The sequence below is a fragment of the Dolichospermum sp. LEGE 00240 genome, assembly GCF_015207875.1.
In the GTDB taxonomy this organism is placed as follows: Bacteria; Cyanobacteriota; Cyanobacteriia; order Cyanobacteriales; family Nostocaceae; genus Dolichospermum; species Dolichospermum gracile.
The window spans coordinates 57,672-115,342 of record NZ_JADEVZ010000002.1 but is presented as its reverse complement, the minus strand read 5'-3'; the positions used below and the strand labels follow the sequence as shown (position 1 = coordinate 115,342).

General features: G+C 38.1%; 48 protein-coding genes, 1 pseudogene and 1 CRISPR repeat array (1 of these 50 only partly in view). Of the genes and pseudogenes, 25 read left to right on the top strand and 24 right to left on the bottom strand.

Translation table 11 applies throughout. From position 1 onward, the window contains the following. Positions 1-19, top strand: partial view of a hypothetical protein gene (locus IQ226_RS00520; protein ID WP_193890756.1) — the final stretch only. The gene continues 839 nt to the left of window position 1, outside the view; the window shows 19 of its 858 coding nt (coding positions 840-858); the start codon falls outside the window, past its left edge; its stop codon occupies positions 17-19. 18 nt (positions 20-37) lie between these two features. Then, positions 38-1,057 (top strand): transposase, encoded by a 1,020-nt coding sequence (locus IQ226_RS00515; RefSeq protein ID WP_193890754.1) that lies wholly within the window; start codon positions 38-40, stop codon positions 1,055-1,057. A 135-nt stretch (positions 1,058-1,192) separates the two neighbouring features. On the opposite strand, the gene IQ226_RS00510 is transcribed toward IQ226_RS00515, so the two are convergent. From IQ226_RS00510 to IQ226_RS00500, 3 genes and pseudogenes are all read right to left on the bottom strand, one after another. After that, positions 1,193-1,999, bottom strand: coding sequence for a glycosyltransferase (locus IQ226_RS00510; RefSeq protein ID WP_193890751.1), 807 nt, complete (start codon positions 1,997-1,999; stop codon positions 1,193-1,195). Positions 2,000-2,258: 259 nt separating this feature from the next. Then, positions 2,259-2,615 (bottom strand): annotated as a pseudogene (locus tag IQ226_RS00505) (HlyD family efflux transporter periplasmic adaptor subunit); the annotation flags it as partial. 181 nt (positions 2,616-2,796) lie between these two features. Then, a complete protein-coding gene (locus tag IQ226_RS00500) occupies positions 2,797-3,021 on the bottom strand; it encodes a hypothetical protein (RefSeq protein ID WP_193890745.1) in 225 nt (74 codons plus the stop codon). 854 nt (positions 3,022-3,875) lie between these two features. Here IQ226_RS00500 and sir point away from each other — a divergent pair. Then, positions 3,876-5,789 (top strand): sulfite reductase, ferredoxin dependent, encoded by a 1,914-nt coding sequence (gene sir, locus IQ226_RS00495; protein WP_193890742.1) that lies wholly within the window; start codon positions 3,876-3,878, stop codon positions 5,787-5,789. 232 nt (positions 5,790-6,021) lie between these two features. Here the strand turns inward: sir and IQ226_RS00490 are convergent, their stop codons facing one another. From IQ226_RS00490 to IQ226_RS00480, 3 genes are all read right to left on the bottom strand, one after another. Then, complete coding sequence (locus IQ226_RS00490) at positions 6,022-6,672, bottom strand: hypothetical protein (RefSeq protein WP_228039167.1); 651 nt, start codon at positions 6,670-6,672, stop codon at positions 6,022-6,024. Further along, a complete protein-coding gene (pyrF, locus tag IQ226_RS00485; RefSeq protein ID WP_193890739.1) occupies positions 6,672-7,385 on the bottom strand; it encodes an orotidine-5'-phosphate decarboxylase in 714 nt (237 codons plus the stop codon). The genes IQ226_RS00490 and pyrF overlap by 1 nt, the downstream gene beginning before the upstream one ends. A 154-nt stretch (positions 7,386-7,539) precedes the next feature. Beyond that, positions 7,540-7,734, bottom strand: a complete 195-nt coding sequence (locus IQ226_RS00480; RefSeq protein ID WP_193890736.1) for a type II toxin-antitoxin system HicA family toxin — start codon at positions 7,732-7,734, stop codon at positions 7,540-7,542. Positions 7,735-7,920: 186 nt separating this feature from the next. Between IQ226_RS00480 and alaS the strand changes: the two genes are divergently transcribed. Next, complete coding sequence (gene alaS, locus IQ226_RS00475) at positions 7,921-10,563, top strand: alanine--tRNA ligase (protein ID WP_193890734.1); 2,643 nt, start codon at positions 7,921-7,923, stop codon at positions 10,561-10,563. A 75-nt stretch (positions 10,564-10,638) separates the two neighbouring features. Here alaS and IQ226_RS00470 read toward each other — a convergent pair whose 3' ends face one another. From IQ226_RS00470 to IQ226_RS00460, 3 genes are all read right to left on the bottom strand, one after another. Beyond that, complete coding sequence (locus IQ226_RS00470) at positions 10,639-10,971, bottom strand: type II toxin-antitoxin system PemK/MazF family toxin (protein WP_193890731.1); 333 nt, start codon at positions 10,969-10,971, stop codon at positions 10,639-10,641. Then, positions 10,956-11,153, bottom strand: a complete 198-nt coding sequence (locus IQ226_RS00465; protein WP_193890729.1) for a DUF2281 domain-containing protein — start codon at positions 11,151-11,153, stop codon at positions 10,956-10,958. The genes IQ226_RS00470 and IQ226_RS00465 overlap by 16 nt, the downstream gene beginning before the upstream one ends. Before the next feature lie 72 nt (positions 11,154-11,225). Then, positions 11,226-11,390, bottom strand: coding sequence for a type II toxin-antitoxin system HicB family antitoxin (locus IQ226_RS00460; protein WP_370567057.1), 165 nt, complete (start codon positions 11,388-11,390; stop codon positions 11,226-11,228). Positions 11,391-11,682: 292 nt separating this feature from the next. Here IQ226_RS00460 and IQ226_RS00455 point away from each other — a divergent pair, with 292 nt between their 5' ends. The 4 genes from IQ226_RS00455 (at position 11,683) to IQ226_RS00440 (ending at position 14,544) form a co-directional block, all read left to right on the top strand. Then, entirely contained in the window at positions 11,683-12,813 is a 1,131-nt protein-coding gene (locus IQ226_RS00455; RefSeq protein ID WP_193890726.1) for an ATP/GTP-binding protein, read from the top strand. Positions 12,814-12,815: 2 nt separating this feature from the next. After that, complete coding sequence (locus IQ226_RS00450; protein WP_193890723.1) at positions 12,816-13,472, top strand: DUF3226 domain-containing protein; 657 nt, start codon at positions 12,816-12,818, stop codon at positions 13,470-13,472. Between the two features lie 152 nt (positions 13,473-13,624). Next, a complete protein-coding gene (locus IQ226_RS00445; RefSeq protein ID WP_193890720.1) occupies positions 13,625-14,209 on the top strand; it encodes a Uma2 family endonuclease in 585 nt (194 codons plus the stop codon). Between the two features lie 74 nt (positions 14,210-14,283). After that, positions 14,284-14,544 (top strand): hypothetical protein, encoded by a 261-nt coding sequence (locus IQ226_RS00440; RefSeq protein WP_015080621.1) that lies wholly within the window; start codon positions 14,284-14,286, stop codon positions 14,542-14,544. Here IQ226_RS00440 and IQ226_RS00435 read toward each other — a convergent pair. From IQ226_RS00435 to csx18, 11 genes are all read right to left on the bottom strand, one after another. Beyond that, positions 14,533-15,456, bottom strand: a complete 924-nt coding sequence (locus IQ226_RS00435; protein ID WP_193890717.1) for a 1-aminocyclopropane-1-carboxylate deaminase/D-cysteine desulfhydrase — start codon at positions 15,454-15,456, stop codon at positions 14,533-14,535. The genes IQ226_RS00440 and IQ226_RS00435 overlap by 12 nt on opposite strands. Positions 15,457-15,899: 443 nt before the next feature. Continuing rightward, positions 15,900-17,291, bottom strand: a complete 1,392-nt coding sequence (locus IQ226_RS00430) for an amidase (RefSeq protein WP_193890714.1) — start codon at positions 17,289-17,291, stop codon at positions 15,900-15,902. A 286-nt stretch (positions 17,292-17,577) separates the two neighbouring features. Continuing rightward, positions 17,578-19,104, bottom strand: coding sequence for a hypothetical protein (locus IQ226_RS00425; protein ID WP_193890711.1), 1,527 nt, complete (start codon positions 19,102-19,104; stop codon positions 17,578-17,580). After that, a complete protein-coding gene (gene cmr6, locus IQ226_RS00420; protein ID WP_096669044.1) occupies positions 19,101-21,083 on the bottom strand; it encodes a type III-B CRISPR module RAMP protein Cmr6 in 1,983 nt (660 codons plus the stop codon). The genes IQ226_RS00425 and cmr6 overlap by 4 nt, the downstream gene beginning before the upstream one ends. A gap of 4 nt (positions 21,084-21,087) precedes the next feature. Then, positions 21,088-21,483, bottom strand: a complete 396-nt coding sequence (locus IQ226_RS00415) for a hypothetical protein (RefSeq protein ID WP_096669046.1) — start codon at positions 21,481-21,483, stop codon at positions 21,088-21,090. Positions 21,484-21,606: 123 nt separating this feature from the next. Next, entirely contained in the window at positions 21,607-22,398 is a 792-nt protein-coding gene (gene cmr4, locus IQ226_RS00410; RefSeq protein WP_096669047.1) for a type III-B CRISPR module RAMP protein Cmr4, read from the bottom strand. Next, complete coding sequence (locus IQ226_RS00405) at positions 22,398-23,552, bottom strand: type III-B CRISPR module-associated Cmr3 family protein (RefSeq protein ID WP_193890709.1); 1,155 nt, start codon at positions 23,550-23,552, stop codon at positions 22,398-22,400. The genes cmr4 and IQ226_RS00405 overlap by 1 nt, the downstream gene beginning before the upstream one ends. Further along, positions 23,552-26,659 (bottom strand): type III-B CRISPR-associated protein Cas10/Cmr2, encoded by a 3,108-nt coding sequence (gene cas10, locus IQ226_RS00400; protein ID WP_193890707.1) that lies wholly within the window; start codon positions 26,657-26,659, stop codon positions 23,552-23,554. Before cas10 ends, IQ226_RS00405 begins: the two co-directional genes overlap by 1 nt. A gap of 307 nt (positions 26,660-26,966) precedes the next feature. Continuing rightward, positions 26,967-29,265: direct repeats of the CRISPR family, unit length 36 nt; unit sequence GTTTCCATTCAATTAATATCCCCAGCGAGTGGGAAT. A 208-nt stretch (positions 29,266-29,473) separates the two neighbouring features. Beyond that, positions 29,474-29,755, bottom strand: coding sequence for a CRISPR-associated endonuclease Cas2 (cas2, locus tag IQ226_RS00395; protein WP_193890705.1), 282 nt, complete (start codon positions 29,753-29,755; stop codon positions 29,474-29,476). A gap of 9 nt (positions 29,756-29,764) precedes the next feature. Next, the gene (gene cas1, locus IQ226_RS00390; RefSeq protein ID WP_193890703.1) at positions 29,765-30,757 is read right to left on the bottom strand and encodes a CRISPR-associated endonuclease Cas1; all 993 of its coding nucleotides are present in this window, start codon (positions 30,755-30,757) and stop codon (positions 29,765-29,767) included. Positions 30,758-30,771: 14 nt separating this feature from the next. Further along, entirely contained in the window at positions 30,772-31,047 is a 276-nt protein-coding gene (gene csx18, locus IQ226_RS00385) for a CRISPR-associated protein Csx18 (protein ID WP_193890701.1), read from the bottom strand. A gap of 215 nt (positions 31,048-31,262) precedes the next feature. On the opposite strand from csx18, the gene IQ226_RS00380 reads away from it, so the two are divergent. The 8 genes from IQ226_RS00380 to IQ226_RS00345 all read left to right on the top strand — a co-directional run bounded on the left by IQ226_RS00380 (position 31,263) and on the right by IQ226_RS00345 (position 39,196). Beyond that, positions 31,263-32,450, top strand: a complete 1,188-nt coding sequence (locus IQ226_RS00380) for a YafY family protein (protein WP_193890699.1) — start codon at positions 31,263-31,265, stop codon at positions 32,448-32,450. 168 nt (positions 32,451-32,618) lie between these two features. After that, the gene (locus tag IQ226_RS00375; RefSeq protein WP_193890696.1) at positions 32,619-34,706 is read left to right on the top strand and encodes an S-layer homology domain-containing protein; all 2,088 of its coding nucleotides are present in this window, start codon (positions 32,619-32,621) and stop codon (positions 34,704-34,706) included. 94 nt (positions 34,707-34,800) lie between these two features. Then, the gene (locus IQ226_RS00370; RefSeq protein ID WP_228039166.1) at positions 34,801-35,514 is read left to right on the top strand and encodes a hypothetical protein; all 714 of its coding nucleotides are present in this window, start codon (positions 34,801-34,803) and stop codon (positions 35,512-35,514) included. Between the two features lie 328 nt (positions 35,515-35,842). After that, positions 35,843-36,880, top strand: coding sequence for a thiamine phosphate synthase (locus tag IQ226_RS00365; protein WP_193890690.1), 1,038 nt, complete (start codon positions 35,843-35,845; stop codon positions 36,878-36,880). Positions 36,881-37,000: 120 nt separating this feature from the next. Beyond that, entirely contained in the window at positions 37,001-37,213 is a 213-nt protein-coding gene (locus IQ226_RS00360) for a type II toxin-antitoxin system HicB family antitoxin (protein ID WP_370567054.1), read from the top strand. Positions 37,214-37,345: 132 nt separating this feature from the next. Further along, complete coding sequence (locus IQ226_RS00355) at positions 37,346-37,579, top strand: type II toxin-antitoxin system HicA family toxin (RefSeq protein WP_370567053.1); 234 nt, start codon at positions 37,346-37,348, stop codon at positions 37,577-37,579. Between the two features lie 122 nt (positions 37,580-37,701). Beyond that, positions 37,702-37,914 carry a sulfur carrier protein ThiS gene (thiS, locus tag IQ226_RS00350; RefSeq protein ID WP_193890687.1) on the top strand — a complete coding sequence of 71 codons (213 nt, stop codon included), beginning with the start codon at positions 37,702-37,704 and terminating at the stop codon, positions 37,912-37,914. Between the two features lie 64 nt (positions 37,915-37,978). After that, positions 37,979-39,196, top strand: coding sequence for a glycoside hydrolase family 10 protein (locus tag IQ226_RS00345; protein WP_193890929.1), 1,218 nt, complete (start codon positions 37,979-37,981; stop codon positions 39,194-39,196). 125 nt (positions 39,197-39,321) lie between these two features. Here the strand turns inward: IQ226_RS00345 and IQ226_RS00340 are convergent, their stop codons facing one another. Further along, positions 39,322-40,797, bottom strand: a complete 1,476-nt coding sequence (locus tag IQ226_RS00340; RefSeq protein WP_193890684.1) for a site-2 protease family protein — start codon at positions 40,795-40,797, stop codon at positions 39,322-39,324. A gap of 317 nt (positions 40,798-41,114) precedes the next feature. On the opposite strand from IQ226_RS00340, the gene purH reads away from it, so the two are divergent. The 3 genes from purH to rppB all read left to right on the top strand — a co-directional run bounded on the left by purH (position 41,115) and on the right by rppB (position 45,442). Continuing rightward, complete coding sequence (purH, locus tag IQ226_RS00335; RefSeq protein ID WP_193890681.1) at positions 41,115-42,638, top strand: bifunctional phosphoribosylaminoimidazolecarboxamide formyltransferase/IMP cyclohydrolase; 1,524 nt, start codon at positions 41,115-41,117, stop codon at positions 42,636-42,638. Positions 42,639-43,345: 707 nt separating this feature from the next. Next, the gene (gene rppA, locus IQ226_RS00330) at positions 43,346-44,032 is read left to right on the top strand and encodes a two-component system response regulator RppA (RefSeq protein ID WP_193890928.1); all 687 of its coding nucleotides are present in this window, start codon (positions 43,346-43,348) and stop codon (positions 44,030-44,032) included. A 24-nt stretch (positions 44,033-44,056) separates the two neighbouring features. Continuing rightward, complete coding sequence (gene rppB, locus IQ226_RS00325) at positions 44,057-45,442, top strand: two-component system sensor histidine kinase RppB (protein WP_228039164.1); 1,386 nt, start codon at positions 44,057-44,059, stop codon at positions 45,440-45,442. Here rppB and IQ226_RS00320 read toward each other — a convergent pair. From IQ226_RS00320 to IQ226_RS00310, 3 genes are all read right to left on the bottom strand, one after another. Beyond that, positions 45,402-46,703 (bottom strand): hypothetical protein, encoded by a 1,302-nt coding sequence (locus IQ226_RS00320; RefSeq protein ID WP_193890679.1) that lies wholly within the window; start codon positions 46,701-46,703, stop codon positions 45,402-45,404. The two genes, rppB and IQ226_RS00320, sit on opposite strands and share 41 nt — an antisense overlap. A gap of 119 nt (positions 46,704-46,822) precedes the next feature. Further along, a complete protein-coding gene (locus IQ226_RS00315) occupies positions 46,823-47,914 on the bottom strand; it encodes a cysteine synthase family protein (RefSeq protein WP_193890676.1) in 1,092 nt (363 codons plus the stop codon). 511 nt (positions 47,915-48,425) lie between these two features. Further along, a complete protein-coding gene (locus IQ226_RS00310) occupies positions 48,426-48,806 on the bottom strand; it encodes a hypothetical protein (RefSeq protein WP_193890673.1) in 381 nt (126 codons plus the stop codon). Between the two features lie 769 nt (positions 48,807-49,575). Between IQ226_RS00310 and IQ226_RS00305 the strand changes: the two genes are divergently transcribed. From IQ226_RS00305 to IQ226_RS00280, 6 genes are all read left to right on the top strand, one after another. Next, entirely contained in the window at positions 49,576-50,055 is a 480-nt protein-coding gene (locus IQ226_RS00305) for a YbjN domain-containing protein (protein WP_193890670.1), read from the top strand. A 35-nt stretch (positions 50,056-50,090) separates the two neighbouring features. Continuing rightward, the gene (locus IQ226_RS00300; protein ID WP_193890667.1) at positions 50,091-50,816 is read left to right on the top strand and encodes a biotin/lipoate A/B protein ligase family protein; all 726 of its coding nucleotides are present in this window, start codon (positions 50,091-50,093) and stop codon (positions 50,814-50,816) included. 247 nt (positions 50,817-51,063) lie between these two features. Next, the gene (locus IQ226_RS00295) at positions 51,064-51,918 is read left to right on the top strand and encodes a transcription factor RcaD (RefSeq protein ID WP_193890664.1); all 855 of its coding nucleotides are present in this window, start codon (positions 51,064-51,066) and stop codon (positions 51,916-51,918) included. Between the two features lie 58 nt (positions 51,919-51,976). Beyond that, entirely contained in the window at positions 51,977-54,085 is a 2,109-nt protein-coding gene (locus tag IQ226_RS00290; RefSeq protein ID WP_193890661.1) for an ATP-binding protein, read from the top strand. A 27-nt stretch (positions 54,086-54,112) separates the two neighbouring features. Beyond that, entirely contained in the window at positions 54,113-56,662 is a 2,550-nt protein-coding gene (locus IQ226_RS00285; RefSeq protein WP_193890658.1) for a DNA translocase FtsK, read from the top strand. A gap of 114 nt (positions 56,663-56,776) precedes the next feature. Next, positions 56,777-57,661 (top strand): ParA family protein, encoded by an 885-nt coding sequence (locus IQ226_RS00280; RefSeq protein ID WP_193890656.1) that lies wholly within the window; start codon positions 56,777-56,779, stop codon positions 57,659-57,661. The last annotated feature ends 10 nt before the right edge of the window (positions 57,662-57,671 follow it).

Below are 57,671 nucleotides of genomic sequence, written 5' to 3'. Positions count from 1 at the left end.
TGGACGCAAACGAACTTAACAAATTTTGGTGTCTACCGTGAGAAAATTAACAGATTCTGACAAACAAGAAATTCTCAAGCTCTATCGAGAAACTGCCGAAACAACCTCGACTTTGGCAGAACGCTATGGTGTGAGTAATTCCACAATTAGCAGGCTGCTCAAAAGTACCTTACCAGAAGAAGAGTATGAATTTCTCGTTTCTTTAAAACGTGCCGCCAGAACCCCTGAAGGCAGAGCGCAGGTAAGTTATGAGCAGTTACCGCTGTTGAATCAACCACCATTAGCAGTGGAAATTTCTGGCACTGCTGACCCGGTGGAGAGGTTATCTGATCTAGAACTAGAACAGCCGACAATAGCAGCAGAACCAGAACCAGAAGGAGATGGTGATCCTGATTTTGCTCACCCTAGTCCGGTTATTAGACGGGTAAAAACACGCTCCTCGGCCGTGGAAAAACCTAAACTTCCCGTTGTCAAGGAAACTCCTGTTGTTAAAGAACTAGAAATTGTCAGACACAAGCCAACAGAAACGCCAATTATCCCCAAACCCAAGATAGATGTGGAATCTCCATATTCACAGCCCAATTTGTTTGCGGAAATCTTGGATGAGGATTTGCTGGATGAACCTGATGATTTGGATGACGATTTAGATGATGATTTGTATGAGGATGAGGAGGATTTTGAGGACGAAGACTATGAAGCCCCAAAACCCCTAGTTACCAGACGGGGAAATGGGGAAGTATCTGTTCAGGTTTTACCATTGTCGGTTGCCCATTTACCGAAAACTTGCTATTTGGTAATTGATCGGTCTGCGGAGTTAATTACCCGTCCCCTCAAGGATTTTGGTGATTTAGGTCTGATTCCGAGTCTGGAAAATCAGCAGAAAACTCTACCGATTTTTGATAACCATCGGGTAGCTAAACGCTTTTCTACTAAGCGCGATCGCGTGATTAAAGTCCCCGATAGTCAAATGCTCCATAAGGCTAGTAGCCATTTACAAGCTAAGGGGATTACGCGACTGTTGATTGATGGTCAGGTCTACTCCTTGTCTTTAGTTTAAAGGCAATGGAGATATTTGCTGGTTGGAGTAGTTCAGTTCACTACTCTAACCACTGTCTCATAAAACTACTGCAAGGGGTTTAAGTTAAGTGGACTCGTTGAACCAAGAATCTCAGCGGCTTCAGCCCTGAGAGTGTCAATCAATATCCTCTTTCCGATATAGCTCAAACCTGCTAGGAGGCTTAATCACTAGTTTGTAGACATCGGATAAACCCCGTCGTTGTAGGGCATTTTCCACGGCTCGTCGAGCATGATACTGCTGTTCGCTGGATTGACCTTGAGAGATGCTCTCAGTGTGTTCCCGGTAAAAGTACAAAGGTTCTTCTAAATAGTAAAATTCCGTCACTTCGGACAGTCTAAGGCAAAGATCGTAATCTATTGCACAAGGGAATGACAGGTCAACTCCGCCGACTTGATCGTAAACCGAGGGACGGATCAGCCGGAAGTGAAACGTCATAAAGTCTACTAACATCTGTAGCTCAGAATAGGGAATTTGACAACGCCTGCCCAGTCCACCGATGTTATTTTCTGCATCTATGGTCTGATACTGGGTGTAAACCATACCCACGTTAGGATGGGTATCTAGCAGGGCTGCTGTGGCAGTCAGCGCAGTTGGAGCCAAGAGATCGTCACTATCTATCCAACCCACATAGACACCAGCAGCCATGTCATGGGCTTGTTTTAGGGACAGCACTCGTCCTTGGTGGTCAGCAGCTATTAACCGAATGCGTGCATCTTGTTGAGCATAGTCAGTGGCAATATTCAAGGATTGATCGGTAGACCCATCATCCCAAATAATCAGTTGAAAATTAGTATAGGTTTGGGATAGGACACTGGCGATCGCTGCACCCAAATATTTTTCTCGGTTAAAGACTGTCATAATCAGGGACACAAAAGAAGCTTCTAATGGCTGACTTTGATGATCGCTGGCTGGGTAAGACATAATGTTTCACAAGAATAGGATGGATAAATAAAAAATCGGTGTTGGTGATTGTATGATTTTGTTTCACGCAGAGGCGCTCCAGGCGCAGAGAGTAAGAGTTGGCAGTTATTGGTTTTAAATTGATACTCACCTGAGTTCGACATAAGATAATTTTTGGAAAACTGCCCCAAATATGAGTCTCAAACCTTTATGATCTCGTTGAAAAAATCATAACTCTGTTCCCGTAGCGTCTCCGAAGGAGAAACTCCTAACACCGAACTCAGGTGATACTCGTAACCTCCTGTAAACAGAAAACACCATAGTCTGGATAGGGACAGGCAGAGAGCCGTAATTGTGTTTTTTGACCTATTTTCACCTTGCTGATATCCTCCACCGAAACCATTGCCCTGAGTACAAATTTTGTTTGACTGGGTGCAATTTGAGCAATTTCTTCCCCAGAACGGACAAATTGCCCTAGATTTCGCAGATTGAGGTTAAGGACTATGCCATCTACTGGTGCTTTAACTAGACTTTTTTGTAAATCCCTCTGGATTTGCTGCAATTCCCGGCGATCGCGGTTTAACTGGTTTTGAATTTCCATCTGACGCTGAATCAAACTAATACGTTCTTTCTGTGTTGAAGATTTTTGATTAGAATCTGGAAACCAACTCCCATTTCTGGAGTAATGCGATTAAAAACCCCAGCCCCTTCAAGATAGAGCGACTGGAGCAAATTACTAAGATCTATTTTCAAAATTAGGAGTGCGATTTCACTCATGTAGGGGTTTAGCAGTTTGCTTTACCCAGCAACGCCGTGAATTAATAACCATCACCAGTAACGACTGGTGGTGGAACTACAACTGGGACACATCCAGAGTTTAATTTAGAACAGGATTTGTTAGATTTTCCACTCTTGCTTCTTCCAGACTTGCCAGATTTACCAGCACAGCCACCGCTTAATAGGGATTCTTCTTGCACGGACAGTTCACTGAGGAAGTTTTCGATATCGGTGAATAAATCAAAGCTGTGTGTAGAGTTTTTCATTTGATATTACCTTTCCTTGTTTGCTGCGTTGTTGATTCAGATAAACGAGACCCATCCAAAGTTCACATCTATCACTCAGAGGAAGCATATATACTTTAAAGTTTTTGTACTGCAAGTTTCTCCTAGCTAAACTTGTAATAAAAACGATGTAAACTATGTAGGGTAAAGCTTTTAGGGATGATCTAAAAATGAAGCTCTAATCCGTTCTTAGTATTTAAGATGCAGGTCTTGTTTCTTAACTGGATCAATCTTAGTAGATTTAGATAAGAACAATCAGCGGTGAGATTACTGAATTTATCTGAATGAATATCGGTAAACCAAAAAGTTTTTTAGAAGTCCTGCTATACCAGCATTTCAGTTAAATATAGGAACACCACGAAACCACCCATTAGTTGGTAATACTAGCAATATCTGCCAGAACGAAGCGATCACTCTATTACTAATGGTGTTTGTACTGATCGTATTTTCTTTCTTTAGAAGAGCTTAAACTACTTCATGATAACTTAAAATATGAATTGAATCAACGACAATTTTTAACGTCAACCTACTTAGCATGGGAACGGCCATATTGAATATTCATCTCAGTGTCCACTAAAATAGACATCTGGTGAAAATTATCCTAGGGACAATTCATGAATTGTCCCTACAAGAGTTTCGGGTTATGCACATTTAATTATCGGAGATGTCTAATGATCAACTACATCATTAATAAAGTTGGCCTCTCATCATGTTAGAATTAGAATAATATTCATAATTCCGACCGACTTTAAGTAGTTTAACTAGCCAAATAAGTGCTATTAATTGCCTAATTTCAGTTTCATCTACCGCCTTATTAAGACAACGTATCTACTGTAATGGTTAACTCTGCTACTTCCCCCGTGAACAATCGTAAGCCTTCTAAAGTCGAAGGTATCAAAGAAAATAGTAATTTTTTACGTGAACCTGTTGCCACTGAGTTACTTCAAGACACGACGCATTTTAGTGAAGACGCAATTCAGATTCTTAAATTTCACGGTTCTTATCAACAGGATAACCGTGATAACCGCGTTAAGGGTCAGGAAAAAGATTATCAAATGATGTTGCGGACAAAAAATCCCGGCGGGTTAGTACCTCCTGAGCTATATTTGGCTTTGGATAAATTGGCGGATGAATATGGTAATCATACCCTCAGAGCTACTACTCGCCAAGGCTTTCAACTACATGGTATCCTAAAAAAGAATCTGAAGGCGGCGATCGCTACAATTGTCGAAAATCTCGGTTCAACTTTGGGAGCTTGTGGTGACATTAACCGCAACGTCATGGCTCCGCCAGCCCCCTTTAAAAATCGCTCAGAATATCAGTATGCTTGGGAATATGCCCAAAATATCGCTGATTTACTTTCTCCCCAAACCGGTGCTTATTACGAAATTTGGTTAGATGGGGAAAAAGCCGTTAGCGGCGAAGAACATCCAGATGTCAAAGCAGCGCGACAAACCAATGGTAATGGTACTATTATTCATGATTCCGTAGAACCTATCTATGGAACTCACTATATGCCCCGCAAATTTAAAATTTGCGTCACAGTTCCGGGAGATAATTCTGTTGATTTATATTCCCAAGATTTGACTTTGGTGGTGATTACCAATAAAAAAGGTGCATTAGCAGGATTTAATATTTTTGCTGGTGGTGGTTTGGGTCGCACTCATAATAAAGAAGAAACCTTTGCTAGAACCGCTGACCCCATTGGCTATGTAGCTAAAGCTGATGTATATAATCTTGTAAAAGCTATAGTTGCGACACAACGAGATTATGGCGATCGCACGGACAGACGACACGCGAGATTAAAATACTTAATTAATGATTGGGGTGTAGATAAATTCCGCACTCAGGTAGAAGAATACCTTGGTAAAAAACTCGAACCATTTAAACCCCTGATTCAGTTTAAATATAAGGACTTCTTAGGTTGGAATGAACAAGGCGATGGTAAACTCTTTTTAGGTATTTCCATTGATAATGGGCGTGTCAAAGATGATGGCGATTTTAAACTTAAAACCGCTTTGCGGACAATTGTTGAACAGTTTAACCTGCCAATTCGCCTCACAGGTAATCAAAACCTACTATTTTACGACATAGCACCAGAAGACAAAGCAGCCATTCAAGAGATTCTCGATAACTGCGGCGTTGTTGCCGACCCTGAGCAAATAGCAGCACTAACAAGATATGCTATGGCTTGTCCAGCCTTGCCTACCTGCGGTCTAGCTATAACAGAATCAGAACGAGCCATCCCTGGAATTTTAGAGAGAATCAGGGCTTTATTAGATAAACTGGGTTTACAAAATCAACATTTTGTGGTAAGGATGACCGGTTGCCCTAATGGTTGCGCTCGTCCTTATATGGCAGAATTGGGTTTAGTGGGTAGTGCGCCAGAATCCTATCAAGTTTGGTTGGGTGGTTCACCACATCAAACCCGGTTAGCACAACCTTTTACAGAAAAACTGCACCACAATGATCTGGAAAGTTTTCTAGAACCGATTTTTGTCTTCTTTAAAAAGTCCCGCACACCAAAAGAAAGTTTTGGGGATTTTTGCGACAGATTGGGTTTTGATGCGATTCGGGAATTTGTGGCTAACTACACCCCAGGAGATCCTACCAGCAGTGGTAAATCCCGTCACCGTGTGAGTCTGCGGGATGATTTTTACGCTCAACTCAAGGAAACGGCGGAAAAACAAGAACGACCGATGACTGATTTGGTACATGAGGCTTTGGAGAAGTATTTCCAAACTCTCTAAAAATATAGCAATCCTATTTGAGTTGAGAACTTATCGGTCAGTGAAGGGAACAGGGAACAGGGAATAGGGAACAGGGAATAGGGAACAGGGAATAGGGAACAGGGAATAGGGAACAGGGAACAGGGAATAGGGAATAGGGAATAGGGAATAGGGAATAGGGAATAGGGAGAGAAATTTTCTTTATTCTTCTTTATCCTGACTCGGTGACTCCTGACTCCTTCTTTCCGACTCTTTAATCAATTGTCTGACAATCTCGTAACCACAGTTTAACACCTTGAGCGATCGCACTATTACTACTATCCCTGGGTGGTGCAATCGGTGGTTTAACTGGATAACTGCTGGTTTGGGAAAACATCATCACCACAGTCCAGCCAATATTAGTTTTTGTCAGAAATAGCCTGTGGAATTCTTGTAATTCTACGGCTTTTTTATGGATATATTTCCGTCCTAATGTAGTAAAGAAAACCTGTCTGACACCCTCCCCATTATACTTATCTCCATGATCAATACCTGGATTTAATGGTAAAGATTTAAACTCTGGTTGACCCGCAGCCAATATATAGGAAAAAGTATCAACACTCCGTTTGAGACGACGAGAACGTTGAATTACCCGGTTAGTATAGCTAGGTAAATCTAACATCATCTGGGTTGTTAAAGTTTCCAGACTTTGCTCAGAACAAGAATTATCAATTTCAGGACTTACAGGTTGAGAAGGAATATTTTTAGCATAAGCAGGGGAGTTAAATACTAGAAATATCAGCAAAGCTATCAAACACCTGAGTGAAGAGATAGGGGACAGGGAAGAAATTTCCTTCTTTTTTCCTTCTTCCTCCTGACTCCTGACTCCTGACTCCTGACTCCTTCTTCCGACTCCTTTATTCATCACACTGTTTTTAACTCCTCAACAATCTGATTCCAGGCTAACTCAGGTTCAGCCGCAGCGGTAATGGGACGACCGATAACTAGATAATCTGCACCGGCTGTGATAGCTTGGGAGGGAGTGAGCGATCGCTTTTGATCTCCTTTCTCAGCCCAACTCGGACGCACACCTGGACAAACCAGTAAAAAATCCTTTTCACAACTTGTTCTTAATTGTTGCACCTCTTGGGGAGAACAAACAACCCCATTTAAACCAGAATTTTGCGCCAACAGTGCCATTTCTAAAGCAAATTCTGGCAGTTCGAGCGGAATTTTCAAATCAAACGCCAATTGTCGCGCCGAAATACTGGTTAACAAGGTAATAGCGATTAACTTCGGTGGTTTTGTCCCAGCTTTTTCCGCCCCAATTTGCACAGCTTCCGCCGCCGCTTTTAAAGCATCTCTACCACAAGTAGCGTGAATTGTCAATAAATCTACCCCATACCCGGCCGCAGCGCGACAAGCACCGGCGACAGTATTGGGGATATCGTGAAATTTCAAATCGAGGAAAATCCGCTTTTCTTGAGATTTGAGGATATCCAGAATCTTGGGACCTGTGCTAGTAAACAACTCCAAACCAACTTTCCAAAAAGTGACTTGGGGAAGTTTATCAACAAGAGCGATCGCACTCTCTAAATCTGGTACATCTAAAGGAACAATAATTTTTTTAGTATTCATAATTTTGATTATTACTTCTTACATATTATCCAATTTATTAAGTAATGGGACAGAATTAATTACACAATTGATTTTTCTGTTCCCCTTTCCCAGTTAAGAGTTCCCTCTCTCAAGGAGTGAATTTAATTGTGTTCACCTACTTAATCAATTGTTTTCAAGATTTAGCTAATTTTTCGTTAACTTCGTTTTCTATATATATTTTAGCATCATCTCCATCTTTGCCAGATATGGTAATAGGATCTTCTGGTAATAAAGGATGATACCAACGGGTATGACTTCCTTTTGCTGAACGGTAAATAAACCCGGCTTTTTTGAGTAAACTTTTTAATTCTCTAATTTTTTTCGGCATTTTTCAACGGAAATATTATTAATGTATATGAATTGATGTTAATTTGATACCAATTAGCAATGAGAAACCTTGACTAAAGATATTGAAAGCTGACTATATTTTTTATTTCCTGGCATAAGTTATAAATAGTAATGATGCTTTTTGCAGACTTTCCCAATTTAATTAAATTTGTTTTCTTAAACACTCATGTCTTCAACTCTTCAGTTTCTTAGCGGTAACGATATTCGTCAATTATTCCTCGACTTCTACGCACAACGGGGACACCAACCGCTTCCGAGTGCTTCTCTTGTTCCAGAAGATCCGACTGTGCTGCTAACGATCGCAGGTATGTTACCATTTAAGCCGATATTCCTGGGACAGCGGACACCGGAATTTAAACGCGCTACGACTTCGCAAAAGTGTATTCGTACCAATGATATCGAAAATGTAGGACGCACTCACCGTCATCATACATTTTTTGAGATGTTGGGGAATTTTAGCTTTGGTGATTATTTTAAACCACAGGCGATCGCTTGGGGTTGGGAATTATCTACTCAAGTCTTTGGTTTCTCTCCTCAAAATCTCGTTGTCAGCGTGTTTGAGGAAGACGATGAAGCTTTTGCAATTTGGCGCGATACTATTGGTGTAACGGAAAAACGCATCAAACGCATGGGTGCGGATGATAATTTCTGGGTATCTGGTGCTACTGGTCCCTGTGGTCCATGTTCGGAAATTTATTATGATTTTCACCCAGAACGCGGTGAAGATAATATTGATTTAGAAGATGATACCCGATTTATCGAGTTTTATAACTTGGTTTTCATGCAATATAATCGGGATGCGTCAGGAAATTTAACCCCGTTGCAAAATAAGAATATTGACACGGGAATGGGTTTAGAAAGAATGGCGCAAATCCTGCAAAAGAAGCCAAATAATTATGAAACAGATTTGATTTTCCCGATTATTGAAACTGCGGCAAAAATTGCCAAAATTGATTATCATCAAAGTGATGAAAATACGCAAGTTTCTTTAAAGGTAATTGGTGATCATGTCCGTTCTGTGGTTCACATGATTGCTGATGAAATTCGCGCTTCTAATGTGGGTAGGGGTTACGTTTTACGGCGGTTAATTCGTCGCGTCGTCAGACATGGGAGATTAATCGGAATTTCTGGAGAATTTATTAACCAAGTTGCAGAAACCGCAATTTCTCTTTCGGAATCAATTTACCCCAATTTGCGACAAAGAGAAGCTGCTATTAAAGCGGAATTACAAAGAGAAGAAAGTAATTTCTTGAAAACTCTTGATAGAGGAGAAAAACTATTAGCTGAAATTATCCAAGATGTAAAACAAAAAGGATTAACTTCTATTAGTGGTGAAAGTGCTTTTACTCTCTATGATACCTACGGTTTCCCATTAGAATTAACCCAAGAAGTTGCTGAAGAAAATCACATTACTGTTGATGTTGATGGTTTCAATGCAGAAATGCAAAAACAAGTAGAACGCGCAAAAGCTGCACATGAAACCATTGATTTAACTGTTCAAGGTTCTTTGGATAAACTTGCAGAACATATTCACTCTACACAATTCATTGGCTATACCCAATTAACAACAACTGCAAAAATCGAAGTTTTATTAGTTGCTGGTGTTTCCGAAGAAGCAGCAGAAGCAGGAACAGAAATACAAATTGTTTTAGATAAAACACCTTTTTACGCTGAATCTGGGGGACAAATTGGCGATAAAGGATATATTAGCGGTGATGGTGTTTTAGTCAGAATTGAAGACGTGAAAAAAGAATCTGATTTCTTTATTCATTTCGGACGCATTGAACGGGGAACAATTAGAATTGGTGATGAAATTACCGCCCAAATAGATACCGCTTGTCGTCGTCGCGCTCAAGCTAATCATACAGCAACTCATTTATTACAAGCTGCTTTAAAGAAAGTTGTTGATGAAGGAATTTCTCAAGCTGGTTCTTTGGTTTCTTTTGATAGATTGCGCTTTGATTTTAACTGTCCCCGCGCTTTAAATGCTGAGGAAGTTATTCAAATTGAAGAATTAGTAAATAGTTGGATTTCTGAAGCTCATTCTGCTACAATAGAGGAGATGCCCATAGCCGAAGCAAAAGCTAAAGGTGCAGTCGCAATGTTTGGGGAAAAGTACGGTGATCAAGTGCGGGTGATTGATTTCCCTGGAGTTTCGATGGAATTATGTGGGGGAACTCATGTTAATAATACTGCGGAAATTGGCGTTTTCAAAATCATTGCTGAAGCCGGAGTTGCGTCTGGGGTAAGAAGAATAGAAGCGGTTTCTGGGGCTGCGGTATTGGATTATTTGAATGTGCGTGATATAGTTGTGAAGGATTTGTGCGATCGCTTTAAAGTCAAACCGGAAGAAATACCCGACAGAATCACAACTTTACAAACCGAACTCCGCAACAATGAAAAAGAAATTCAAAGTCTGAAATCACAAATAGCAATAGTTAAATCTGATAGTTTATTACAGACTGCGGAAACAATAGGAGAACACAAAATCATCATCGCCCAAATGGAAGATATTGACGCAGAATCATTAAAAGATGCTGCGGAAAGATTGCTGCAAAAAATCGGTAATGGTGCTGTGGTTTTAGGTTCTATTCCCGAAGCAGGAAAAGTGAGTATTGTTGCAGCTTTTAGTTCTGAAGTGAATAAAAAAGGTGTCCAAGCTGGAAAATTTGTCGGAACGATAGCTAAAATCTGTGGAGGAGGGGGTGGTGGAAAACCCAACCTCGCGCAAGCTGGGGGAAGGGATGCAAGTAAGTTACCAGAAGCATTAGAAACTGCAAAAAATGACTTGTTAGCAGCGTTAAAATAGGTTTTTGAACAATAAGGTAGAGACGTTTCATGAAACGTCTCTACAATGTATGCACCAAACATTAAAATTGACTGTCTAAGACTGTAAAATTTCAAAAATTTTGTTAATGACTTCTGTTAATTTTTCGGATTTTATTTCACCTGCTTTATATAGAATAATTTGCCTTTCAGCAGTAAAAAGCCGATTTGGTCTAATATTACTTGGCTGATTTAAACCACCTGAGTTAAAATCAAAATTATCTATTCCAATAGCATACATATCATTAACAGATTGACTGGTAATTTGACAAAGAATCATGTCATTTCCCTGAAGTGTAGCAATAACTAAAGCTGGTCTACGTTTTGTTTGACTTAAATCTGAAAATGGAAAGGGAACAATTACAACATCACCTTTTATAAATTCTGCCATGCTGCATCTTCCTCTGGTTTTAACCAATCTTTTGCCAGTGAAGATTCACTCATAATCGTAATTTCTAGCGTCTTATTTTGTTGGTGCTTGGTTTGCAAAAACTGGACAAAATCTAAGATTTCCTGTAACACAGGTTCAGGTAATTTTTCTAATTCTTGTGTTATTTGTTCTTTAATTGTCATTGAATTTTTACCATTTTATAACTGTCAATAAATATCATATCAAATTCAGCAGTAATTATAAAGTAATTAGATTTATATATTTACTGCAACTTTACCTACTTGTGTAAAAGCTTCAGGTATAGGTTTTCCATCTTCTTTCAATACTTCCAAATACAATTCTATAGCTTCTTTAATTAGTTCTTCTGTTTCTTGTAAGGTATCACCACAAGCAACACATCCGGGTAAGTCAGGAACAATGAAGCGATCAAATAAGGCTATGATCTAGCAGCAATTCTCATTTTAAGGTTTCATGACATTGAAACCCTTGCATTCATAGGATTTTACAATTCTTAACGAATCCGGGAATAGCTGAAATGACGCAAACTCCTTTCAAAATGAGAATTGCTGATTATTAATAGTAAGCCTCTTCATTGTATTACTTTTGATCAACTGCTTCAGGAGTCAATAGAAAAGTTGTCTACACTTAAAGCAAGTTATGAGCTAGAATAAAATTACTCATTATTTCTCTATTATCTACATCTTAAAAACAATGCTAAAAAGTATAAAAATAGAGAACTTTCGCTGTTTCAAATCTTTTGAACTTCAACAACTAGGTAGAATTAATCTGCTAGTGGGTGAAAATAATAGCGGGAAAACTTCAATATTAGAAGCGGTTCAGCTTTTATGTTCACGGACTAATCTTGAGCCACTTGGTGAAATAATGATTAACAGAGGTGAGTATGTTTGGAGTGATCATAATAAAAGAGATCATCAAGTTGATATTCGGCATCTTTTTTATGGTCATCAAACTGAAGATAAGAGTAAATTTTCTATCTCAGGTATTAATGACAATACCCAAGAAGAGCTTGATGTCTTGATACATACTCCACGTTCATATAATACTATTTCTCGTTATGAGAAAACGGATATTTATGAAGAAGATGCTTCTTTTGATAAGTTAAATAAACTCATTCTTTCTGTTAAATGGAAAATTGGGCAACAAGAATTTGTCACTTTACGAGCAATATCACGTGATGGTGGTATTTCAACCGAATCTCTTAGATTGTCGCGTAATAGCAATAAAGAAGAAAGTTTATCTAGAAAACTAAAAACACAATTTGTTAAATCATCTTCTTTAAAAACAGAGGAAATGATTGATTTATTTGATCAATTAGTATTAACACCTGAAGAAAACATTGTAGCGGACGCATTAAATAAAATAGACTCAAAAATTAAACGTATTGCTCCTATTAGTTCTCAAAAATTGAGGTATTCATCAGATTCACGGGGTGGTTTTCTGGTGCTTCTGGCTGATGGTAAGCGTGTACCTATTGGCAGTATGGGAGATGGTATTTGGCGAATTTTAGGACTTGCATTAGCCATAGTATCAGCTAAAGATGGATATTTATTTGTAGATGAAATTGACACTGGACTCCATTTTACTGCAATGTCTGATATGTGGAAAATGATTTGGGACACAGCCAAAAAATTAAATGTCCAAGTTTTTGCAACTACACATAATAGTGATTGTTGGAAAAGTTTAGCCGAAATTGCACAACAAGAAAATGTAACCGATGATGGTATTAGGATTCATAGAATTGAAAAAGGTAAAGAAAAAAGTATAGTCTTTAATGAAGCACAAATTGTTATTGCTGCTGAAAGAGAATTAGAGGTACGTTAGCAATGGCAAAACATTATCACCCCAAAAGGCTATTAGTTGAAGGTCAAGATGATTTACGAGTCATACCAGAATTAATTGAGAAAAATGGCATTTATTGGGGAGCAAAAAAAGAGGAAGCAATTATATCAATTCAAGAATGTGGAGGTTATGAAAATATTACTTATGACCTGATATATACAGAATTACAAACTGGAAGATGTACACATTTAGGTTTGATGGTAGATGCAGATGATAATGCTTTTTTACGTTGGCAAAGTATCAGAAATGCTTGTTTGCAAATAGAAAGTATTTCTCATCTTCCTGAACAAATACCAGAAACAGGATTAATTATTAATACATTAGATGGTAAAAAAATTGGTGTTTGGATTATGCCAGATAATATCATTGAAGGGATGTTAGAAACATTTTTAGGTTATATGATTCCAGAACAGGGAGAACATCTTTGGCAATATGCACAAGAAGTAGCAAGAGAAGCAAAAAATAAAGGTGCAACATTCAAAGAATCTTATATTGATAAAGCAGAAATTTACACCTGGTTAGCATGGCAAGATGAACCAGGTAGACAAATACATCAAGCTATCAAGTATAATATTTTAAATCCGCAAACTCCCAAGGTGCAGGGTTTTATCAATTGGTTTAAGGATTTGTACGATTTGTAATCTCAAAATTTAAAGATAACAACACCACCATAATTTTTTGTCTTGATCACTTATTTTTTATCAAATCAAACAACCTGCTAGACTATAATTATAACTTAGTTGAGAAATTTCTAGAAGCGACACCCAACCCATAAAACCTATAAATTAAAATTATGACCCTCGCACAAGAAACACGCTACTATTCACCTGAAGAATACCTAGAATTAGAGGTAAACTCAGAAATACGTCACGAATATATCAACGGATTAATTATACCCATGACAGGCGGAACACCCAATCACAACCAACTTGCAGGCAATTTTTACGCAATGTTAAATTTTGCGCTTAAACGTCAACCTTATCAAGTCTTTGTAACAGATCAACGTCTTTGGATTCCCACCAGAAAAATTCATACCTATCCTGATATTATGGTTGTGAAAAATCCCTTAGAATATGAAGAAGGAAGAAAAGACACCTTAGTAAATCCTGTGATGATTGCAGAAGTATTATCAAAATCTACCAAAAGTTATGATAGAGATGAAAAATTTGCAGCGTATCGGACAATTCCCAGCTTACAAGAATATATTTTAATTGATCAATACACAATGCACATTGAACAATATTTTAAAACTGATAATAATAAATGGATATTTTCTGAATTTACAGACGGAGATAGTAGCTTAAACCTATCTTCTATTCCCTGCCAAATGTTGTTAGCAGATATTTATGATAAAGTAGATTTCAACACCGAAGAATAAAAAAACTCAATCTTCCTCTTTGCGCCTCTGCGTGAGATAATAATTTCCAATAAATACCAAAGGAGTCAATAAAAATGAGTCGCATTAATCCTTATACCTTACAAATGCAAATTACCCAAATGTTTACTCAAGGACAATCATTTTTTGCCTTGACAAAAGTTCAAGATTGGTTAAAAGAACATAATCAAAACCCCTTAGACTACGAAATTCTCTTTCATAAAAAACCTGCACCTCCCGGTTCTAAGGAAGTCATGGTAATAGAAATAGAACTTAAACGTAAAGATGGACAACCTGTAGATCCTTGGTTACAAGAACAGGCTAATTTACACGCTTAATTTAGATATTGCATCTTGATTACCTTGTAAACCTCCAGTATGGATTAATAGCAAGGATTCTGATTTAAAAAACCCTTTTGCAATTAAATCCATCACTCCATAAAACATTTTTCCCGTGTATATATAATCTAAAGAGATATCATGTTGTTGTTGGAAATCTTGACAAAATAGCTTTAATTTATTTGTCACCTTAGCATAACCACCAAAATGATAGTCAGATACAAGTTGCCAAGGTGCGGGAGAATTAACAGGTGTTGGTAAACCAGAAGCTAGATAATTGGTTAATAAGTTATTGATATCTTCGTTGAGAAAATCACCACCTTTCAAAACAGGAAAACCAATTACTTTTTGTTCTTGGCTTAATGATAGTGTCATTCCTGCTAATGTTGTTCCTGTACCGCAAGCTAAACAGATAGTATCAAATCCTCTCACTGTTTGTAATATCTCTATACAGCCACGCATACCATTTAAGTTACCACCTCCTTCAGGAATCATAAATACTTCTCCAAATCGCTGTTTTAACTGATTTTGTAATTCTTCGGTATGACGTTTTTTATATGTTTGACGATCAATATATACTAATTCCATTCCCTGTGCTACTGCAAATTCTAAAGTAGGATTGAGAGGGATATTTTCTTCTCCACGAATTAAGCCAATAGTCCGAAAACCAAATATATTTCCTGCGGCTGCGGTAGCATAAATATGATTAGAATAAGCACCACCAAAAGTCAGAATTGTTGAGAAATTTTTCTCTTTAGCTTCCACTAAGTTATATTTTAGCTTGAACCATTTATTACCGCTAACATGAGGGTGCATTATATCCAGTCGTAAGACATATAATCTAGTATCTGCAATAGCACAGATTTCACTATGAACTTGTTGAATAAGTGGCGGAAAAAAAATTGACGACATTTTCCAAAAAAGTTAAGCTTTATCCAAATAGTATAAAATACTAAGGTTACAAGAAATATCCACCAATTATGGCTAACTTTTTTGATTTAATTACGGAAGAACTGCACAAGGTCACTTTCTGTTTTTTGAGATTATTTATATGTCTGAATCAGGATACTCAGGATTGAATATGGAAATATTTACTAACTTTCTGTTTTTTGAGATTATTTATATGTCTGAATCAAGATATTCAGGATTGAATATGGAAATATTTACTAACTTTCTGTTTTTTGAGATTATTTATATGTCTGAATCAAGATACTCAGGATTGAAGGATTAACAGGATTGATATGGCGATATTTACTAACTTTCTGTTTTTTGAGATTATTTTATGGATAACAATCCTGTAAATCTTTAAATCCTGTAAATCCTGATTCAGACATTTTGTCAATCCTGATTCTGACTTAAAGTGATGGCTGGTGTTGAATCCACGGGTTAGCGGCTTCTAATTCGGCTGCTAGACTAATAAGGGTAGATTCAGCAGCAGGTTTACCAATTAACTGTACACTCAGGGGTAAACCATTGCTATCAAAACCGACGGGAAGGGCGATCGCAGGTAATCCGGTAGCATTTGCGACAGGGCAAGGCGCGACCCAGTGGACAATTTTGGCGAATGTCTCTTCTGGACTCAAATCGGCCCATTCACCGACGCGAATGGGAGAATGTAAATAAACTGGTAATACCAATACATCTACAGTATCAAAAAAGGTGATAATTTGCCGAGAGACAATTTGCATTTGGGAAAGTGCTTGCAGATATTCAGCCACAGAACCGGTTTTGGCGAATAACCATTGGTTTAAAGGTTGCAAAGCTGGTGACGGGATTCCCGCTGCGGCAATTCCCGCTTGCCAAACTACTTTAAATGGTTCGATTAAATTGCTAAAATCTGGGTATTTTTCCTCAACTTGATGTCCAAATTGTGCTAATAACTCGACGGTTTTAAATACTCCCTGTTGACAATTAGCGTCAGCTTCTCCAAAGGGGAGAATATTGGTACTAAAAGCGATTTTTAAAGGATCTAATTTAACTTGAGTTGCAGACAGAAATGATGGTTGGGGATCTGGTAGCCAATAAGGATCACCAGTGACATAGCCAGAGATTACATCTAACATAGCGGCTGCATCCGCCACCGTGCGGGCAAGGGGACCATCAACAGCGATGCCCCCCAGGCGATCGCCTACAGGGGCTTTAGAGACCCTTCCCCTGGCTGGTTTGATGCCCACAACACCACAACAAGCCGCCGGACCACGTACCGAACCACCACCATCTGAACCTTGAGCGATCGCACTTAATCCTGCTGCTACCGATGCCGCTGCACCACCACTAGAACCACCTGGAGTATATTCTAAATTCCAAGGGTTTCTTGCTGGGGGAAATCCCGTAGGTTCGCTGTAAGGATAAGAACCTAATTCAGAAGTTGCGGTTTTACCCAGAATAATAAATCCCCCTTGTTTAATTTTCGTCACCACGCCATCATCATGATTGGCAATATTGTTTAACAGCGCTGGATTTCCATAAGTACAAGTAACACCTGCAACTGCACTTAAGTCTTTAATAGAAATTGGCACACCAAAAAACGGCGGTAATTCTGAAGTTGTAGTTAGTAATTCTGTTTTATGTTTAGCATCAGCGATCGCTAAATCTGCCGTAACTGTAAAATAACTCCCCAATTGGGGATTCAAGCGTTCAATTCTTTCTAAATATACTTCCACCAACTCCAGCGGCGACACCTCCCGTAGACGGATTAATTGTGCTAACTCTAAAGCCGGAGTAAAAGCTAAATCATTGTTATTCATTTTAACTTGTTGCAAAAAAGGGAACAGGTAATGGGTGATGGGTAATAAACACTCATTTTCACCAGTTTAGAGCTTCAGTCAAAAAAAAGATGCTGAGTCTGAAAAAACAGTGCCATTATTTCCATCTTTTCAAAAACATGAGTTTTTTCTGTTCCCTCTGAATTTAGCAGGATTTTTGAAGCTTTTGTTGCATCAACTTCATAGCAATAGGTGAAGGTTGAAAATGCCTATTTTCCCAACGGTTAACTGTTTGGCTTTGATGTATGGGCGATCGCTCAATTATTGGTTAAATTGTATCTTCTAAGTATTGCAATCCCCATTGATACAAAGAGCGCATTAATAGATTGTTGAGATTGGGGGGAGTGCTAACTTTCTTGAGTAGTTCCATCATCAGCTTTTTAATGATTTGTGGTGTTGTTGGTATCTTAACTCCGTCAAATCCATTGTTAGCCCAAAGATAGCCAATTTTCGTTGAAGTTATAGATTCGCCATCATGAATAATTGTGTTGCGCTTTTTCCTAATATCGGCCATTAATTTTGACCATTTATTATCTTCTTTGAATTTATTGTAAATACACCAACCTTGCATTAATTCTGCTAGACTTGGTTCATCTTTATTACTTACTATCCAACCTTTAGCAGTCCAATTTTGGGCTGTTGATTGAATATACAATAATTGTTCTAAAAGTTGGACAAACTGAATAAATGCAGTGGTGTAATTTTCTCGGTTTAGAGAAAGTTCTAAGATAATTGTTGATTCCCAAAGTTTGCTAAGATTATCAGTCTGTATTTTTTGGATTTGATTTTTCCAATTGATGATTTTTTCTGAATCAGTTATTTTACTAACATCATTACAACCTATCCAATCTTTGAGTTTTTGGTGAAAATCATGATTAGATTCCCAGTTACTATATTGTGCTAAAAAACCAGCTAATTTATATAATACTGAATGACGACTTTCATGAACTTTTAGCCAAATTTGGGCTTCCGAAAAATCCCCTCTTTCCCAAGCTGATTTAATCTTTACTTTTTCTAACGCCCAGAAATATTTACTCATAGTAATAAGTTGAAAATTCTGGGAATGATTAGCAGTAACTAAACCATTTTCTAAGGTGGTAAAAAATTCCTTTGGTTCATCGGGACTAGCATTAAATACTTTATATTGACGGACTAAAGCTGCTGCACAAATTTCTACATTAGAAGCAATTACAGGGGTACATCCTTTAGTTTGAATCCAGAGAACAAACTCTTGATTTTTGTTAGCATTGATAGCTTCTTTCAAAACCAGGTGTTCTAATTCTTCTCGAATTTCATCACTATTACCAGCATTAATTTTTGGGGCGTGAACATCAACTCTAATATCAGGGAATAAACTTTTAATTTTTCCTTTCATTAATTCTGCTAACCATAAAGTATCTAATCGGCGAAAGTTCCAGGTAATACTTTCCGGTTGGTCTGTTCCCCATAGGATAATATGTTTTAAGCCTTGTTTTACTCCTCCTGCAATGACAGTTTTATCTAACAATAATTCGACATTACTAAAATCACCACCTAACCATACTTGACAGTAATCATAATATCTTTGACCTAAATCTCGACCACTCCAGGGATAGGTTTTACGATCTTGGTCTTGATGTTTACCCCGTTCTATTCCTAGTTCTTGATAGAGTTCGTTGATATGTGGAGGATAACTAATATTACCATCTGCACCAAAGGAACGGATAAGACCATCTTTACACCGCCAGCCTATTTGTCGAGTTCCTATGGTAATGATGAGGGTGCTAACTTGATTTGTGTTATTTGTTGTTGTCATAGTGGGAAGATTTGAACTTTACTTTGTAATGTTTCTAAATATTTTCGGCGTGGATTTTCATTAGCACCAAATACTGTTACTACTTGGTAATTTCCTAAATTTGCAATCCATACAGGGGAAGGAATAACCTTATTACCTTGAGTTTTACCGCAAAGATTACCGTCATAATTATTATTAAATTTTAGTTCATCACTATGTAAAACTGATAGGGCATAAGATTTACCGAATTTTTCGTCTCCAGAACATACAAAGATGCGACAATTTGCGTCTATTGCTTCTGTCCATTGGTTATTTCTAACTATTCCACAAGTTCTTAATTGTCCAGAATTAAAATTAACACCTAAGGTTTGTAATGCTTCATAAAAATTCCTGATTTTAGTTTTGAATAATTCTTGAAATTGTTTAGTATTATCTGGTAATGTCCAAAAATTATCATCACTTTCAGTAATTAAATTACAGCCACGATACCAAGGAGGACGGGGAGGATTACGATTTTTTCGAGAATATAATGGTCTTCTTGCACCTTGACCAATACCACCCAAATGAAACATTAACCAGGTGAGATTTTTTATTAATTTCTCTAAGTTCTGTTTTTGAGACTGGGGAATTTCCGGTGAATAGTTTAATGTGAGTATTCCTGATTGTTCACCAAAATCATCGTTTTGATTTGTAGCATTATCTCTAATAGTTTTTCCTTCTAATACTCTGACCATTAACCAGCCATATTGTTTACTAGGATTGATCCCTCCAAAGATTTTATTTTCCCATTCTTGAACTTGTGTAGGTTCTAAAACCCCTAATGCAAAGGTTCTAAACCAATAACGTAACATTGATTTAAAGGCTACCGGGCGGACTTCTGAAGTAGCTATATTGTCAGTTCTTAACTTACCATTATTATCAGTTCTAAATCTACCATCATTTCCCCTTTGATAAGGTTGGTTAACATTTCTAAACCTCTGTCTACCATGTATTAACTGGCCTTCTATAACAAATTCAACTCTAAAGAATTCATGATTCTTCTCAAGTTTTCCTGCGGGATTTAATTGACCATAACCAGTGTTAACTTGAGAACCTACACCAGCTTGTAAACCTTTGATTAACCACTGTTTGACTTGTTCTAATATATCGTTATCCTGGCAGTTACTAGCTAATCTTAACCCAATCACAAACATGGGCTTTTCTAAACTGAAAAATGGGTTAGGATTGGGGCTATATTTAGGTGTATTATTGGCTGAATTATTATCCCATTGCCAAATATTATTAGCTATATCCACAGCTAATACATTTTGATTTTGATTCGGTAAAGGATAAGCGTCTAAGAATACAACTTTACCCGCTTGATTGGCTTTATCTTGAGTTTCTACTGAACCAAAATAGGAGGCAATTTGTTTTTCTGCTTCTTGCCATTCAATCTTGTCTTTAGCCATGATTTCCCTAATGGCTTGGGTTCTGGCTACACCCCGTAAGCTGCTAGAGGGAATATAAGGAATACCCAAAGCATCAAAAGCGGGTAATAAAATACTTTCTGGTCCTCTATGTCCTCCTACTCTAATTCTCCAAGGACATTGAACTTTAAAACTTTTTTGGGCTATTAATTCAGTACGTTTTGTTAGTTGTTGTAATCGCTGGGAATATTTTGACCCTTGTTCGGCCATTTGTAATATTTGTACCTTAGTGGAGTCTTTATAATCATGATTGGGCGATAGCGAAGCGCTGCTGCAAGCAGTTCGCATCCAACGGAGATATTCTACAAAACTGGCTTCTGGATGTGGTTGAGGTGGGTTATCTGGATTCAACCAGGGAGACGGGATAGGAGGCTGATTATTACCACCACCATGACCACCAGGATTACCATTGCCGCGACCATTATCACCCACAGGAACGTTAATTACTTTTCTGGGTCTGTTTACATCTGGTGTGGTAGGTGCAGGTGGTTGAGGTCTTCTAGGTTGATTGGTTTGAGGTCTTTCAAATACCATAATTTTATTCTCCTTCAATACCTGCGTAAATTGCAGTAGCCCAAAAACTAAATTCTTGTGCTAAAGCTAATCCCAAACCTGTGATACCTAAATATTCATCTGTGTTAAGATTTTTTAGTGTTGTTAAACCTTGTTGTCCAGATAAATTTTGTGTTTCTGAAATAGTTTGCAAACATTCAAAGAATTTTTGTACTACTTGTCTTTTACCCATCATGCCATCAGGTAATGCCATTTCCTCGGCTTTTAATCGCATTATTCCCCAAGTAGAAAGATAGGTATAAAGTTCCACTGCTTGACTTTTTTGTTGTTTTAAACGAGTGTCATCTTGACGGTGTAAATTGCGTAAATTATTTAAAGCGTCATAAGTTGGTGTGGCAATGGTTCTAGGGTCAAATGTCATATTAATTTCCTTTTTCTGACTACACTTTTACAGACTAAAAATCTTTTTTACACAGGAAATTATCGTTTTCATCCTGGACATCCTGATATGGCTTACGCCACGCTTTGCTATCAGACAAATTTTCTAATTCTCTTTAGCAGTTGACATCCACTGTTGCACAAAACCCCGTCCTAAACTTTCTTGTCCGCCAATTTGTAATATTTCCTTGTCTGCTAATAAAGTTTTAAAATCTTGATAGGATTGTTGTGATTTTCCATTAGCTTGTGATGTAATTCCCCAAGGTAAATACATTAATGTATCCGGTGGAATTGCTTCCTCATAACGGAAACCACCATTTACAGATTTATGTTCATCGAGTTTAATTTTTACCTGTCTCCATAAACTCATTTGAATTAATGTGGCACAGTGTTTATCAGGTAAAACCAATAACCGATTTATAGAAACTGTAGCATCACCTTTTGGTACAAATTGTTGTAAATTCTGTCCTGGTTGTAATTGATTTTTTGGGATAATTGCATCCTTTAAATAAACCGGAGAATTATTATTAAAGTTACAACTGTATTCTACAGGTATGGGTAATTTACCTCCTTGTAAACGTTGCCAACGTTGTAATAAAAGGGGACAACTAACCCAAACTACACTATGACTTAATGATGGTACTGGCAACCATAATATAGAAGCGTCACCAATCCAAATATTACCCTGTTCTAGTTGTCCATCTTGTAAATCATTGCCAAATAGTTGATATTTTTGGTCTTTATCTGTAGCTAGTGAACGGACTTTACCACGAACTGTACTAGAAGGAATATAGGGTAAATTAGTATGAGATTCACGGGCAATTCCTAATAAATTACCTTCCTGAGTTGTGCCACCTGTATGTAATGGTGAAAGTAGATATAAATAAATGTATTCCATTATGATTTCTCCTCACTTTTTCCTTGATATTTAATCCACAACATTTCTGAATAACCCAATTGTCGCCAATTGTTTACACGGTTTTTTTTATAATTTGGTAAAATTTCTGTATCCTGAAACAACCCTTGAGGTTTTTCCAAGTAGTACAATGTCCCCGGTGGTGCAGCAAAAACTTGGGGTGCAGTAATGCTTTTTGTAATGCTTTTTGTATTGTCTTCTTTCTCCCTAATTCTACAACTAATTGGTACTGGTTTATCTGTGGACATACTCACAAAAATACCGTCTTTGAGTTTCCATTCCCAGGGATAAGGACGACATAAGGAAACTTTTTGATTATGCTTATTTGTGTGCGGTCTTTCAAAAACTCCAGGAGTAACTAGATAAGCTATTGATTTGGTATCAGCTTGAAAATTACTATCTGAAATATTTTGTAATTCTTGCCATTGTTCCCCCAATTCTGGACAAGATTCTACTATGACCCTGTGTCCTTCTCCTCCTAATCTGATTGTTGCAGGTGTTGTAATTTCGTGATTAATGCCTATGGCAAAACTCCAATTTTTATGTAGTCTAATAGCATTTTCTACAAAGTAACCATCGGCATCTTTAACTTGTTTTGTTCCCGGTTCAATACTATTATGAGAACGGGTTTCTATTGTCCAGGGTTTATTTTCGTGAGTACCATCAGCTACAGTCCAACAATGTTTATCAATTTTCCCGGTTTTTAAATATTCCTTAACAACACAGGATGGTAAATATTGTCTAAATTCAGGGCTTTGTTCTTTGCCAGAATTATAGTTTTCTTCCTCATCTTCATCTTTACTATTATGAGGTCTAACTAATGGACAAGGTTGAGTTTTACCCCATAAAGCATTATGTATATGAGATTTGGTTTCCCAAGTTAAAGGTACAAGTTGTGTAGAACCCACAAACCCTAACGGACGCGGAAGATATAGGGTATTTTCTGTGTTTTCATAGCAGAGGAACGGACCAACTATATTAAATGTTTCTTTTCCTAATAAACCCCGTAATGCACCAGCTATAGTATGACCATTAGGAGGAAATATACTACCAGCCCATGCCCTTTCTTGTGGTGAAAATGGTTTAGCATCTCTTAACATTAAAATATCTAATGGTGTGAGTTTGTACCAATACATTAATTCTCACCTCCTACTTTTATATCACGGTTACGTTTGACAAATGCCGCTAGTTTTAACCAACTTTGGATTTCATTATCTAGTTGTTTGGTTTCGGTAGTAATAAACAACGCTGTGAAAAAGTCCGCTAACTGTTTTTGAAACTTTGTTTTTAAGATTGAATTTTCATCATTTTGAAATTGGTCACGTCTAGCACAAAATGCCTTTGTCCAAGATACAATAGCTTCTAAACTCGGTGCGGGGTGTTGACTCCATAAACTCGCAGCTTGTTCAAATATCGCACTTTCTAAATCATTTGTGATTAATTGCTGCCATTCAGAAAAAACATCGAATTTAGCAGTGGATTTTAAGGTATTACCGTTTCCGTAAAGTACCCGCACTTGTACAGCGTCTTTTTTATTAAAACAGGCTTTTTCTCCATGTTTTTCAGTTGGTATGAGGCAACTATGATGATATTCGTGTTTTTTCGCTGCGTCTTCCGCTTCCCACAGGCTTTCTAAAGCTATTGCTAAGGGTACAGAATGATGGGCAATTATGATACCAAAACTAATTGTAGCCGTGCTACCCATTGTAAATAATGGACGGTCAACTAAACCAACTTTTTCACCATCATCTTTTAAATATTTCCAATAATCACCATCATTACTAAACTCTTTTTCTTCACGGGGGTCTTTTGCACCTTTAAAACATTGACGGATATCCCATAACCATTTATCCCATTCCCAGAGATTTGTATAGGCTAAAACGTCATCACCACCACCATAAATTAATCTACCTGCATAACGGTTTTGTGTCAAATAGGGAACTAATTGATTAGAAAAGTCTAATAACGCGCGACTTAATGCACTGTGGGTACTAGGTCCCATGCGTTTTTGGATTTCTAAAAACTTTGGAAAGTTAGTTAATGTAACTTTTTCCTGAAAACCATCAGGAATATATTCCCGGTAGAGTTTCATTTTTGAACCCTTTAACCATTCACTCATACTATCACCATCACCTGCTGCTAATACATACCAATCTGATGGATTATTCTTAGGATAGTATTCGGTAATTATCTTTTGAATGTCTTCACGATAATCACGTTTTTTGGCAATGATTTGTTTTCTAATTACCTCCTTATTTTCTTCCTTAGCTTTCTCCAATTGTATTTGTAATATTTTTAATTCTGGAGTTTGTAAATCCTCTACTAACCAGCCAGCATTTAACAAGCGACAATGATATTTTTGAGACTCTGAACTATCTATCCAAGGAATACCCCATTTTTTGTACATTTGGTCAATTATTGTTTTGGTACTGGGAAATGCCTTGATTATTGCTTCACAAGCATAATCAAAATTTTCTTGTTGTTTTGTTTGATTAACTCTTAAATATCCAGCAACTCCAGAAGTTAAATCTGGATAAGATGCTGCAATATCTTCTTTTTTTATGCCTAATAAATCAGGCAAAATTTCATGCAAACAACGTTTGACAACTTCCGTAGCGTTTAATTGTTCTGTTCCATCAAAAAAACCTGCATCATGTTTTTCCCATGATTCCTTTTTTTCCCATGATTCCTTAGTATCACCTTCTGTTATCCAGTCTTTTCCATCTTTACCAGGACTGACAACTGGACCAATACCAGAAATAGTCGAACGGGGTCCAAAGGCTGTGGGAAGTTCCCAATTTCTAGCATTTTTAACAGATGCTAAACTAGCGCGGGTTGCGTCGAAAATATAACCCCACCATGAACCTATATTAGCACTAAATCCCCTTTTATATATCTGTTTACGAATTTGATAAGATTCTTGTAATAAATCTTTTTCTTGTTCTTTGAAAAGCTGATTTTTATTGTTGATTAAATTGTAAGTTTCATTTTGTGCTTTTGACCAGTTTTCAAATTCTTGATTTTTGTTTTTGTTAGCAGAACATTTAAACTCTTCTTCTGGTTTACCTATGGGTAATGCTGTCCAGTAAACTTGCCATTGGGATTTTAACCAACCTTGCCAACTATTATCATCTGGTTTTAATTCTCTCATCCAATGACGTTTATCATGCAATTCTTTGAATACTAAATCCCCCACTTTTAACCATTCTTTTAACAAGGTTTGTTGGGCTGTTTGCATTGCTGCTTGTACTTTGCCTTCTGGTAATACCAATACTATTACATTAGGAAAACCAGCAGTTAATAATGATTCTGATGATTTTTTTTCTGGTGTTTCTTTATTAATAAATTGGGCAAAGTCTGGATATTGTTGTAATAACCAATGGTCAATTAATGGTTGTTGATATAAACTAGGATAAAGTAAGGTATCTGGTCCATATTGATTGGCTAGTTGCCAACAAACTTTAGCTGATAAATAATGTAATAACCAAGAACCTGCCCAAAAATCCCGCATTTTGCGACTAGATTTAATTAGTTCCTGTACTGGACTAAAACTAAATACTGCTAAATAAGGATGAGAAACTGCTTTACCTCTTGGCCAGTTTTTAATTTCATCTAATGTTAAATCATATCCAGCAAAACCACCAGCTAAGGCTGATGTCATACTTACATGACTCCAAATAGAAGCATCGGGAATCCTGGTTTCTGCTGGCATTAACATTAAAGAACTATCTTCAAATAAATCACAGGTTGCTTGAGGTAAACAACGCCATAACCACCAATATAATTGTTTAATCTTGGGTATATTTTCTTGAATATCTTCTCGTAAGTGTTCAGGAATTTTTGCAATTAGTTCATTTTCTTTAGGAAATAAAAAATCTGCACGTTTACCATTGATTAATTCTTGGTGAAAATTAACTTTAAAATCTTGTTTTGCACCAGATAGTAAATGTCTAATTTCTAATCCCTTTTCAGGGTTGTTACCTTCTGCATAGTTTATAAATTCCGTAGTACCACCAATGGCGGATCTATCACTTGCTGAAGCAACATGATCTGCTAATAGGATATTTGCTAATGCTTTACCACAAGAATCATCGGGGGTTTTGCCAATTTCAACCCAAGCTTTCATTACTTCTAGTTGTTTATAGAAGCTATTTTTACCCCGTCCGCTATTGTCATGTAATGCCTTTAATACAGGGTCATGTAATAACCCCCAAATCTTAGCCCGCCAATATTCTGCCGTCATCGGTAGATCCCCTGTGTAGCTTATAGATGAATTATAAGAGCGCGATTCAGTGTTTGTCTAGGAATCTAAAATATCTCAAGATTTTTGTAAGGTTTTCTCTAACTCTTACTCTGTAAGCTTTTTCTCATTTTGAGAGTTTTATTACAAATATTTTCTTGTCTTTGACATGGGTTCTTGTTTATGCAGCTATCAAGTTACAGCGTTTCCCTTACCAAACATTGATAGTTAAAATTTACTGATTCTCAAAATATCAGTAAATATTTTATTATGTATTTATATATACTGCCGATGATCGCCTCCCTCCCCTGTTTCTATTCGATTAATATCCCCAGCGAGTGGGAATATTGAATCTAAATAGGTATCTGTTTCAGGATTAAAGTGTTTCCATTCAATTAATATCCCCAGCGAGTGGGAATAAGAAAGACAAGTAATAGTGACAGATATTTTGGTTAATTTGGTTTCCATTCAATTAATATCCCCAGCGAGTGGGAATCTCGTTTTGGTGGAACTCCAAAGACGGTACAGCCTGGTTTCCATTCAATTAATATCCCCAGCGAGTGGGAATAGATAAGGAGAAGAAATTTTATATCAAAGACGAGGTGTGTTTCCATTCAATTAATATCCCCAGCGAGTGGGAATTCTATCTTGTTTACCGTCAATAGTGCCGATTTGTGTTGTTTCCATTCAATTAATATCCCCAGCGAGTGGGAATTATGAAGATCACACTAGTTTGTTAAGAATTCAATTTGTTTCCATTCAATTAATATCCCCAGCGAGTGGGAATTAAGAATACCAAACATAAGCGTAACACTGGGGTTAAGTTTCCATTCAATTAATATCCCCAGCGAGTGGGAATAATCAACTTCACGGCATTTGTTTTCAGCATCAAGTTTCCATTCAATTAATATCCCCAGCGAGTGGGAATACAACAACACATTCGATAACTTTGGATCTGTTAACTGTTTCCATTCAATTAATATCCCCAGCGAGTGGGAATACTATCGTAGTGATAATTTTGGAGATAGAAAAATAAAGGTTTCCATTCAATTAATATCCCCAGCGAGTGGGAATGGTAAACATGATGATCTGCTCGATTCCTGTCAAGTTTCCATTCAATTAATATCCCCAGCGAGTGGGAATAACAATATCCTGTTGCGTGACTATTTTTTCTACCTGTTTGTGTTTCCATTCAATTAATATCCCCAGCGAGTGGGAATTAGACTCATTTTTCTAACTTTAACATTACATAACTAAAGGATTGTTTCCATTCAATTAATATCCCCAGCGAGTGGGAATTAATAACTGGAAATCATTATGGGAATTAAGTAAGGAGTTTCCATTCAATTAATATCCCCAGCGAGTGGGAATTCTAATTGAGTTTCTTCATCAAACAACTTAACTTGCGTTTCCATTCAATTAATATCCCCAGCGAGTGGGAATGAAAGTTGACTGGGAAAACAAAACCGCCGAGATAGATGTTTCCATTCAATTAATATCCCCAGCGAGTGGGAATTATCTTATTAAGAATTACAAGATAACTGAGTTAAGAAGTTTCCATTCAATTAATATCCCCAGCGAGTGGGAATAAAATTAATTGGGAAGATAAAACCGCCGAGATAGATTTGTTTCCATTCAATTAATATCCCCAGCGAGTGGGAATTAAGGATTAAAACATGAATACTAATAATAAGAAAACGTTTCCATTCAATTAATATCCCCAGCGAGTGGGAATGCATTAGGTTACACACCTGTTGAAAATCCAATTGGGGTTTCCATTCAATTAATATCCCCAGCGAGTGGGAATAACCTGATCATACTCATCAATTGAATATGAAACAAGCGTTTCCATTCAATTAATATCCCCAGCGAGTGGGAATTAATGCAGGTAACGTACTAATACCAGATCCTAAGATAGTTTCCATTCAATTAATATCCCCAGCGAGTGGGAATTAAGTTAATAATATTAGTGACCTAAGTTATGTCAAGTTTCCATTCAATTAATATCCCCAGCGAGTGGGAATGATAAAGGTAACGACATTGGATTACCTTCTGAAAAAAGTTTCCATTCAATTAATATCCCCAGCGAGTGGGAATCATGCTTGGCTGTTGGAGCTAAAAATAAACAATGAGTTTCCATTCAATTAATATCCCCAGCGAGTGGGAATTGGAAGGTATAAGGTTGCGCCCCTTCTTAACTATCGTTTCCATTCAATTAATATCCCCAGCGAGTGGGAATGTAAATATCACGATTCGCTAACTTCAAAAGTGAATGATATTAAGGTTTCCATTCAATTAATATCCCCAGCGAGTGGGAATTACTTAACTGATTATGAAGATCACACTAGCTTATTGTTTCCATTCAATTAATATCCCCAGCGAGTGGGAATGTGAATTACTATCCCGTTTTAATCACCCATTATGTGAGTTTCCATTCAATTAATATCCCCAGCGAGTGGGAATACTACTGTAACTAACGTTAGCACGACTAACAAAAACCTAGTTTCCATTCAATTAATATCCCCAGCGAGTGGGAATACGTAGTCGGTTACAAAGCGGCTTTTCATAATCCCGTTTCCATTCAATTAATATCCCCAGCGAGTGGGAATCCCTTCATTTTAACTCCTTACTGTGCAAAGAGTCTAGACCCACTTTCCGAAGGTCAGCAAAAAGCACCGCCAACCAGCCCACAAAACGACCATTAAAAACCGCGTAACCCTTACCCAATAAGCAACCGAAGTTCACAACCATAAAATCAACACTTCAGCGATTTTCCCTAAACCATAGCTAACGCCACACTACGCTGTTGGAAACAAACTAAATAATAATTGAACTAGGTGGTTCAATCACAGGTATTCCCACACCCCAAGTTTCCACCTGAGATAGAGTATGTCGAGACAAAGGATAAAACCTAACATTATCTTCTTCTAACTTCAGCTTTTTCCTCAACTGACGACGTAAATCCTGGTATTTTTCTGTACCTAACTGGCATTCAAACACAGAATACTGTACACGCTGTCCATAACCTTCCAATAAATCAGCTACTTTTTTGCGCCGTTTATTACAGGGAATATCATAAGCGATCACATACAAAAACATAACATAATTTTAGTCAATTCGATAGGGTTGATAATGATGACTAGGATTATAAACAAACTGTTTAAAAGCCCTCACCTGTTTAGTTAATAAATCCCATTTTGGTTGTTTAATTTCCTCATCAGTTTGTATTTCTTCAGACATCCTTTGTAAAAACGCCCGAAGAAATTTCTTTCTTCCCGCATCATTCAAATAACAGCCACCATTTTTAAACTCAAAATCAGCTTCAGCATTAATAATTTTGCGATTAATTAACCACATCACCAAAGAATCTATAAGTGGGGCGCGAAACTCCTCAATTAAATCAGAAGCCAAGGCGGCATGACCATCATGAGCCTGATGTAAACAAGCATAATAAGGATCAAGTCCTTGAATTTCAATTAACGCCAATAAATGATTCCAAAGCACTTGATAACCAAAACTGAGCATGGCATTGACTGGGTTTCCTGGAGGACGACGACTCCGACCGGAAAACACAAAATCAGGGTTTGTTAAACATTCACTAAAAGCCGAAAAATATTGAGCCGCCCCCGCACCTTCAAACCCCATTAACCGTTCTAAATTATCAGCCTGTGCTACTTGGTCAGCTAGATAATCTAAACTTTGTAAAACCCGTTCTAAAAGCTCCGATTCCTTTTTTTTCCTTTGTCTTCGCAACAACACCCTGCTATTTTTCAACTTACCTTTAATCATAGCTCTAGCAGTAATCAACTTTTCTACAGGAGATAATTGCTGTTGATAACGTGATAACTGCCGATATCCCCTAGAAATGGGTAAAATTCTGCCATAGCAATAACCCATGCGTGATAAGTAAGCAATAGGAATATCTCGCCATAAACAAGCACGAATAACTTGGGTTGTTAATTGGGATTTCCCAAAGATCAGAATTTGCTCTAACAGAGGTAGCTGGACTTCAGCATAAATAGTTTCCCCTTGTTTAACTAGCAAAGTTTCTTTTTGTAAACACACATAGCAATTCTGCTCAGAAACATAAAGAGTTTGCATGAAATTATCAATTATTAACGCCACCAACGTTGTAAATTAGACTTCTTAGGAGAAGAATATTCACCCTTTCCAGAAGATGTTAATTCTGCATTCTGTTCCGGTTCCAACCACAAAACAACTCTATCGGCTGCACTGGCAACTATATAAGTAGCGACAGCAACTAGCATAGTATTAATAATTACTGCTGCTAAACCTAAAGGTGCAATCAACAAAATCACTAAAGTAATACCACCATTAACAGTAGATATAGAAACATTTCTGACAGTGGCAGAACGTCGAGAAATATACATGGTGCTAAAAAGACTGACTTCAAAGTAATGATGTTGACTACCATAACCGCAGAATTAGCCAAAAGCTAGAAAAAGGTTATAAACTCAATTATTATAGTTATCTTCCCTAAAGCAATATTGACAATGCCTACAGCCAATTTCTATTAGCATTCTAAATATTTTCTTTTTGCACTGAGATTAATTTACTATAAATTCCTACCAGTGATTCCTTTACCATGGCTAAAAAACCTACTCATCCTTACACAGAACGTTTAGCATTTGAACGTTTATTACTGTTAATTGCTACCTTACTCAAATATCCAGGTATAGGTAGTCCTGATTTTCTGGACTCTAGTAATCATGAAAATCATGATGCAATTAGTTCTGTGAAAGTATATCTGCAAAAATTAGCAGCAGAATTAGATATAGAATTACCCGCAGAATATCCAGCAATTCCGACATTACGCAAAGATTTAGAAACCCTGAGACGCTACGCTATTCTTGATCGGCGAATGTATCGTTGGGGATATTATTTAGGTACTGGTGCGCTTTCTATCGCAGAATTAAAAGTAGCATTTAATGCTTTAGCCTCCCAAGCTCAATATCAAGGTGATGCCCAAGCTAGACGCATTCATGAAACTCTGAGTAAAAGATTACGTGGGTTAGATATGGAACTCAAGGGTGATTTTTTTTATCCTACTCGGCAACATCTTAACCGGGCTATTATTCATACTGACCCGGAAGAAATGATAACTCAGGGAGCAACCCGCGATACATTATTTCATCAATTACCATTATTAGAAAAAGCTATTAGCAAGGGAGAAGCTATTGAAATTTCTCGTAGTAATGACTTTTATGGTTTTAATAGAACTGGACGGATACAGGTTTTTCCTCTACAACTAATTTACCATGATATTGCTTGGTATTTACTGTATGAATATTGTGAAAATTCCCATTTAGCAATAGGAAGATTAAATCGGTTTAATAATTATTGTAAATTACTGAAAATGCTACCACGGGGTTTAGAAAAACAAAGAGAAAGTTTAGTTACAGCATACAAACTACTAGAAAATGGCTGGGGTTTAAATTTAGGCGACCCAGAACCTCAAAAATTGGAAATAGCAGGAAATCTCAAATTTATTCAAGTAACAGTGCGTTTTTTTCCACCAATATCAGCATTTATTTTAGAAGGGGAACGTCGTCATCCTCACCAAAAAATTACCACTGGATTCATTGATCAAACAGGGCAACATACTTATATAGAATATGCCGTAGATTTACCACCTCGGTCTTTAAATGAATTTAGTCGCTGGGTTTATCGTTATATGGACAAAGCAGAAGTATTATCTCCCCCTCAATTAGTAGAACAACATCGCCAATCTGCACAAGCTTTAATTGACCGCTATTTTCATGCAGATAGGTAAATCTCCTAAGTAGATAAACAGAAAAAACCGTAGACGCGGAGCGGCTTCTCGAAGAGTAATATGTAACGAAAAGTAAAGTTGCCCAAAACCTCTTCCGTCTTCCTGATTGTGCTAAAAATATGGTTAATTATGGATGTCACCATTAAAACCCTGCTCGTTTAAAAATTTATGGTTAATTCTAGTCTTGTTGCCACACTCTATGTTAATCCTGTGACAGGAAACAATGCTAATACTGGTTCTCGTTCTGATCCCCTCAAAACCATTACCCGCGCCCTTAAACAAGCAAAAACATCAACAATTATTCAGTTAGCCGGTGGAACTTATAGCACGGCCAATGGTGAAGTATTTCCCTTAGTCATTGCACCGGGAGTATTAGTAGTAGGAAATGAAGCCAATAAAGGTCAGGAAACGATTATTACTGGCAGTGGGGAATATCAAAGCCCTAGTTTTGGAATACAGAATATTACATTACTCTTACTCGGTGATGCCAGTCTTTTAGGTGTGACAGTGATTAATCCTGGAAGCAAAGGGACTGGGGCGTGGATTGAATCATCAATACCGACTGTAGCTAATAGTACATTTAAGGACTGTACCAGAGAAGGCATCTTCATTACCGGTAATAGCAAACCGGGGATTGTGGATAATTTATTTATTAATAGTAAAGTTTGTGGGTTGGTCATAGCCAAGAATAGTAAAGGAGAAGTGCTGCGGAATGTATTTCAAAATAATGCTTTAGGCATAGCCATTAGTGACTTTGCCGCCCCTTTAGTCGCCAATAACCAACTTTCAGGTAATGGGACAGCGATCGCCCTATCTCGTGATGCTAAACCAGTATTACGGCGAAATCTGATCACCAGCAATACCCAAGGCGGTCTGTTAATCGCCGGTAATGCCATTCCCGATTTAGGCAGTCCCCAAGACCCCGCCGACAACATTTTTCGAGAACAAGGTAAATTCGATTTACAAAATGTCACAGAGCAAAAAATTATCTCCGTCGGTAATCAATTAAGCGTTCCCCAGGTAATTGGGGCCATAGATTTCATCGCTGCTACCGCTGACACCCCCAGTCAAATCGGAGTTAGCAGTAGATTTGCTGACTTAGAAGGACATTGGGCGGCCGCCTTCGTCGAAGCCTTAGTCAGTAAAGAGATTATTAGCGGGTTTCCCGACGGCACTTTTCAACCAGCCACACCCATTACTCGCGCCCAATATGCAGCTTTAATAACAAAGACATTCCAACTACCGGAAAGTAATCAACTCAATAAATTTAAAGATGTTAAATCCGACTTTTGGGCTGCCAAAGCCATAGCCAGTGCCTCCGATAGAGGCTTTTTGAAAGGCTTTCCCGATGGTACATTTCGACCCGGAAATAACATCACCAAAATTCAAGCACTAGTCTCCATTGTCAACGGTTTAAACTTGAGTGGTGGTAATCCTAACGTTTTAATGGTATACCGCGATCGCGTCCAAATTCCCAGCTACGCTACCAATGCCACCACCGTAGCTACACAAAAATTATTAGTCGTTAATTATCCCCAACCAGATCAATTAGAACCACTGCGAGAAATTACCCGCGCAGAAATCGCAGTCCTAATTTATCAGGCATTGGTCGCCACCGGTCAAGAAAATCCCCTCCCCTCCGCCTATATTGTCAAACCAGAGACAGAGATTCCCTCTTTTTCCGATATTGTTGGTCATTGGGCAGAACCATTTATTCGGGCATTAGTTAGTATGAACTTAACCCAGGGTTTTGCTGATGGCACATACCAACCAGATCAAGCCATGAGCCGCGCTCAATATACAGCTTTAATTGCTGCCGCCTTTAATCCCCCAGCCAAACGTCCGTCCCCAGAATTTACAGACATAGCCAAGGATTTTTGGGCAGCTAACGCCATTGAAATCGCCGCCAGAGGGGGTTTTGTGGGCGGATTTAGCGATCGCACCTTCCGTCCTACCCAAAACGTCCAACGGCTGCAAGTCATCGTCTCCCTGGTCAACGGACTGGGACTTGTGGCAACTGCTCAAAAAACCTTAACCTACATTGACCAAGAGAAAATTCCCGAATACGCCCGCACAGCCGTTACCATCGCCACCCAGCAAAAAATTATTGTTAATTATCCCGACCCCAATTTACTCGCACCAACCAGAGAAGCCACCCGTGCCGAAGTTGCTGCAATGGTGTATCAGGCATTAGTCGCCAGTCAACGCACAAAAGTTATTAACTCACCTTATATTGTTTTGCATATCAGCAATTGACAAGTAGAATGGAAAACACTGCCTATCACTTTTGCTGCTGGTGAAAAAACACTCATGTAGCTAAAAGTACGTTAGACTAGATGCGATGGGTGCAATGTTTATACCTATTGCCTATAACTCACAGCCCATGTTAACAACAGCCCCGGTCACTCAAACTTTCGCACCTCCTGCCGAACTAGCAGCTAAGTTATTAACTCACTACAGCTTTGATCTCAACGGATACAATGCCAGTGAGTTGATTAGCCAATGGCAATCCGAATATCCTCTGCATTGGTTACACTTGGCAGTTATTGAAGCTTTGTATCAAGGTCGTTATAAAGCCGTATCTGTACAGCAAATCCTCACCTTTTGGCGACGAAAGGGCGAGACAACCTACCATTTCAACATGGAATTTGAGCGCATGATTTGTAGCAAATTCCCTGAACGGCTCACTTCTGGGTCTCTACAAGTTTTACCACCCACTAAACAGGAAATCAGGATGGAAGAATATAAAAATCTTCGTCTATTACCTGCTCCAGTGAGTTACAAGTATCAAATAAATAAGAATTTACAACCAATAGAAGAAAACCGAGACTATGCTCCAAAAAGCCTAGGACCAGTGCCTTCTTTTGGGCAATTAACCGGAAATATCAGACAAAAGCAAGTTATTGAGGAAATTTCACCCCCACCAGCCCAACCGTTGACGATCCCAGCAACAGCCAATCATCCCCCTATTGGTCAGTTTATGCCCCAAAAGTGCGATCGCACCGAATCCTTCACCTCCAAACTCAAATCTATGACTAGTGAAAGATTGGAGTTGGTATTTTAGTCAGTTGTCAGTTGTTCGTTGTTTGACCAATCACCAATCGCTTTATTGTTAATATGGGAATGTCAAGAACTAATTAACGGGTAAATAAATTTTTCCTTCTTCCTTCTTCCTTCGCGCTCTTTGCGTCCTTCGTGGTTCATTTCTTCTTTATCCGTCCTAGCCCTCACAGATAACTTTTTCAGCAAGCCCTATATAGTGGCATTTCCACGATGTTACGGGGATCTTGACAAATTGACCGCGATTAGTTAGCAAATATTTAATAATCAAAATATTAAAATATGAATCAAGCTGGCTATTACTATAAAAACATTAAAAATGAGGTTTTGTAATGGTTTCAGCCCATAGTCACACACAACAAACTGTTTATCGCATTTTAGATGCTAATTTAGATCGCGCTCGTGAAGGGTTGCGAATTATTGAAGAATGGTGTCGGTTTGGTTTAAGTAATTCCCAGTTTTCAGGTATATGTAAACACTTGCGCCAAGAGTTGGGAGCTTGGCATACGGCAGAAATCCGCGCAGCCCGCGATACACCAGGTGATCCAGGAACGGATTTAAGTCACCCCCAAGAGGAACAACGGGCTGATATTACATCGCTATTACAGGCTAATTTTTGCCGTGTGCAGGAAGCATTGCGGGTATTAGAAGAGTATGGCAAGCTTTATCACGAAAATATGGGAGGGGCTTGTAAGCAAATGCGTTATCAGGTTTATACCCTAGAAAGTAATTTGCTGGGTTATCAGCGTCATCAGTTATTATGGCGATCGCATTTATATCTGGTAACATCTCCTACAGATAATTTATTCGCCATTGCCGAAGCAGCCCTTCAAGGGGGTTTAACTCTGTTACAGTATCGGGAAAAGACCGCTGATGATTTAGTCCGCTTAGAACGGGCGACAAAACTGCGGGAATTATGTCACCATTACGGTGCTTTATTCATTATTAATGATCGGGTAGATTTGGCTTTGGCGGTGGATGCTGATGGTGTCCATTTGGGACAACAGGATATGCCCATTGCTGTAGCGCGTCAATTACTAGGAAGTCAGCGCATCATCGGACGCTCTACCACAAATCCCCAAGAAATGCAAGGGGCAATTGCCGAAGGAGCAGATTATATTGGTGTGGGACCTGTGTATGAAACACCGACAAAAGCGGGTAAAGCCGCAGCGGGGTTAGAATATGTGAAGTATGTTTCCCAAAATTGTCAAATTCCCTGGTTTGCGATTGGGGGAATAGATATGAGTAATTTGAATGATGTGATGAATGCAGGAGCGCAACGAGTAGCTGTAGTGCGATCGCTCATCGAATCAGATCAACCTACCCTAGCAACTCAGTATTTTCTTTCCCAACTGCACCGAATTAAATAGAAAAGAAGAAAAATCGGATTAAACAAAGGGATACTATTAAAGCACTTTCTGATGTTATGAAGTACGGTTTTTATCACAAAACCCGTAGGGGCGCAGGGCCTGCGCCCTCCATCATATATCATGAGAACGAGAATTGCTGTAATATATAATTGTTTAGATCATCACCTTCAAACCATCAAAATAAAAGTCATTATTCACAAAGAAGAAACAGGTTACTGGGCAGAAGTTCCTGCTATTCCTGGTTGTGCTACCCAGGGAGATACTTTTGAAGAATTACTACAAAATATATATGAAGCCGTTGAAGGTTGTTTACTCGTTGATGTTGATTCATGAGAACTGGATGAATCTGCTCAAATATTAGAAATTGCTGTATGAAATCAATTTCCGGAAAAAATTTGGCTAAAGTATTAAGTAGGTTGGCGTTGAAAATTGTCGTTATGGCAAGGCAAGAGGCAAGAGGCAAGAGTGAAGAGGGTTTGGGCGATTTTACGTTTCTTTACACAGTTTGGTTTTATTGTGTTCACCTACTTAGAGTCTCAAGGATGGCAACTTCTCCGCATTAATGGTAGCCATCATATCTACGGTAAATCCGATAATCCAGCCCGAATTTCTGTTCCTATTCATGGGAATCAATCACTAAAACCTGGACTATTACGGCATTTTCTAAAAGTAGCTAATCTCAGTGAAGATGATATTTAATATTCTCAGTAAATGTATTTAAAGGTTTTGAGAATTGGTGATAAAATCCCTATTGCATCCTAGACATCCTGATTCTGACTAGATTATTATTTTTATAACTCTTAAATTCAAATTTTTTCTCCATGTCCAATCAAATTAATCTCCTAGTCAACGGAGAACCCCGCAACTGTGTATCCCCAACTGCTTTACCCGAATTACTCCAACAGTTAGGTTTTAATCTGCGCTTAATCGCAGTAGAATACAACGGTGAAATCTTACATCGTCAATTTTGGTTAGAAACTCAAATCAAAAATGGCGATCGCCTAGAAGTAGTCACAATCGTTGGTGGTGGTTAATTCCACGCTTTTCTCTCCCAACTGCACACCATCAAATAAACCAGGAATCAACACAGAATCAGCGATGGAGAAAATAGTGATCAAATGGCAGCGTCAAACTAGAAAACTGGGATTTTTAGCAGTTATGATAGCCGTGAGTATGGTTGCATCCATCATGCTATCACTCCCCCTAAATGCTCAAATTCCCAAATCCACCGAATTACGGGGAGTATGGTTAACAAATATTGATAGTGACGTTTTATTTGAGAGCGATCGCCTAAAACAAAGTTTACGAACATTACACCAACTCAACTTTAACACCGTTTATCCCGCCGTCTGGAATTGGGGATACACCCTTTATCCTAGCAAAGTTGCCGCCAAAATCATCGGTAAAGCAGTAGACCCCACCCCCGGACTGCAAAAGCGAGATATGCTCAAAGAAATAGTCAGCGAGGGACATAAACAAAATTTAACAGTCATTCCCTGGTTTGAATTTGGCTTCATGGCACCTGCTGATTCCCTTTTAGCAAAAAATCGTCCTACTTGGCTCACCAACCGCAGAGATGGCACAAAAATAGTCAAAGAAGGCATACATAACCGAGTTTGGTTAAATCCCTTTCGTCCCGAAGTGCAACAATTTATTCAAGATTTGATAGTAGAAATAGTCAAAAACTATGACATTGATGGCATTCAATTTGATGACCATTTCGGCTTACCATCAGAACTAGGATATGATGCCTACACCACAGCATTATACAAAAAAGAACACCAAGGAAAACTTCCCCCCGCAGACTTCAAAAATCCAAAATGGGTAAATTGGCGAGCCAACAAAATCACCGATTTCATGAAGCGAGTATTTACAGCAATTAAAGCAAATAAAAAAGATTGTATCGTTTCTGTCGCTCCTAATCCCCAGCGGTTTTCCTACGAATACTTCCTTGCCGATTGGCAGAAATGGGAAAGAATGGGAATAGTCGAAGACCTAGTTTTACAAATTTATCGTAATGATTTAAACGTCTTTATCAGCGAATTAGAATATCCCGAAGTCAAATTAGCCCAAACTCATATTCCCGTCAGCATTGGCATTTTAAGTGGGTTAAAAAATCGCTCAGTTCCCATGACACAAATTCAAACCCAAATAGAGAAAGTGCGAGAGAGAAAATTTGCTGGTGTTTCCTTCTTCTTCTACGAAACCCTCTGGAACATGAGCCAAGAAAACCCCCAACAACGCCAACAAACATGGCAAAAAATCTTCCCCACACCCACCAATTACCCCAACCTATTAGCAAACTGGAAACCTTAAAAAATCTGACATTGCTGAATTGATGTATGAAACTAAAAAATTCCATCTCTGGAACTCTTGATCTCTGCGCCTCTGCGTCTCTGCGTGAGATAAATTCATACCTTTATTCAGCAACGCCAAAATTCCTAACTACCGATACCCAAACGCCCAGCCAAAGCCGGAGTTAAAGGTAAAAGAGTAGCAATCATTAAAAACAACGCCAAAAGACATAAAGCCGCCCTAGCATCATCTGGTTCACTAATTTCATTCAAACTAGGGCGTTCTAAATCCCGTTGTAAAAACAAAATCACAATTGCCCAATACATCGCCAAAGGATTACCTAATGATACAATAGCCAGTAAAACTATCGTCGCAAAAGTAGTTCTTCCTGCGGTTTTGCGTCCATAAATTGCTTGCACAATTCGCCCCCCGTCCAATTGGCCAGCGGGCATTAAATTCAACGCAGTGATAACTAATCCCAACCAACCAATAACTACTAAAGGATGAATATTCACCACCGGAGACTGTAAAGCCGAACCCAGGACAACCCGTGCCAAACTACCGACTAAAATTGAACCTTGAAAAAACTGATTGGGTAATTGGAATAAACTCCCTGGGTGAGAAAGTAGCAACCCTATCACCAGCAATAACAAAGAAGTAATCCCCCCAAAAGCCGGTCCTGCCAAAGCAATATCAAATAAGGCTTTACGGCTAGGGACAAGGGATTCAAACCTAGTAATTGCCCCAAAAGAACCAATTTGCACCGCTGGTAAAAAGAACGGCCAACTTAATTTGACTTGGTGACGACGCGCCAATAACCAATGTCCAACTTCGTGAGAGATCAAAATTACCGATAAACCCAAAGCAATAGGTAAAGCTTCTGCAAAGCGTTCAGGGTTGCTAAATAAATCGAAATTCTGTAATATACCCCCCACTTCCAAGCTTGTGGCGATAGTTGCTATCAACAAAATCACTGCAAAAGCTTTTTGTGCTAACTGGGCGCGTTGAGGGTCTGTGCGGCTAGGGAGAATAATGATGACAGGTTTACCGTCAGTATTTTCTACCAAAAATAGGCGATATTTATCTTCTAAGCGTTCCTGTAAACTTTTTGTCAGTCGGTTATGAACGGCTTCTGGTTCTCCGCGTAAGTTGCCTTTAAAAACCACTCCTTCTTGGTAGGGAATAGTTTCTGTGGCAAAAAATGTGTCAATGCCAAAAATACCTCTAATCAGACTTAAATCTGCTTCGGGTATGGGCGTTGGTTCTAATTGTAGTTCTGGGACTGTAACGGAACTATCTTTATCACCTTGGGCTGCAAGTCGCTCTGTTGCCCGTTGCTTGAGAATAGCATCTTGACCTGCTTCCCGTAATTTTCTACCCAGGAAAATATACAATCCAGCGGAAGCTACCACCAGGAACAAGATACCAACAATATTGATATAAATCCCAGCGGCAAATAATCCAAAGAACAAAAGCCAGGGAGTCATTAAGACAACTGATTGTAACCAGGCGAGGATGCCTAGTTTACCAAAAGGTCTGGCACGATAAAAGCCCCAGCCTAAAATGCCGGACGCTATCAGCACAATGGCTGCAATTATAGGAGTTTCCGATGAAGTAAACATCTCTAAACCTTTGCTATTGAGACCGAAGCTAGTACAAGTCCGGTTTTCTATACACTATTCATAATAACTTTGTTTGGATTCTGCCCGAATTATCCAGTTTTCTGAGGTTAAAGCCCTAATTATTTTAGATGATTTTTATGTGAGGCGGCACGGAATCATCAAATTCATTCATCCGCGTTTATCTGCGTTCATCTGCGTTTAATTATCTTATAAATCTGATTCCATGCAGTTTCATCTTAATTTGGTATGAACTTTTAACACCCTTTCGGTAAAATGTTCTTCTGTTTGCAATTTAGTCCAAAGGAATCTAGGGAATTATGGCGCGTTTAGCCCTGCTGAGTGTATCTAATAAAACTGGTGTAATTGATTTAGCCCGGAGTTTGGTTGAAGAATTTGGCTTTGATATCATCAGCAGTGGGGGAACAGCCAAAACCCTGAAAGATGCGGGAATACCAGTTACTAAGGTTTCTGATTATACGGGTTCACCGGAAATTTTAGGCGGTCGGGTGAAAACTCTTCATCCTCGCATTCATGGGGGGATTTTAGCACGGCGAGATGTGGCGCAAGATGTCACGGATTTGGAAAATAATCAAATTCGTCCCATTGATTTAGTCGTTGTCAATCTTTATCCTTTTGCGGAAACCATTGCGAAACCAGGTGTGACTTTAGCTGACGCGGTGGAACAAATTGATATTGGTGGACCGGCTATGTTAAGGGCTTCTTCCAAAAATTACGCTCATTTGACGGTATTATGTGATCCTGCCCAATATGGTGAGTATTTGCAAGAATTACACCAAAATGGAGAGGCATCTTTAGAGTTTCGCCAAAAATGCGCTTTAAAGGGATTTTTACATACTGCTAGTTATGATAATGCGATCGCTGCTTATTTAGCTGGCACACAAGCACAAGAATTTACTATTTCTGGTACACAACTCCAATCTTTGCGTTATGGAGAAAATCCCCACCAACCCGCAGCATGGTATCAAACAGGAAGTACCCCCACAGGTTGGACAGCAGCGACAAAACTGCAAGGAAAGGAACTCAGTTACAATAATTTGGTAGATCTGGAAGCCGCACGGCGGATAATTGCTGAATTTACAGCCAGTCCTGCGGCGACAATTATCAAACATACTAATCCCTGTGGAACTGCGGAAGCAGGCACAGTTTTTGACGCTTATCAAAAAGCCTTTAATGCTGATTCCATCTCGGCTTTTGGCGGTATTGTGGCTTTAAATCGGCCTATTGATGCAGCGACAGCGACGGAATTAACGAAGACATTTTTAGAGTGCGTGGTTGCTCCTGGTTGTGACGAGGAAGCTCAGGAAATTTTAACGAAAAAAGGCAATGTCCGCGTTTTGATTTTACCAGATTTGCTGACTGGACCAAAGGAAACTGTGAAAGCTGTAGCTGGTGGGTTTTTAGTCCAATCTGCTGATGATATCATTGCCGATCCTACTCAATGGCAAGTTGTCACTGAACGTCAACCCACTCCCTGGGAGTTAGCAGAATTACTGTTTGCTTGGAAAGTTTGCAAGCACGTTAAATCTAATGCTATCGTCATTGCAAGCGATCGCACAACCTTAGGTGTCGGTGCTGGACAAATGAACCGTGTCGGTTCGACAAAAATCGCTCTCGAACAAGCCGGAGAAAAAGCCCAAGGAGCATTCCTCGCTAGTGACGGCTTCTTCCCCTTCGATGATACCGTCAAAGCCGCAGCCGCAGCCGGAATTACCGCTATTGTCCAACCCGGAGGCAGTCTCAAGGATAAGGATTCTATCAAAGCCGCTAATGAACTCGGTTTATTAATGGTTGTCACTGGTGTACGCCACTTTTTGCATTAGGTAATCGGTAATGGGTCATTGGTCATTGGTCATTGGTCATTGGTAAAAACCTTATTCCCTATTCCCTATTCCCTATTCCCTATTCCCTATTCCCTATTCCCTGTTCCCTATTCCCTGTTCCCAATTCCCAATTCCCAATTCCCAATTCCCAATTCCCAATTCCCTGTTCCAAGCAATTTCTAAAATTGTTGTCTAAGGTACTTGCCATTTCAAAAAAAGGGTGATAAATTATATTTGTGTGTGAGGAGCAAGTTTAAAAAACGTCTGGGGTGGAAACACGGCAACACTCCCAGACGTTTTTTAATCTAAAAATATTTTGTAAAACACTTTTAAACCAAATTAAAATGAAGCTGCATGGAATAGGATTTTGAGAATAATTAAACGCAGATAAACGCGGATAAACGCGGATGATAATTACTCTGTGCAATCTTACATATAATTAGAGGCTGCTGATAGCGTAGCGTGGCGTTAGCCATATAAACCTAGAACTGAGATATATCAAGAGTTTGAAGGTAAGAAAGGTGAAATCAGTGCAAGGAATAAGGGTTGAAATTAGCAAAAACCTATCACTTGACCAGATTTAATACTATTCTTCTCTTCTTCTAATTCTTCCTCCTGACTCGGTGACTCCTGACTCCTAGCCCTCACAGACAACTTTTATGGCTTACGCCACGCTACGCTATCAGCAAACCCTAATTATTATTGTTATGCGGTTACTATTAGTTGAAGATGAACATGATTTAGGAAGTGGTATTCATAATGCTCTTATTCAACGCGATTATATAGTAGATTGGGTGGAAGATGGAGAGACTGCTTGGGATTATTTGCAGTCAATACCCCAAAGATATGAAATTGCGATTTTAGATTGGATGTTACCAAAGTTGTCGGGATTGGAATTGTGTAAAAGATTAAGAGCGCGAAAAAATCAATTACCAATTATGTTATTAACAGCTAGAGATAGCATGAATGATCGTGTTACGGGTTTAGACGCAGGTGCAGATGATTATCTTGTTAAACCCTTTGGTATGGAAGAATTATTGGCGCGGGTAAGAGCATTACAAAGAAGATTACCAAATTTTCAACCACCGCAGTTACAAATAGGTTCTTTAATTTTAGATTATAGTAATTTTTCAGTTATGAATTTAGCAGCGGAAAATTCTTCACCAATTATCCTCACAGCTAAAGAATTTCAACTTTTAGAATACTTCATGCAGCATCCTCAACAAATACTCACTCATGAACAAATTCGCGCTAGATTGTGGGATTTTGAAAGTGATACTGTGAGTAATGTTGTTGCTGCACAAGTGAGATTACTAAGACGCAAATTATCAGAATGTGGTTTTTCTAAAGCAATTGAAACTATCCGAGGTTTTGGTTATCGTTTTTGTGGATAGTGCCAAGATAAGAATATTAATTAAATGAACCACGAAGCAGCGAAGGACACGAAGGAAGAAAGGAAGAAGATAGGTAAAATCCAAGGTTGGATACCTAATAATTCACTCTTTAATCATTCTCGGTTTAAATTAGCGATTACCTATGCTGGTGTGATGGGATCAACTTTGTTACTATGTGGTTGCATCGCTCACAGTGTCATGGTACAAGCTTTTACTCGCACAGTTGATCGAGAATTGGAGGTTTTTGGTAAGGTTTTTGAGGATAAATTAAAAGCAGAGTTAAAAATTCCTGGGAAACTTTCTATTCCTACTCAAAAATCTTTACCAGGACTTTGTTTTAAACAACAATCTTGTTTACCCATTAAATCAGAATTAGATTTACTGAATTTATTAGCAGAAGGATATTATCTCAGGTTTTTAACAGTATCAGGAGAAGCTATTGCGGCTATTGGTAATAATCCAGATGAATTTCCTGCTAATATTCACCTCAATCATTCTTATGATATCAAAAATCGTCATGGTGAACTATATCATTTACATTTAATGCCCTTAAAAATCAACAATAATCAATTGTGGGGATATTTACAAGTTGGACGAACTGTACAACGATTAAATGATTATATGAATAGTTTACATTGGTTATTAGGATTGGGTATTCCCTCTTCTATGATCATTATTGGTGGTGCAGGTTGGTGGTTAGCAGGTTTAGCTATGCAGCCAATTGAAAAATCATATCAACAGTTACAACAATTTACCGCTGACGCAGCACATGAATTAAGAACTCCTATTACATCTTTACAAACAATTATCGAAACAAATTCAATTAACCCAGAAACTCAAAAAGCATTGAAGAGACAAATTAAAAGATTAGTAACATTAACACAGGATTTGTTATTATTATCTAGATTAGAAAGTGGATTACAAGAAGCCAAGTTACAGCAAATTTGTCTGAATGATTTAGTTGCAGATGTAGAAGAAGAATTAATGCCAATGGCTATGAATGCACAAGTTTTATTATCTAGTCATATTCCTGATCAATCTGATTTTTATATTCACGGTAATGAAAGTCAAATTTATCGAATGTTGTTGAATTTAGTTGGTAATGCCATTAAATACACTCCTGAATCTGGGGAAGTAAAAATTAGTCTGATGACTAATGATCATCAAGGTGTAATTACTATTAAAGATACAGGTGTTGGTATTCCTAATTCTGATCTTCCCCACATCTTTGAGCGCTTTTATCGAGTTAATGCAGATCGTTCTCGCAATACTGGTGGTTCGGGATTGGGTTTAGCTATTACTTTAGCTATTGTCCAAACTCACAAAGGTAAATTAGAAGTACAAAGTCATGTAAATAAGGGCAGTACATTTACTGTGATTTTGCCGCTCGTCTCCAAAGTAAACAAGTAACTTCAACTAACATAGATGTAATCATGGCAATAGCGGCGGCCATTGCCCCATTCATGCCCTTGTTAATAGCAAAGGTGGCAATTATTAATAAAGTTCCTGTTCCTAACCAAGTAGATAGATTGACGTGACCTGTGCGATTTTCACTGACTAAAAACCCCTGAGTTGCATTTTGTAAAGCCACAAATAATGGCACAATTGTACAAATTAAAAGTACAGGTTTGATGCTGTTAGCTAGGGTGAGATCATTACCAATAAAACTTTGCACAATACGATCGCCTATCGGTGTTACACTCATCAATAATAGTAAACTGGAACAAGCAGCACCGACACTAATAGCAAAACTCAGCAATTGGCGATCGCTCACTTGATGACGATATTTAATCACCATTTGCTGTACCATCCGGGTAGAATTGGCAATTACTAGAACCAGTCCCCAAGCCGCAGACCAAGCCGCAATGGCAATTGTCGCATCTTCAGCGCGGGCAAGAATGCTAATTAATATCGCTCTTCCGCCCCAAACCACCATCATAGAATTAGCTAGGGGTAGATAGAACTTCCACACCTGTGCTAAGTTGCGGGGTAAATTAGGTTGTTCTATTTGTGGTGGTATAGTTGCACCAGAAAGCCGAGCAAAAATTGTTACAGCTATTGCTTCGACAACCACTCCACTGATGAGGGCAAGTCCAGCAAGTATACCCCCAGATATGGGGAAGAAAAATCCACCCGTGAGAACTAATGCTAATGTAAATAACCTGAAAATACTGGCTTTGGCGACAGCACGAGACTGACCATGATAAATTAATAACCCCTGGAAATAACGCCGCCAAGCGATCGCAAATGGCCAAGCACCCATTAGTAATAATACTTGACTGACTGTAGTTAACATTGCTGATGGAATGCCCAACAGACTCACCCCGACAAAGTTAAAAATGATCGGTAATCCTAACAAACTTAATAAACAAGTTAGTCCTGCACCTACAAATAATGTAAACCGCCATAATGCCTTACGTGAATCTTGAGAACCAGCTAAAGCATTAGCAGCGTGCAAAATCATAATAATCGGACTTTCAAAAAATATTGCCAAAGATTTAGCAATACCTACAGCCGCTAAGTTATTTTGAGCATCAGGAAGATAAGCCAATGTAGTGGTCATCATCGGATCACCACAGGCCATAGTTACATCACTGAGAGACAAAGGCAAAAATTCCCGCCATAAACTCCCTAAACTAACAGCTTGAGATTGAGTTTCTTTTAATTTCATATCATCACGACCCTATGTGTGCAATAAGCGCAAAAATTCCCGCCATAAGCTCTTACTCTTTGCGCCTCTGCGCCTCTGCGTGTTAGCGAAGCGGGGCGAAGCCTGAAAAATTCTCTCTATCACACTTGACTCCTACCGACAATATCCCATGGTACAGGTAGAAGATTCCCAATTGCTGCTATCAAATTAGTATTTTGAAGAATGTTAATTCCTTGTGCTGTCAGCCAATCAGCATTGTAAACTGTTTCTAGATAGCGATCGCCCCGATCAGGATTAAGTAGTAACATAGTTTGAGGGTGAGTAGATCTTTGAGTATCTGCTAAAGCTGCGGCCACAATTGCACCAGTGGAAGCACCTAAAAGCATACCTTCCTGTTTAGCCAAAGCATGACAAACAGAAAACGCCAAAGCATCATCCACGCTATAAGCCGCATCTAACACCTGTGGGTCAAAATTGGGGGGAACGAAAGATAAACCCAGTCCAGTCATCTTATAGGGGTGTCTGGGAGTACCAAAAATTGCTGATCCTGCCACATCTACACCAATAATTCTAGTTTGGGGATAATGCTTTTTAAAGTAGCGACTAATACCACCTAATTGTCCGGCTGTGCTAACTCCAATAACAATAGCATCCGGCGCACCACCAAAAGCAGTTTCTATTTCTCGCGCCGTCCAAAGTTCATGGGCATCAGTATTAATAGGATTTTTATGTTGACAAGGATACCAAGCACCAGGAATATTTGCGGCTAATTCCTGAGCTTTTGTCATTCTTGCTACCTGCATCGAACCTTGAGCATCAGCAGCACTTAAAGGCACTTCTACCAATTTTGCACCGTAGGCATTAAGCATTCTTCGCATGGTGACAGGGGTTTTGGCATCAATCACAATCATTACCCTGTAACCCTTGGTAGCGCCCACAATTGCTAACCCAATACCAAAGTTACCAGAACTAGATTCAACAATTGTCCCACCCGCTCGCAATAAACCCTGTTTTTCGGCTTCATTCACCAGATAAGCCGCATTTTTTTCTTTAATACTACCACCAGGATTACAAGATTCTAATTTTAAATATAAATGATGATGTTGACAACTTGGATAAATTCGATTTAATCGGACAATAGGAACGTTACCTAGTGCGTCCGTCACCGTTGCCAATAGGGGTGATTTTGGCAAGTTGGTTCTGAAGGTTGGGTTTGGAGAGTAAGTAAGCATTGTGATTAGCTCGATACTGTTCATCTCACAAGATGCCAACCCCAGGTGAAATAAAGGTGAAATTATCAATCTAATGGCAAACCAAATGCTGGCTTCACTGGCAAAATATAGAGTTCCCGAAATGTTCCGCTGATGATCTTAGATTTTGGCATTTTGGCAGATAACCATTTTAGTTTCCGGCTTTAATGGAATATCAACAGGGTTAAAGAAAAACTTGAGAAGTTATGGATGCAGGGATTACCCCACCACTAGAGACTTCCACCCCAAATGATAAATGATAGATGCGGTGCTGTCAAACTCACAAGAAATATTGCAACATTGCAAATCATAGCCAAGCCAAAGCCAACAGCCATTGCATAACAGTTGCCAAGAAAATTATATATTAATCAAGCCAAGCGACTGCCTCATGAACAAATGGAACTATCAAGTACAAAATTGCCATGTACAAGTAGAAATTAACTTGAAAATAGTTAGACTATGAAAAAATGATGAAAAATTAACAACTTAGCTTTTAATCACGAAGCATTTGGGAGATGATGGCATCAGCTTGCAGTCTTTTGTAAGTCAAGTGAACTAGGTTAGCTTCATCTAATTGTCCACAAACATAGCAAGCTAGGCTCAGAGCATCTAATAAAATTAAGGTAGTAATACCTTCCGCGGCTAAAGATGATATATACTCAGAAACTCCTTTGGCACAGGTCTCTGCTGGCATCAGTACCAATAACAACCGTAAACAATCTGCTGATGCCATCATTCCATCTAATTCATGGGTCTGGGTGGCTAATTGAACAATACCCAAAACGATTTGATTGGGGGAAATACCTTCTTTGATGAGTAGGGTGAAGAAGGAAGTTAAATGACATGGGGTGCTGTGGTCAAGCTTAATATTCATAGTGCTTATTAAAATCAGTGTAACAATAATCGCAGATTTTTGGGCTAATCCGGAAAAATCTCAAAAAAGTTTTTGGGGGTTTTTCGGATTTTTTACGTCAGATTCTGGAACCTTGTAGCAGATAGCACCCCAATTTGTCAATTTGAATTTTGATCAATGCTCGTACGTTATGTAACTCACGATTTAACTCACAGTTCCAGGTCCCTTGATGCTAAAAATAAGCAAATCGTTCCTTTTTCCTTGTTTTTACATCTTGTGACGCTAAACTAGCGAGTAATTTTTGCGCTACGCCAAAATAAACTGCTTTGGTTTACCTATTTTAACTAAAATTAGTAGCTTATGTAACCGACAGCAGAAATTTAATGATGTAACATAAACAAAATGGGCATCAGTCTGGTTAATAAGACACAATAGATAATAAATTTACAAATCTTTACCTAAAGTTAAAGCCCAATGAAGGTGAATGTGACTTACATCTAAATGTTTCTGGATGTGAACTCCTGAAACCGGGAAAAAATAATTGAGAACTTAATCAAGTTTTACCCGTGCAACCATAAGTCTAGCCTATATCATAGTAGTTTACAAAATTTGGTATAAGTCCCCGTTCTTGAGGACGGAAAAATACTTGCCGCGCTGCGTACGCTTCGCTAACGTCAATCCAAAATCAAGTGACATTTCTAGTTGGGAAGACAGGTGGATGAGATGCTGGCATTTTTGGTAGCATAATAGTAGATTAAAGCAGTGACTATATTACTGAGAAAAAATCTGTATGGCCAGCTACCTAGAAACCCAATCTCCAGATGAGTTACTGGATGAAGTTATTCAAGAAACCACAGCCCCAAATCATGTGGAAGTTATTGAAAATGTAATTGATACCCTGGCACAAGATCAAAGTGCAATGGTTAGTCATGGTTCTGAGGGTGAGTATCTGTGGAAATTCCAATATGGCAGTGTAGAAGTATTTGTGCAGTTAACGGGAATTACTGATGAAGATACGATCACGGTTTGGGCTGCGGTGCTAAAGTTACCTGTACAAGATGAAGCCAGGTTGACACGATATCTCTTAGAGTTAAATTGTGTAAGTACCTTTGAAGCCCGCTTTGGCATTATTGATCATCAGGTGGTGGTGATTTCTACACGCACTTTAGCGGAGTTGTCACCAGGGGAAGTTTCCCGCATCATTACTATTGTTGCGACTATTGCTGATGATAATGATGAATATCTGCAATCCGAGTTTGGTGCAGTTTAGGTTTCGATAATTTTAGTTGAGGGATGTGATATTTAATGCCTGATTCGCAGGTGTGGCGACTTATTCCCATTTTAGCAGCCGCTGGTGATGTTCAGATGGCTATAGACCGCTGGTTATTAGCACAACATGAGTCGGGGCAACATCCGCCGACTTTACGTTTTTATACTTGGTCGCCACCCGCAATTTCTTTGGGTTATCATCAACGTCAATATCCTGAATTTTGGCAAGATTTGCAGTGGAAAGGGGAGAAATTAGATTTGGTGCGTCGTCCTACAGGTGGTAGGGCTGTTTTACATCAAGGTGATTTAACTTACTCTGTCGTCACGTCTGGACTGAGGGGAAATCGTTTGGATGTGTATGGGCAGATTTGTGAGTTTTTGATTCAAGGATGGCGATCGCTCGATATAGAATTGTACTATGGTCAAGCTGGACGCGGTTATATTCACAATCCTAATTGTTTTGGAACAGCCACAGGTGCGGATTTAGTCTTAGCAGATGGTTCTAAACTGATTGGTAGCGCTCAATTACGGAAAGGTGACGCAGTTCTTCAGCATGGTTCTATGCGGTTAAATCCAGATCCGGAGTTGTTTGCAAAGGTATTTAATCAAGAGTTTTTTCATCCTATCCAATTTCCAGAAACTATCAATCAAGAAACAATAATTAAGGCTTTAATAGTCGCAGCTTGTGATTGTTTTGGTATGGAAATAGAGGTAATACCTTTGTCTCAAGATGAGTGGAATTTGATTTTAGCAAGTTGTTGATTAGGGTAGGTTTTTAGGTGTTGCTGAGTAAAAGTATGATTTTATTATGCCTACGGCACGCTGCGCGAACACGCAGAGACGAAGAGGCGCAGAGAGTAAGGGTTTGAGAGATGGAATTTTCGACTTTCATACCCCAATTCACCAACGCCAAAAATCGCTCTTATTAGAGTTAATATAGAGACTGTGTGTTATTTTTTTGTGATTCGCGCTAAAGTAGTCAAGTATCGAATACAGCAAGACTAACCCTATGGAAACGAAAGAGTTAAAGTTCATCTTAAAGCTGTTGGGATGTCCCAATTATCGTACTGGCTTGAGTTCTAGCACTTTTGATAGTTTTAAAGGTGAGAAAAACAAAATTTGTCGAGATTTGGGGGAACTGGAATATGTAGACTATTCCCGCGAAATTGCCACAGTCAAGATTTTACCTCCTGGTCAAGCACTACTGAAACTCGACTCGGCACAATTACCTATTGATGATAAAGAACTGAAGGTACTGGAGAAGATAGGTAAGAGTTCTGGAAAAATAGCCCCCAGTGAAATCAAAGTTTCATCACTAAAATCAGATGAACGGGACGCAATCTTAAAAACCTTGGGTGAACGGGGTTTGATTGCTATTGAAATCAAGATGAAAAGACTTAAAGCTGAAGTTTGGTTAACGGAAAGAGGAATTGAGGTTTTGCGGGATGAATATAATCCCGAAGGAAAAGCAAATATAGACTTTAATTTGCTGGGTAATTATGTGCGTTTTTTGCGGAAGAATTTGCGAGTTAAGTCAAAAAAAGTTTCTACTTTAGTTTCTGATAATTTGGAATCATATTCTGATATTACTAGCAATATCAGTGATGAAGAAATTTTAGAGACTATCAAGAAATTAGATCGGGAATTGGGTACAGAGAATTATTTACCAATTTTTCATTTACGGCAAAAGTTACAACCGCCTTTATTACGAGATGATTTAGATCAGGCGTTGTATCGGTTGCAAAAAAGTGACAAAATTGATTTTAGTACCTTACAAGAAGTCAGTGCTTATACACCAGAACAAATTGACGCGGGAATTCCTCAAAATATTGGTGGACAACTGTTCTTTATCATAGTTAATTAATAGGTTTTCCAATATTTTTCATTTTTTCATCACTTCTTCCTCTCACCAATGTGTATCTATGACAGACATTAAGGACATTATTAAACGCGAGGTCAACCCTTTTGACGTGATTAATTTAAAGCCCACTAATTTTTGGGCTGAAGAACAAGATTCAAAACTCATGGTTGAGTCAATTCATCAAGAGACAATCATAGAAATTGAAGGTTTACTTGATTTAGTAGGTAAAGATCATCGTAGTCGTACAGCTTTATTAGCTGGTGAGTCTGGTTCTGGTAAAAGTTATTTATTAGGTCGGCTTAAACGTACTCTTAACCGAAAAGCCTTTTTCGCCTATATTCTCTGTAATTGGGCTGATAGTAGTAATATCTGGCGGCATATTTTACGTCACACCGTTGATAGTTTAATTCAAGTTCCTGAAGGGGAAAAAGAATCACAGTTAATGTTGTGGTTGAAAAGTTTAACCGCATTTACAAGAAGTGATATCAAGCAACGAATATTTAATGATAATTTTTGGGAAGCATTACAAAGTAATCGGCAAGAATTTATCAAACACCTGAAAGATACTTATAAAAAAGCAGGTATTTATAACCCTGATATGTTTTTTGGAGTGCTGCATGATCTCGCAAATCCAGAATTATATGATTTAGCTTGTGAATGGCTGCGTGGTGATGATTTAAATGAAGATTCTATGAAGGCAATCAAGGTCAAAACCTGCATTGATACAGAAGATGCTGCAAAAAATATCTTAGCAAACTTTGGCAGAATTTCTACGCAAACCCAACCGATTGTTTTATGTTTTGACAATTTAGAAACTATGCCTCAATTACCAGAAGGTTTCCTGGATATACAACCTTTTTTAAATGTCAATACAACAATTCATGGGAACAATTTAAAAAATTTCTTGGTGATAATTAGCGTTATTACTAATAATTGGAATCGGCATATTGACCGAATTTTCCTAGCTGATAAAGCAGGAATACATAGAAAAACTAGGTTAAAAGATATTACACTCGAACAAGCAGAATCACTCTGGACTTATCACTTAAAACCATTACATCAACTAGCAAATCCCAGACCTGAATCTCCTATTTTTCCACTAAATCGGGAAATGTTGGAGAAAAACTACCCCGGTAGTAAAACTAAACCTAGAAATGCACTAACTCTAGGTCGTGATGAATATCAAAAATATAAAGGTTCATTATTAGATGAAAAACCAAAGCCCGAACCAGTTACAATACAAATAAAGGTGACAACACCCAATGAAAAAACTGTTCCTAAACCTATAATCATTGTTCCACCACGATCTCAAGATAATCAAGATACAATTCAAGCAGAATTTCAATTATTATGGCAGCACGAATATACAAAAAGCCAGGGGAAAATTACCAAGATTTCTTTGTTATCATCACCTGATTTAATTCAGATGTTGCAGCAGTCTATATCTACTTTAAAAATACAGGGAGTTAAGTCTAAACTTTTAAGCGGAAAATATGCTAGTTATTCCTTGAGTTATCAACATCCTACAAATCGGCAAAAATTGGGTATAGTTTGGACAGAAGACTCCAATATGACCAGTTTTTATCATGTAATGAATGCTTGTCAAATAGTAATTCAAAAAAATCTCTGTCAAACTATGCACTTAATTCGTGCTGGAGATTTAGGAAAACCAAATCTGGCTGGAAATCAACTCTATAGACAGATTTTCACGAATACTAATCATGTTCATATTAAACCAAGTCTGTCTTCTATTCATTACTTAGCAACATATCAAAGTCTGGTAAATTCTGCCAAATCTCAAGAGTTAGTAATTGGTGGGAAACCGATTAATTTACAAAGATTAGAAACCTTAATTAATGAAGCTGAGATATTGAATCAATGTACTTTATTACAGGATTTAGATATTGTTTCTAAACAAGAAAAACAGTCAGATACAAATGGTAAGGTTAGAAAAGATTTAAGACCTGTTAAAGATTTCTTATTAAATCTCGTGAAAACTCAAGGTTATATGGGATTGGCTACATTGATTTCACAGGCTTCCAGTCAATTTTCTGATGTAAAAGAAACTGAAATTCGGAGTTTGATTGAACAACTATATCAAGAAAAAAAAGTGGAAACAGTAAATCCAGAAGCTAAATTATCAGAACAATTAATTTGTTTAATTCCGTAAGTTCATTTATTACAATATGATCAGCCAATGCACTACCTGACAGAATCTTCTGAGATTTACAAGCAAATTTCCCAACTGTCCCTATCTAAAACTCTATGGATAGATACGGAAATTGCTGATTGGTATACCGATAAACCAAAATTAGCACTAATTCAGGTATTGGCTGATTATACAGATTTAAATGGTGAATCTGCTTACATTTTTGATGTTTTAGATCAACCTGATTTAGCTGTATATTTCATTAACCAAATCATGGTTAATTCCCAAATTGAGAAAGTTTTTCATAATGCTGGTTTTGATTTAAAATATCTAGGAAAAGAACTAGCGCAAAATGTCACTTGTACCTTCAAAATATCTAGAAAAATCACCAAAGAAGTTTTACAAACTACCAACTTAAAACTAAAAACTCTAGCTGCTGAACTCTGCCATTTTTCTAATGTAGACGCAGAAGAAGGAAGCAGTGATTGGGGAAAACGTCCCCTGACTCAAAAACAGTTAAACTATGCAGCAATGGATACAGTTTATCTCGCTGCTGTTCATCGTCGCTTACTGGAAATATCCAATCCTGATGTTATCAGTCGTGTATTTAATATGGTAAATAATAAATCTGAAAATTCCTCTTTAACTCCTACTAAAGTTAGATTAGCTTTTGAGTGTCCGCGACTATTTTATCTAAATCATAATTTTAATTGTAAAGCAATATTCTCTTCTAAAGATACCATTACTGGTATTGGTAATATCTTTCACCAACTAGCGGATAATTTTATTAATTTACTGCTAATTGAACCCAGATTTAAAACTTTATTAAATCCATCTGCAACACAATTAAAGGTAGATGTAATTACGTTGGAAATTCAACAACTATTCTATAAAATTAAGTTCTTTCCCTATTTACAAAATGCAATTGCAAAAGACGCGAGTAAAGCACCTGTATTACTACAAGTTTGGCAAGGTTTACAAGGATTAATTAAAAAGTTTACTGAATTGTTGATCATCAATCGTCGTTATTGCAGTGCAGAAACAGTTATTCAGAATACTTTTATTTCTGAAGAACGCAGTTTAGAATATTACTTTGATTTACCTAATGGGACAAAACAATTAATTAGAGGTGAGTTTGATTGTCTGGTTTTTAATTTTGAACTTAAACGCCTTTGTATGGTAGAATTTAAAACCTATCAACCTGTAGATTCAGCAGCACAATTAGCGCAAGTTTCTCTCTATAGTTATATGTTATCGAAGCGGAAAAAACCACCTATTGATTCTGCTGTTTATTGTGTTTTACCAGAATTTAAAGAATACAAATATTCTTGGGAACAACTAGAAAATACGGTTCATCAATTAATTCCCTATAAATTATTACAAATGCAACAATGGTTGAGTTGGGAATCTCCCAATCCTAACCCACCACCTGCGACAACTCAACCTCATTTGTGTGAAATTTGCCCCCAAGAACAAAAGTGTCAGACTTTTTTTGGTGTTGAATCTAATCATGATCAAAATTCAGATACAGAACCTCCTAGAAAAAAGCCCGAGCCATCTATTAATGCTGATGAAATTGGCGCATCTTTAGTGGCAATTCTAGAATCTTTTAAGGTTAATGTAGATTATTATGGTGCTGATGTAAGTCCGGCATTTATTCGGGTGAAAATTAAACCACATTTAGGTGTGAAAGTTCCTTCAATTTTGAAATTATCCACAGATTTACAAGTACAATTAGGGTTAGAAAATCCCCCTTTAATTGCTCCCCAAGCTGGTTATGTCAGTGTTGATTTACCCCGTCAAGATAGGCAAATTGCTAAATTTGAAGATTTTATTCAAAAGCAATTTTTACCCCCAACAGCACCCATAAAAATTGCTATTGGGGTAAGTATTGATGGTAAGTTATTAGAGGCTGATTTATCAGATCCAAATACTTGTCATTTTTTGGTGGGGGGAACAACAGGCAGTGGAAAAAGTGAGTTTTTGAGATCCTTACTCCTCAGTCTACTATATCGTCATTCCCCCCAAGATTTAAAAATTGCCTTAGTTGACCCCAAGCGGGTAACATTTCCCGAATTTGAGCAAATGTCATGGTTATATGCACCAGTTGTCAAAGATAGCGATCGCGCCGTAGAATTAATGCAGGAACTAGTTGCAGAAATGGAATCTCGTTATCAGAAATTTGAAAAAGCTAAATGTGCAGATTTAATGACCTATAATCAACGTTCTTCCCCAGCTTTACCGCGTATTGTCTGTATATTTGATGAATATGCCGATTTTATGGCAGAAAAAGAAATTCGCACCATCTTAGAACAAAGTATCAAACGTTTAGGCGCAATGGCAAGAGCCGCCGGTATTCATCTAATTATTTCCACACAACGTCCAGAAGCGAGTATTGTCACCACAATTATTCGTTCTAACCTACCTGGACGAGTCGCCCTGCGTACCTCCAGCCAAGCAGATTCATGTATTATTCTGGGTGGAAAAGAAAAAACAACAGCCGCTTATTTATTAGGCAAAGGTGATTTAGTTTACCAAGGTAGTTCGCAACTACAACGTCTTCAAAGCTTATTAGCACAAACTATTCAGCTACCTTAAAAAGATCCCCGACTTCTTAGAGAAGTCGGGGATCTAAGTAACATAACTAAAGTTAAAATTTATTAGATAATATGAACGCTATATCATTGGGAAAGCGTCAGTAGAGGAATTAAAATGGGATATGTAATTGCAACCGCAAACATGAAAGGTGGAGTCGGTAAAACCACCATTACCGTGAATATAGCTACTTGTTTAGCCAAGAATCACGGAAAAAAGGTACTTGTTTTAGATTTAGATAGTCAAATCAGTGCCACACTGAGTTTAATGTCACCCGTTGACTTTGCTAAACGTCGCAAACACAGAAAGACATTTAGATATTTACTAGATCAAATTATCAACCCTGAACCAGAGGCAAAATTTACAATTGGGGACATCATTCAACCTCAACTTTGTAACCTGACAGGATTAAATTTATTACCGGGAGACATAGATTTATATGATGAATTTGTGGTTTCAGAAATGCTGCATAATCAATCAGTAGCATTAGGAGAACAGGATTTTGAAACCATCTGGAATCGCTTTGAAAGGGTCTTAATTAGAGATATTTTAGAACCCATCCGCAATGAATATGATTTTATTCTTTTAGATTGCGCTCCCGGTTATAATCTCTTGACTCGAAGTGCTTTAGCTACCAGTGATTTCTACATTCTTCCCGCTAGACCAGAACCCCTATCTGTAGTCGGAATTCAACTTTTAGAAAGACGCATTGCCCAATTAAAAGAAAGTCACGAACATGAAGCCAAAATAGATATTAAAATGTTGGGAATTGTCTTTAGTATGTCCAATGCCAATCTCCTGAATGGTAGATATTATAAACAGGTAATGCACCGAGTGGTCGAAGATTTTGGAGTAGATAAAATCTGTAAAGCTCAAATCCCTGTTGATGTTAATGTAGCCAAAGCTGTTGATAGTTTTATGCCTGTTTCTTTACTAAGTCCAAATACAGCCGGTTCTAAAGCATTTATGCAGTTAACTCAGGAATTATTGCAGAAATTGTAAATTAACAATA

What these genes read in the sequence shown, in the direction of transcription:
- rppA (WP_193890928.1), top strand. Translation starts at nt 43,346, where the DNA reads ATGCGGTTACTATTAGTTGAAGATGAACATGATTTAGGAAGTGGTATT.
- IQ226_RS00360 (WP_370567054.1), top strand. Translation starts at nt 37,001, where the DNA reads ATGAGAACGAGAATTGCTGTAATATATAATTGTTTAGATCATCACCTT.
- IQ226_RS00510 (WP_193890751.1), bottom strand. Translation starts at nt 1,999, where the DNA reads ATGTCTTACCCAGCCAGCGATCATCAAAGTCAGCCATTAGAAGCTTCT.
- IQ226_RS00425 (WP_193890711.1), bottom strand. Translation starts at nt 19,104, where the DNA reads ATGACAACAACAAATAACACAAATCAAGTTAGCACCCTCATCATTACC.
- cas10 (WP_193890707.1), bottom strand. Translation starts at nt 26,659, where the DNA reads ATGACGGCAGAATATTGGCGGGCTAAGATTTGGGGGTTATTACATGAC.
- cas2 (WP_193890705.1), bottom strand. Translation starts at nt 29,755, where the DNA reads ATGTTTTTGTATGTGATCGCTTATGATATTCCCTGTAATAAACGGCGC.
- IQ226_RS00310 (WP_193890673.1), bottom strand. Translation starts at nt 48,806, where the DNA reads ATGAATATTAAGCTTGACCACAGCACCCCATGTCATTTAACTTCCTTC.
- IQ226_RS00455 (WP_193890726.1), top strand. Translation starts at nt 11,683, where the DNA reads ATGCTAAAAAGTATAAAAATAGAGAACTTTCGCTGTTTCAAATCTTTT.
- IQ226_RS00430 (WP_193890714.1), bottom strand. Translation starts at nt 17,291, where the DNA reads ATGAATAACAATGATTTAGCTTTTACTCCGGCTTTAGAGTTAGCACAA.
- IQ226_RS00305 (WP_193890670.1), top strand. Translation starts at nt 49,576, where the DNA reads ATGGCCAGCTACCTAGAAACCCAATCTCCAGATGAGTTACTGGATGAA.
- IQ226_RS00445 (WP_193890720.1), top strand. Translation starts at nt 13,625, where the DNA reads ATGACCCTCGCACAAGAAACACGCTACTATTCACCTGAAGAATACCTA.
- thiS (WP_193890687.1), top strand. Translation starts at nt 37,702, where the DNA reads ATGTCCAATCAAATTAATCTCCTAGTCAACGGAGAACCCCGCAACTGT.
- IQ226_RS00415 (WP_096669046.1), bottom strand. Translation starts at nt 21,483, where the DNA reads ATGACATTTGACCCTAGAACCATTGCCACACCAACTTATGACGCTTTA.
- IQ226_RS00340 (WP_193890684.1), bottom strand. Translation starts at nt 40,797, where the DNA reads ATGTTTACTTCATCGGAAACTCCTATAATTGCAGCCATTGTGCTGATA.
- alaS (WP_193890734.1), top strand. Translation starts at nt 7,921, where the DNA reads ATGTCTTCAACTCTTCAGTTTCTTAGCGGTAACGATATTCGTCAATTA.
- IQ226_RS00345 (WP_193890929.1), top strand. Translation starts at nt 37,979, where the DNA reads ATGGAGAAAATAGTGATCAAATGGCAGCGTCAAACTAGAAAACTGGGA.
- IQ226_RS00380 (WP_193890699.1), top strand. Translation starts at nt 31,263, where the DNA reads ATGGCTAAAAAACCTACTCATCCTTACACAGAACGTTTAGCATTTGAA.
- IQ226_RS00465 (WP_193890729.1), bottom strand. Translation starts at nt 11,153, where the DNA reads ATGACAATTAAAGAACAAATAACACAAGAATTAGAAAAATTACCTGAA.
- csx18 (WP_193890701.1), bottom strand. Translation starts at nt 31,047, where the DNA reads ATGTATATTTCTCGACGTTCTGCCACTGTCAGAAATGTTTCTATATCT.
- purH (WP_193890681.1), top strand. Translation starts at nt 41,115, where the DNA reads ATGGCGCGTTTAGCCCTGCTGAGTGTATCTAATAAAACTGGTGTAATT.
- cas1 (WP_193890703.1), bottom strand. Translation starts at nt 30,757, where the DNA reads ATGCAAACTCTTTATGTTTCTGAGCAGAATTGCTATGTGTGTTTACAA.
- IQ226_RS00290 (WP_193890661.1), top strand. Translation starts at nt 51,977, where the DNA reads ATGACAGACATTAAGGACATTATTAAACGCGAGGTCAACCCTTTTGAC.
- cmr6 (WP_096669044.1), bottom strand. Translation starts at nt 21,083, where the DNA reads ATGGTATTTGAAAGACCTCAAACCAATCAACCTAGAAGACCTCAACCA.
- IQ226_RS00450 (WP_193890723.1), top strand. Translation starts at nt 12,816, where the DNA reads ATGGCAAAACATTATCACCCCAAAAGGCTATTAGTTGAAGGTCAAGAT.
- IQ226_RS00500 (WP_193890745.1), bottom strand. Translation starts at nt 3,021, where the DNA reads ATGAAAAACTCTACACACAGCTTTGATTTATTCACCGATATCGAAAAC.
- IQ226_RS00490 (WP_228039167.1), bottom strand. Translation starts at nt 6,672, where the DNA reads ATGAATAAAGGAGTCGGAAGAAGGAGTCAGGAGTCAGGAGTCAGGAGT.
- IQ226_RS00480 (WP_193890736.1), bottom strand. Translation starts at nt 7,734, where the DNA reads ATGCCGAAAAAAATTAGAGAATTAAAAAGTTTACTCAAAAAAGCCGGG.
- IQ226_RS00295 (WP_193890664.1), top strand. Translation starts at nt 51,064, where the DNA reads ATGGAAACGAAAGAGTTAAAGTTCATCTTAAAGCTGTTGGGATGTCCC.
- IQ226_RS00405 (WP_193890709.1), bottom strand. Translation starts at nt 23,552, where the DNA reads ATGTATTGGTACAAACTCACACCATTAGATATTTTAATGTTAAGAGAT.
- IQ226_RS00280 (WP_193890656.1), top strand. Translation starts at nt 56,777, where the DNA reads ATGGGATATGTAATTGCAACCGCAAACATGAAAGGTGGAGTCGGTAAA.
- sir (WP_193890742.1), top strand. Translation starts at nt 3,876, where the DNA reads ATGGTTAACTCTGCTACTTCCCCCGTGAACAATCGTAAGCCTTCTAAA.
- cmr4 (WP_096669047.1), bottom strand. Translation starts at nt 22,398, where the DNA reads ATGGAATACATTTATTTATATCTACTTTCACCATTACATACAGGTGGC.
- IQ226_RS00320 (WP_193890679.1), bottom strand. Translation starts at nt 46,703, where the DNA reads ATGAAATTAAAAGAAACTCAATCTCAAGCTGTTAGTTTAGGGAGTTTA.
- IQ226_RS00470 (WP_193890731.1), bottom strand. Translation starts at nt 10,971, where the DNA reads ATGGCAGAATTTATAAAAGGTGATGTTGTAATTGTTCCCTTTCCATTT.
- rppB (WP_228039164.1), top strand. Translation starts at nt 44,057, where the DNA reads ATGAACCACGAAGCAGCGAAGGACACGAAGGAAGAAAGGAAGAAGATA.
- IQ226_RS00300 (WP_193890667.1), top strand. Translation starts at nt 50,091, where the DNA reads ATGCCTGATTCGCAGGTGTGGCGACTTATTCCCATTTTAGCAGCCGCT.
- IQ226_RS00435 (WP_193890717.1), bottom strand. Translation starts at nt 15,456, where the DNA reads ATGTCGTCAATTTTTTTTCCGCCACTTATTCAACAAGTTCATAGTGAA.
- IQ226_RS00285 (WP_193890658.1), top strand. Translation starts at nt 54,113, where the DNA reads ATGCACTACCTGACAGAATCTTCTGAGATTTACAAGCAAATTTCCCAA.
- IQ226_RS00375 (WP_193890696.1), top strand. Translation starts at nt 32,619, where the DNA reads ATGGTTAATTCTAGTCTTGTTGCCACACTCTATGTTAATCCTGTGACA.
- IQ226_RS00370 (WP_228039166.1), top strand. Translation starts at nt 34,801, where the DNA reads ATGTTTATACCTATTGCCTATAACTCACAGCCCATGTTAACAACAGCC.
- IQ226_RS00365 (WP_193890690.1), top strand. Translation starts at nt 35,843, where the DNA reads ATGGTTTCAGCCCATAGTCACACACAACAAACTGTTTATCGCATTTTA.
- IQ226_RS00315 (WP_193890676.1), bottom strand. Translation starts at nt 47,914, where the DNA reads ATGCTTACTTACTCTCCAAACCCAACCTTCAGAACCAACTTGCCAAAA.
- IQ226_RS00440 (WP_015080621.1), top strand. Translation starts at nt 14,284, where the DNA reads ATGAGTCGCATTAATCCTTATACCTTACAAATGCAAATTACCCAAATG.
- pyrF (WP_193890739.1), bottom strand. Translation starts at nt 7,385, where the DNA reads ATGAATACTAAAAAAATTATTGTTCCTTTAGATGTACCAGATTTAGAG.